This window comes from Bacillus sp. B2-WWTP-C-10-Post-4, from assembly GCF_009183805.1.
GTDB classification, from domain to species: domain Bacteria; phylum Bacillota; class Bacilli; order Bacillales; family Bacillaceae_G; genus Bacillus_A; species Bacillus_A cereus.
Genome location: NZ_WEII01000044.1, coordinates 1 through 42,833, shown reverse-complemented (window position 1 = coordinate 42,833; position 42,833 = coordinate 1). Strand labels below are relative to the sequence as shown.

Genomic DNA, 42,833 nt, shown 5'->3' with positions numbered 1-42,833 from the left:
CCTTTAACGAATGGGGTTACGGTTTCCGTGTCCACAACTTTTACTAATTATATAATAATAGTAATTTGTGTTAACTTTAATTTACAAAAATATTTTTTAAAATTTTATAGTATGCCTATCTATAAAAAAAGCACTTGTTGCCTTTCGTAGACAATCAAGTGCTTTAAGTTCATATGTTTTTAAGTAGCATAAATTTGTAAGATTTATAAGATCTGTAAGTTTTGTATTAACATTACGACACCTTTTACATGCCATGACAACTACTAAGTTAAAATTGACGAGTTTGTACGGGTTCTTAGTTTAATATAACTTTCCATGTGATTATATTCATCACCCAGTAAAATGTCATCTCACCTAAGCTCGTACTTCGTTTTTTCGACGTACAATGAATTAGAGAATCTATTCAAAGTTGTATAAACTCTACCTACTAAATTAGGATTTTTTTGTTTATATAAAAACTTTGCAACAGAACCTTTAAACTAAACTTCAAATCCAATTACTATCCATTCATCAACAATGTCCCAAAAATTCATATTATATCTAGGCTCTTTATTCGTCCACCATAAAGTCGCATTATCATTATTAGAATTCTTATAATCTACTGCAACATAACCACCCATACCACTTTTAAAGAAACCAAAAGTAGTTTGTAAATCAATTTGTAAAGGTTCTTCTAACTCCTCAATAATACCCCATTCATCATCATCAAAAAAAGTTACATTTTCTAAAGGAACTAAACCCATAGATTGACTCGCATAAAAATAGAAACCATTATGAACAGTTCGATAAAAATTTCGTATTGTTGAAGGAATCTTATCCCAAGATTTTTCTAATTCTTCATTATTAAACTCATCTTTGGGATTTCCCCCTTCATAATATAGAATTTCCCCATTATCTGTTTTAATAGTGTATAAAATTGAATATCTACCATTTGTGTTCATAAGCTCTACTTCTTCAAGGTGCCTAGACAAATAAGAAATAGTGTTTCTTAATTCCACTCCTACTTGCTCTTTCCATATCGATAAAATACTCTCAACTCTCTTGTCTACATTTTCTTCTTGAAACAATTCATACCATGAATTTGGTATTTTCCCACTATCAAGTTTATTAATCTCATGGCATGATATAAGTTGTGCATTTCTTTTATATTTTCTTAAAAAACCAAGTTTTTGTTCCATAATTCTATCTCCTTTATTTATCTATATCCTTTTTATTTCCTTCAACAAAATCATCAATTTGTTTTTGTAATTTCATTTCTAATTCTTTTTCCTTCTTTATCATTTCTTCTCTAAACTTAGGATCAACTTCAATTTTTTCTTTCTTATAAATTGTCCAATCAGAATAAGATTTAGACCCCTTAGATTTATTGGCTGCTTCACTTAATCCTAGAAAATTCTCTTCATTATTTAAAACCTTAAGTTGTTGTTCTTTCGTTAATTTATCAAAATTTTCCATCTTTGCTATATTTTTCATTAATACGATATGATCAGCTTGAAGTCTGTCTGTAATATACTTACCAGGTAAAGCAGGGTCAGGCGTTCCTATTTTATCCTCAATGCCCTCATTAACTTTTTCCCGTAGCTTTGCAGTAGGCGTTCCATCTCTTAATTCATCATATAATTCCTTTGAGATTCTTCTTTCCCCGTATCGAGGAGGTGTTCCAATATCACCCGTACCCTTAACCCCTCCACTACCCTTAGCAAGTTGATAAGCGTCATCCTTAGCTGCCGTACTTGCCTTTGAAAACTTTCCAACTACTTCTCCAACAGTTGAAGATTCTATATAAGAAAGCTTCATTCCTATTCCAGTATCCTCCGTCCTAATTGCTGCTGGAATAGGAGTATTTTTCATAGCATCTAGTGCATTTTTTTAAGTCTTATTTTCCTTAAGCGATTGTACCACATTATTTCTACGCTAAAACGCAAAAAAGCACTTGTTGCCTTTAATTGACAATCAAGTGCTCTAAGTTCATCTGTTTTATAAGTAACATTAATCCGTCACTATTCTTTTTTCAATAGCCCAACTAAAGTTAGTTGATTTGGATATTTTACATATTTACTCGCTAATAATGCATTCCTTAATTTAACAGAGAATATTTTAAGATTTATTTTGCTCTTCATATTCTTTCATCTCTTCGAATTTTCTTCGCTCATTTTCATTACTCGGTTTCTTCCCTAAATATTTATATTCAAAATAATCCACTCGGTCATTCGGTCCAAAAGTAGATTGATACCATTTAGTATACCCATAATAAATTTTTAATTTCCCCTCAGATGTCACAATCACGTCAAAAGGTTTATAGACTTTGTATCAAAATTTTAAAAACCTTTTATTCAAAACCGATAACAATCCATTCATCTACAAAATCCCAAAAGTGAACATTATATTTAGGCTGACTCTTAGCTGACCAAAAAGTAGCATTGTTATTCTTACAATTTTCATAATCTATAGCTATGTAGCTCCCCATACCATTACTAAAGAATCCAAAAGATGTTTTTAAATTAATCTTTATTGGTTCTTCCAATTCATCTATAATCCCCCACTCTAAGTCATCATCCCCAAAGTAAGTTATAGCTTCTAATGGCATCAATCCCATCGATTCACTTGTGTAATCATAAAATCCATTATGAACATTTTCATAAAAGTCCCTAATAGATTCAGGAATTTCTCTCCATGAAGATTCTAATTCCTCATTATTAAAACTATCTTTAGGATTTCTTCCTTCATAATATAAATCTTCTCCACCTTGATTTTTTATTGTATACAAGATTGAATAGGTGTCCTCACTTATCATCAGTTCAATATCCTCAAGGTATTCTGATAAGTAAGCAATAGTATTAGATAAATTATTATCTACATATTTTTTCCATATACTTAAAATTTTCTTGATTCTCTTTTCTCTATTATGTTCACTAAATACTTCCACCCATAAATCAGGAATTAAAGATGCATTTATATTCTTAAATTCATTTGCATTAATCAATTGAATATCTTCATTATACTCTCTTAATATATCTAACTTAGAACTCATTTTTCCCCATCCTTTTTAATATTATTTTATATTATTCTTTTTTAAAATCATCAATTTGTTTTTGCAATATTCTTTCAAGCTGTTTTTCTCTTGTAATCTTCTTGCTCCTAAAGTCAAGACTAACTTCTATCTCATCTGGTGTTCCCTTTTTATAATGTGTCCATTCTTCATACGATTTAGATTGCTTTGAAGTGTTTGCAGATTTACTTAATCCTGTAAAGTTTTCTGGGTTATTTAATACTTCTAACTGTTGTTTTTCTGTTAAATTACCAAAACCATCCATACTTGCAATTCTGTCCATAGACACAATATGATCTGCTTCTAGTGAACCTATAAAAGTTTTTCCAGGAAGAGCCTGATCCTCCGTTTCTATCTTTTTATTGTGGCCTTTATTTACTTGTTTTCTTATTTTTGCTGTCGGTGTTTTTTTTCTTAATGCTTCATATTCTTCATCTGTAATCTTTCTCTCACCGTACCTAGGAGGAATTCCACTATCCCCCGTACCCTTAACCCCACCACTCTCCAAATTCGAGATCCTACTCTGAATACTCGCTTTTTAGGCATCATGGGCTTCTTGGAATTTCCCGCTATAGTTCGTTCCAGATCTAACGACACTTCCATCTGGCATTATTTCTACACCTTTAGCGAATGGGGTTACGGAGTCCACACCTTTTGCTAATGTATTTTCAATTATATAATACTAGCAATTTATGTTAGCCTTAATTCATAAAAAATTACTTTTTATAAATTCAACCCAAGTTTCTCGTTACCACATTTCTATATTATCTCAATCGTATCTTTTAAAGCTTCATTTACATTAATAGCCTTTTAAATAAAAAAACTGAAAGAGGATTTATCCACCTTCCAGTTTCTTCGTTCATTATTCTATCGGCCCCATAAATTGAGTAATTAAATAAACATGCTCGATAAGTTTGACTTTTTGTAAATTTTCTACTTTTTCTGGTCCACCTAGTGCAAGTAAAGGTGTGTAACCAAAACATTCATCAATTTCAAGCTTTCCGTATTTATTTAATGCCTCCTGATAATGCTTCCAACCCAATGCTTTCTCTAAAAAATAATCATCTTTCGTATTTTTAAAGAAAAACTTAAATTTTCCAGCTACTACATCTACCGTACCTTTTCGATACTTAAGTAATAATAAATAGTTATTTTCCCACACAAGAATATCTCCCATACCTGTTGTAAAAATTGGGATAGCTTCTTCATAACGAATATAACTTTCCTTTAATATATCTAAATATTTTTCTGGGTTTATTGCTCTTAAGTATCCATTTAACATACTCCCAAACCCATAACATTTCCATAAATCTATTATTTGATCTGGAACTTTCCCTGTATACTTTTCAATAACCTCTGTTGATGGTTTTTCGAAAGATATAAAATCATTTATATTTTCCATAGTATCCCCCTACTCCGATTTCAATCTAACATTAAGATATGTCAATTTTTTTTCTTCCTCTGATAAGGTGTCAGCAACTCGTCTAATTTCCTTATCCACATTACCAATCCTGCTTTTCCACTGCGAACCTATTGATGAATTAATTCTAGAATCACCCATGCCAGTTATTTTTAATGGATTTCCACCCGCAATTTGATCTGGGTCATGTAATGCAGCTTTATCCTTTATCCACTTTAAAGCTTGCTCTTCTGCTTCCCTAAATGAAAAACCTTCTTCCATAAATTCATCTATTTTATCTTGCACAGCTTGTTTTCGTGCTAATCTTTGAGCTGAATTTACTTGTTTTGATCTTCCATATTTTAAAAATTGGTTCCGATTCTGAATAAACTCATCAACTGTCAATTTTCCCAGTCCATCTTCTTGATTTTTTAATTGTCGTATAAACTCATCTTCATTATGTTTTGGATTACGTTTAAATTCGATTCCAATTTCGTCAGTACGCGAGCTATTATTACCCACTCCGCTAGTTTTATTACTTCCTTCTAATTTACTATGCCCATGAGCAAGTTGATAAGCATCATCCTTAGCTGCCGTACTTGCCTTTGAAAACTTTTCAGCTACTTCTCCAACAGTTGAAGATTCTACATAAGGAATCTTCACTCCTATTCCAGTATCCACCATCCTAACTGCTACTGGAATAGGAGTATTTTTCACAGCATCTAGTGCATTCTTTAAAGTCTTATTTTCCCTAGGCGATTGTACCACATTATTTCTACACTAAAACAAAAAAAGCACTTGTTGCCTGTAATCGACAATCAAGTACTTTAAGTTAATATATTTTTAAGTATCGCTAATTTTGTAAGTTTTGTAGTACAGTTTGACACCTTTTATATATCGTGGCAACTACTACGTTAAAACTTACGAGTTTGTACGAGTTCGTTAGTTTTATGTCCATCTCATGTGTTTATATTCACCACCATGTAAAATGTCATATCGCCTAAGCTCGTACTTCGTTTTCTATTCTATCATTGCACACAATACTCCATGATGGTACAACCATCATGAAGTATTTACTTTTTAACAGCTTATTCTTATTCTTTTTCTTTTTCGTTTACTTGTCTTATGTGAATTCTTTAATTTCTAACCCTAATTGTCTATACCTTTCAATACTAATTAACCCTCAAATTATAGATTTCCTGCTAACATTAAAAGGATCTACGTTATTTTCCTCTAACAAATCTTCAAATTTTTCTGTTCCGTATTTTACAAAACATTCATATTCCGACTGGGAAATAAAGAATGCTAACAAAATTTTACCATCTTGATCTTCACTTCCAGTACGTACATCACCATATTCTTCTGGAAAAGCGAATGGTTCAGTAAAGTAAACTGCACTTTTATTATATTTTTGAACAAATGATTTATCAATACTTTCAATACCACTAATTGCTGTTCCTCGTCCTATTTCTATTCCATTACCTATACAATAAAATAAAGCACTTGCAAGGATATACCCTGTACTATTAAATGCCCCATCAACTACCATTGAAATTTCAACATTATCCCCTACTATTTCTTCATATTTACTGAGTCCAAGTGTATTAAAAACTAAACATTCTTCAAATACATTTTCATATTTTAAAATTTGCATACTCGGAAGCTCTTCATTATTTTTAAAAACCTCTCGGTCTATTGGATCACCTAAATATTTACTATAATGGTCATAATAAAGCTCTCCGTAATTTATCATTCTTTTATCTCCCCTTTATATGTTCCTTCTATTCCTTCAAATTTATGACTTATATTACATTCATGACATTGAACCCTTAGTCGAGCATTATATTCATCCAATACTTCTTTTCGTGTTGGTTTTACTTCACCTGTTTTCATACTTACAACTCTTTCTGCCCAAGTATCTGGATAATGATCTAAGTCATATCCAATTCTTTTTACTGGTCCATTTTTAGTATTAATGGTAATACTATCTGGAATATCTTTTCCGCACGTGGGACAAATCATTTTTCCTGATGCATTTTTTGGTGCTTCACTTTCTGCTTTAACACGAGTACCTTTTCTAAAACTACTTCTCTTATACAAACTATCAGTTTTTTTAACTTTTGTACTACCTTCACCCGTACCCTTACTAGCAAGAGAAGCCTCTACACCCTTAATCTTATCATCTATAATCTTATTACTTTCTGTATGATGCTTATTCACCCAGCTTTGGAAATCTGTACCACCTTGCTTAGATATTAGTAAGCCATTTCCATCAACTTCAAAACTTGCCGATTTGGCTGTCCTATCATCTATGCTTTTGGCTATTTTTTCGCCAAATTGATACATCTTTTCATTTCCGGATTTCTCCATTTTAAGGCTCGCTAGTTTCAAACGGTCAAGCATAATAGCTTTATTATCACGCAATGATTGTACCACATTTCCACCCAAATTTGGATTAAAACCAGGCATTCCTTCTTTGAATTTTAATAATTTGGCTAAATCAGCTAATTCACTCGTCCCTTTGAATGCTTTTACTCCTTTTCCTACTGCTCCAACAACTGGGATTGCATCTAATCCGCCAAAAATGATGTTTCCTACCCGCTCTTCTTGGCTCAATTTCCTATGTGTTCCCCAGTCTTCTCCGTCGATACCGCTTTTTATTTGTACACCTCCGTATACTACTGCGGCAGCGGCCCCGAGTGGTGGACAAAGGATTGTTGTGATGATGATTCCTACGCCTATTCCTATGTCTCGCACCATTTCTAGTTTTTTCTGTTCATCTTCTATCGATTTGTATTCAAATCCTCGTGTGGATGGGACTACTTTCTTGTATTCTTCATAATTTAGTTTTGCATCTGGATTTTGTTTTTTTAGTTCTTTGTATTCTGCCCTAAGTACGTTATCAAATGCAGGAGAATCTCTAAAAATATCTTCTACTGTTATTTTATCTTTCTTCTTCTGTATTGTTTGTGGTACACTTCCGTAGCCTGCATGCGCACCTGGTAATACTGTCGTTGTTGTAGAGCCAATTCGGTTATTTGTTTCAAAACTGAGAATAGATGTATCTCTCATTTTTTGAGCGAATTTATCCATTTCTACTAAAAAAGGTTTATCTATATGTTCAGAGACTAATCGCCCTGCTTCTCCGCAATATTTTTGTAATGTCGAATAGCTATCAAGTAATTCCCCGATTTTTTGCGATTGATCTTTAGGATTAAAATGTATACTACCATCCGAGTCTAAATCTCGTATTCTTCCATCAATTCTTTTTAATGATTCATTTGCTTCCCGTAATTTTATGAGTGCATCTTTTGTAATTCGATTCATACCATCCCCCATGTTTTGCCATGGTTCAGGTCTATATTTCACATCCATCTCGTTTTCATCCCCCCAGCCGTATGGTGATTTCTACAACTTACTTAATATTTCACGTAATTGTTCGTCCTTTTCAAGCATTTCTACACATACATTTCCTACAACTGTCGCTGACCTAGAATAGTGTTCAGCCAATTCTAGTGTTTTGTGTAATATATCAGGATATTTTTCAATTACTCTCATCGCTTCACCTTTTTGATAAAAATCGCAGCTTAATAAACTCTCAATATTCGTTCCAATGACGTCTACATGGATTTTATATATATTTTCTAACTTCATTACTATATCAAGTAGTTCTTGAAAATTAACTAATACTTCTTCTCCACCACCAGAACCACTATCTCCCATTGATACTTGCATTATTGAATACCTCCTAACGAGAATTGTCTCGGGTCAATTAACTTTTTATATGGCATTTTTAACACGTCATACAATTTCTTATTAACCGCATAGAGGCTCACCCAGTCATATCGATTACGATCTACATCTATTTGAACGAAATCTTCTCCTTCAGTAAAATATAAGAAACATTCCCATTTTCCTCCTCTATTACTTCGAGGCCTCGTATACGTTTCTATCGCTATAACGTCTTTATTTGATAAATCTTTTTCCTCAAATGTTTGTTGTTCTGCCTCTGTCATTCTCTTTGAGAAAAATGTATCTTCTATTTCCCTTGGTTCTCTCAATAAGAAAGGAATGCGTGTTAATAATGAAAAATATACGTCCGGTTTTGGTATGTAGTCGATCTCGTATTTTTTATTTGGTTCTATTTCTGTTAATACAGCCACTCGGTCTTTATCCTCTTTTAAAAAGCCAATTAATACATTATTCATTCTCGTGTATTCATGACAATTTTCATATTCCTTTAATAGTTCAATTATTTGAAAAGCTGCAGGGGTAATTCCATTTTCACTTGTAAGTAGGCCTTTTTCTTTTAAACTCGTAGTTGCTTTCGTGACACATTCTGCATCAAGTAAAATAATTGCGTCACGGTTTGGCAATCCAAATATATCGGTAACCCCAGCTGCACCTGCGAGAACATATAATTCAGCAGGTGCAAAACTCATTTCTTTCCCCATTCTTTTATCCCTCGTTTCTCCATCACAGTTGTTTTATCTCCCTTACTTCCGATTTATCTCCGTACGTTTGAATGCTTTTATCTAACTCTTTCAAAGCTTTCGTATGTCCTTCAAATGCCTCTACCATTTCTGAATTATATTGAATGATCAAATCAAGATAACTTAAAAATGCATCTCTCGTTTTTCCATTCCATTTCGCACCTGTGACATATGCTTTTAAGTCTTTCGCTTGGTTTAAAGAATCCTTCATACCATTTTCAATGTTTTGTGCGTAAGAAATGGCACTTGCAGTGTTACTTCCTATAATTTCAACCTCTTTACCACTCATGTTGGTTCCCTCCATTCTTTGTATGCTTAATGGATAAGTTTTTCAAATTCCTTTTTCTTTTCTTCAAAAGCCTTGGTCGCTGCAGCGTATGCTGACGCTTTCTCCGATTCTGCTTTCGCTTTATATTCCAAATACTTTGCATAAGCTGTACTTTTTGCAGATCCAACATCGCTTAATGCACTTTTAAAATAGGATACTAATGTATGTAATTCTTCATCCTTTTCATGACGTTTTTGTTCAAATTCAACTGCCGGAATTTTATTAGCTTCTAAACCATTACTTTTACTCTCATAATCTCTCTTCGCTGATTCAGCATCTTGAATGAATTGCTTTAACTCTTTTTCTTTATCTTTTAAATAATCATGTAAATCATCATACCGATCTCGTTTCCTCGCACTTTCTGTAAAACCAGACGCATTTAAAAAAGCATTGTACAATTCATCTAACATCTTTCTCCCCCTTTAGCACAATAACTATGTAGTTAAATTCGTATATTTAAACATGAATATTCATTACATTAAGAATTAACAAATAATTATTTTTACATATTGCTATTTTATCAAAGGGATTTTAACATTTCCATATTTTATGAATGGCTTTCGCATTTTTCTTCAATAAAGTGAAACTTTAATCAATATGACTATGTATTTATGTGCAGAAATAATAAAAAACACTGCCAAGCGCAGTGTTTTTTATTATTACCTTTTATCCAATTCATTCGTATTAAATCCTTGCTTGAGAGTAAGACCAGTTCTTTCTTATTTCATCAACAACTATTTCTGGATAATCCCAATGAAGCGTACGAGTAGGCTCCCTGATTCGTTATACTATTTCTTGGGCTGTTTTGTTTCTATATTCATTCCAATATTTTGGCTCAGTCGCTCTTAAAAGAACAATAGAAAAAGGATCTGATATGAATATCAGATCCTTAACTTTAATTTCTTAATACATACATCTTTTTACACGATAACTGGTTCGTACGTGCTCAAATTATCATACTCAGTTTTTACAATACTAGGTGGAAGGTTAACACATCCTCAGATTCACCTTTTCTTGTAGCAGTGCATAATGTTTAATAAAATTAAAGCATATTTTTACTTACCAGACTTAATTTTTTCGTTATATTCTTCTAAAGTTAACCCTTTTTCTTTTAGATAAACGGCAACTTCTTTTCCTACATAACGATAGTGCCATGGCTCATACTTAATGCCAGTAATATTCTCTTTATCTTTTGGATAGCGGAGAGTAAATCCATATTCTGCAGCGTTCTTATCTAACCATTTGAATGCATCGGTAGTTTCAAATTTTGCATTTAAATCTTCTACAGTATTTTGCCATTCAACTGAAATAATGTCTAACGCTAATCCAGTATGATGTTCACTTGCACCAGGATACTGAAGATATTCCAATGCCTTAGCACTAGCCTCTTTATCCGACAAGCCTTGAGATTTATAGCTTTTAACTGAAGCATCATAATAAGTTTGTTGTAATTTTATAGCTCGATAACCTGATCTTAAATAAAGATTGATTCCCTCTTTTTTTGCAGCTGCTACCATATCCTGATAGGAAGTTGCAATTCTACTATCTATTTTCATATTTGGCTTCGCATTTTGGGTGATACTTGTTAATTCAATTCCTAGTTCCTTTGATAACATATGCTCTCTATTTACAAGGATAATTCTCCAATCATTAACATCAGAGATAGGTAAAACATCTTTTTTCTTCGCATGTATTTCATTTTTATTTTTATCGTTATTATTAGTAGTTGCCTGAGATGTTTGCTTTCCACTACAAGCAGCAAGACTCCATCCCATTGCTAATACCAATGCTAAAATTATAAATTTTTTAATTGTATCTCATTCCCTTTTTGTTTATTAGTCTTTATACCAATTTCCCAACACGTCTCTAGGAATCTCCTTGAAATCCTTCAAAGAAACGGGACCGACAAATTTTTTAATTCCATGTTTTTTAGAATTTTCATCCGAATAATCTTTTAAAAATTGAATTTTAAATTGTTTCTTACCATCGGCATAGTCGGTTACTGTCGGTACGATTGCCGCTTGTCGTATACCAAAAGTTTTATCTTCATACTTAACAAATTGTACATAAGATAATCCTCCAACTAATGTTTCTAATTTTTCTTGCGCAGAAATAAGATTTCCAAGAGAATAATAGATTAGCGTTTCATGTCCATCTTTATTTTGTTTCCACTCAATTGGTTGAATTACATGTGGATGATTTCCAATTACTACATCTACACCTAAATCTGTTAAATATTGAGCAACTTCTTTTTGTTGCTTTGAAGGTGTTGAGGTATATTCTACTCCCCAATGCACCATAACAATCACCATATCAGAGCTACTCTTTGCCTTTTCCACATCATTTTGTATCGCTTTTTTATCAATTAAATTTAAAGCCCAAGACTTATCAGCTGGAATTTTAATTCCATTCGTACCATATGTATAATTTAGTAACGCAAAACGAATACCATTTTTTGTAATCGTTTTTATTTCATTACGCTCGTTTTTACTCTCATTAATACCTACCGGGATAACATCCGGATATTTCTTCCAGTATTCTCTTGTATTCGCAACACCTTTAATACCCATATCCATAGCGTGATTTGTCGCTTGCGTCACTATATTGAATCCAGTGTCCACTAAAGATTGGCCTACTTCTTCAGGTGTATTGAAAGTCGGATATCCCTGTACTTTTAAATTATTTCCGGCAATCGGAGTCTCCTGGTTCACTATAGCAAGATCACTTGATTTAACAGCTTTTTTGATATTTTCATAAATATAATTATAATCATATGAACCGTCTTTTTGTTTGCCATCTTTAATTACTGCGTCATGATATAAATTATCACCCGTAGCTATTAAATTCACAACCGATTGTACTTTTTTGTCTTCCGTAAAATTAGGAGACTGTTGGATAGGGCTTTTATCTACCCAATTCGGTGCTTTTAACGATGTATCTATATTGGATTCAGCCGGTGGTAATGAAGCTTTAGACGTCTTAACATCTGTATTACCACAAGCGGTTAAAAGCACTAAAAAAATAAGACATACTAAAAAAAACTTTTTACTTCTCTGTAAAGTATCTAACATGTGATCCTCTTTTCTGTTTTATTCCTTATAACCAGTTCTAACAAATCATTCTTTAAAACAACGTATTTTGGTTTTACCCTTAATTATGGAAGGACACTCTGTTACACCTGCTTCGGAATATACTAATAATTGTTTTCCGCTTTCTAGCAATCTATCGATTCCATCAGAAGTGATAGGTTACTAGAAAAAGATGATCCATCAGGATGTCGACTAGTTTGATATACCTATTCCAATTGCAATAACTCGTTTAATATTTAAACAAGATAGGAGAATCGTTCATATAGCCTCTTCTCTCGCTTTATGTTTAAGGTGCCTCCAAAAAAGGGATCGTTGCTGTACCCCTTTACATAGTGCGAAATTTTTGTAACTAATTTCTTTCATTCAAGCGACAAACATTATACCGATAACAATAAGTAAGACCCAAGAACTTATTTTACCAATATACGAAAAAAGTAGCAATCTTTTGTCCCATATAAAGAAGCCCATTAGGAGAAATGAACGAGAGATTCATTCTATTCAATTCCTGCATTGATTAATAAAAAAACAAGCCACCCAACTATTGGATGGCTCTATACTATAAAGAGAATTTGTTATTGGATTACTTCAATTTCCCTTCAAAAACAATCTTCCTACCGCACGGTTCAACTACTGTTTTGCCGTCTTTTTTTACTTCATGAAAGATTGGCTCTTCCATACGACGAGACGGAGCGTAGCCTTCTTGTTCCATACGTGCTAAGCAGTCTGTAATTGTTTCATTTTCAAGTACTTCAAATTTCTTTTTATTAGGTTGTTTTGTCATGCCCTAACCTACTTTCTATTTTTCTTGATGCAAATTGATTTTTCATGTAGACCATATATAACATTGCGAGAATTCCCATTATAATCATAACCGCAATAAAAAAGCTTGTATACTGTATTTTTTCTATAAATACGCCGCCTAATACAGGTCCCATAATACTTCCTAAACTAAAAGCGATTCCGGATAATATATTACCTGCCGGTAGTAAATGTCTCGGTAATAAATCAGTCATAAATCCAAGCCCTAAAGAGAAGCACGATCCAATAACCATACCCGCTAAAAGCATGCAGGCAAAGACGATCCAGTAATATTGATCAAATACGGCGGCAAGTAGAAAAATGCCCGTACTTATGCTAAACGTCCACGTTAATATACGGTCCCTTCCGTATTTATCACTCAATATACCGAGCGGAATTTGTGTAATAATACCCCCAACTGCAAATGCTGGTAATAAGAAGGATACATCTGAAACAGACCACCCTTTACGAAGTGCGTATACTGGTAAGTTACTGTTTAGCATTGCTTCAAGTACGCCATATGCAAGTGGTCCTAGCAGTGCAATCCATCCTAATCCAACAACTTGTTTATAACGAGAAAATGATGATTCACTCTTTACTTCTCTTTCATCTTGCGCTGGGAATGCATTTTTTGTTGGAAGTAGTAAAAGCCAACCTATTAGACAAAGTATAGTAGATATAATAAATGGCGTTGCAAGACCGTACTGCACAGTGCTTGCTAAATACGGGCCAACGGCAAAACCAATTCCGAAGAATACACCGTATATCGATACTTGTCTCCCTATTTTACTTGGGTCTGATGTTGTCGTGATCCACGTTTGTGTTCCGACATGAAGCATATGATCTCCGACTCCAACTAGAAATCTAAGGATAAACCATACCCAAAACGAAAATGTTTGTGTAAAAAAGAATAATGAAATAATAACGAGAAACCCACCTATAACAATAATCGGCTTCATTCCAAACCTTTGCATCGGTTTTTCAAGAAACGGCGAAATGACTAATATCCCAATGTACAATGCCGTCGCATGAATACCATTAATACTTGAACTAACCCCTTCTTGTTCAAAAATCATTGCAATGGCAGGTAAGAGCATTCCTTGTGATAAACCCGAGATTGCTACAATCCCAACCATAATCCAAAAAGTAAAACGCATTGACATCCCTTTCCCTCTCCTTCTCACGCTTCCACTTTTCATTATAAACTGTTTCTGCAAATGCGTGTACGAATATTCGCAATAAAAAACAAGCTAAAAGAATGAATCTTTTAGCTTGTTACCTTATCCTTCCCAAACTTGTGCTTTCACATTGTTATGAAATTGCTTAAAGTATGGATGTTTATAAAAAGCAGTTTCATATAAGTATTGCTGTGCGTTAGCGATTGGTGGCTGCGGATATTGCATTTGTAAAGGAACTACAGCTGGCGAAACTTGCATATACAGCGGTTTTATCATCATTTTTGTATATGCGTAATGATTATATGGCGAATAAGCGATGAAAAATGGTTGATGCATTGATAATCTCCCCTTTAACATACAAATGTTATAGTATATGCAATACTGCTCATTTCGGGGATTATTTCTGTTCTAACCAATTCTCTACATGTTTTATAAATACATCTAAACAATCAATAAACGGCGAGTGTCCGCAATCTTCTAATACCTTCAACTCTGCATTTGGCAAATGTTTCGCTAATTCCTCACCGACTACTTGCGGAACGACATAATCTCTATCGCCTTGTATGACGAGTGTTGGCGCTTTAATACGATGAATTTGTTTACTTCCCTCTACAACCCCATTATGTTCATCTGAAATATTAAATGTAATGAGCGCATAATTCACATCTACGAAATTACGTTGCGTTAACATATCATCTAAATACTTTTCATAACGGTCCGGTTCAGGTTGATTATGTGTATATATTAATAGATTCCATACTGTACGGTAATATAGTTTGTTCATATTTTTTATCGCGTCTAATACTGGAGCAATTTGTACTGGATCTTGCGCAATTTCTTCTTTCGTCTTTACTAAACTTGATACAATTGGCTGCCCATTCGTATCTTTTTTAAAGATTGGGTAACCTTTCATTCCTACTGATTCTACTAAAATTAACTTTTCTACAAAATTTGGGTGATTCGCTGTAAATTGCATCGCAACGCCACCGCCCATTGACCAGCCCATTAATGAGAATTTCTCTAGCTTTAACTCGTCGATAAATAATTTTACATCTTCTGCAAAGTCTTGTAATGAATCTATCGATTGATTATACGTTGATTGTCCAAACCCTCTTAAATCAAGAGCGTAAATATGGTATTGATCTTGCAACTTTTCAATAACTAAATCCCAATGTTGTGACGATGTCATGTTCCCGTGAATGAGTACAAGAATATCTGTATTTCGCCTTCCAACTTCCTGATATGCAATCGTTTCTCCGTTCGATAGTGAAACAAACTCCATTGTTGCAGGCTTAATCATCACAAGTTCCCCCATTCTATTTAATAGAAAGAAAATTCTTTACTTAATTAAAGAATAGCACGTAGAATGTACGTTCGCAACATAAAACCTATAAGAATTTTTTACATAAATCAACATGTCTATTACTAGACAATTATTATAAAAAAGTATATAGTTAGCTAGGTAACTAATTTGAAAGGATCAAAATACATGGACGAAAAACAACATTTTTTTCACATCGTCAGCCAGACTTCTCGAAAGTTTACGAAGAAATTTAATGAACGTGTATCTCCAACAGGGTTATTTAGTGCGCAATGGGCTGTTATTTTCCGCATTAATCAAACTGGTTCTTGTACGCAAACAGAATTGTGCCAGTATTTAAATGTTGAATCACCAACGATGACTCGTACGTTAACACGTATGGAAACGATGGGATGGATTATTCGTACAGAAGGTAAAGATCGCCGTGAGAAGCTCATTTCTTTATCCGAAACAGCGATAAAGATGATTCCAATATGGCAAGAAGAAGTTGATACTTTCGAAGAAAAAACGCTAGAAGGTATTAACGAAGATGATTTACATCAAGCATTTCAAGTGTTACAACAAATTATTAAAAATTTAGATTAAATTGGAGGGATGACGATGCAAAGTGAGAAACTTTGGACGAAGGATTTCCTCGGAACTTGTTTTAGTAGTCTATTTCTCTTCTTAACATTTTACATGCTTATGACTACTCTGCCTGTCTATGTAATAGACGGCCTAAAAGGAAAACCTGAGGAAATTGGTTTAGTTGCAACTGTGTTTCTTATTTCTTCTGTTTTATGTAGACCATTCACAGGAAAATGGCTCGATGATTTAGGAAGAAAGAAAATATTATTTATTTCACTTTCATTATTTTTAGCCGCTACTGTTATGTATTTCGGTGCGCAAAGTTTATTCTTATTACTTGCCCTTCGCTTCTTACACGGTATTGGGTTCGGGATGGCAACGACAGCTACTGGTACGATCGTAACTGATGTTGCGCCAGCTCATCGACGAGGCGAAGCACTTGCATATTTCGGCGTATTTATGAGTCTGCCGATGGTAATTGGTCCTTTTTTAGGTTTAACAATTATTTCTCATTTTTCGTTTACTGTGTTATTTATCGTTTGTTCCGTATTTTCATTACTTGCATTTTTATTAGGACTACTTGTAGATATTCCACACGAAGCACCTGTTAGCAAACAAAAACGTGAAAAAATGAAATGGAAAGACTTAATCGAACCATCTTCTATTCCAATTGCACTTACAGGATTTGTTTTAGCCTTTTCTTATAGTGGTATTTTATCCTTTATTCCTATTTATGCGAAAGAACTCGGTTTAAGTGAAATTGCAAGTTACTTCTTTATTTTATACGCACTTGTTGTTGTCATTTCTCGTCCATTTACAGGAAAGATTTTTGATCGCTTCGGTGAAAATGTACTCGTTTACCCTGCTATCATTATTTTCACAATCGGAATGTTCATATTAAGCCAAGCACAAACTTCATTTTGGTTCCTTGGCGCAGGTATGCTAATCGGTTTAGGTTACGGAACATTAATTCCGAGTTTCCAAACGATTGCGATTTCTGCCGCTCCAAACCATAGACGTGGTTCTGCGACAGCTACGTATTTCTCATTCTTTGATAGTGGTATTGGCTTTGGTTCTTTCATTTTAGGTATTGTCGCAGCGAAATCCAGTTATCATAATATGTATTTTATCGCAGCTATTATCGTTGCGTTCACTTTACTTTTATATTATGGATTACACGGACGAAAACAAAAATTCAAGAAACAACCTACAGACGGAAAAATTTCCGCTTAACGTTAATAAGGAAAGTAAACTTCCCCGTTTACTTTCCTTATTTTGTATTTCTTTCAAGACGAGCGTATACTTATAGTAGAAATAAAAAGGAGGGCCATATATGAAACTAAAAAAATCTCCCCTACTCTTACTTATACTAACATTCATATTTGTAATTACAGGGCTTGGGTTTACTTACTTCAAACAAAATAAAACGACCCCATCAAAACATAATGTGACAAAAGAAAACTGGTTAAATGACCCTTACTTACGTTGGTCATATACTCATATGAAAGAATTCACTTTAGTTAATAACGTAAAAAACAATCCTGACCAAATTGCTCACTTCCCTTCCGCATTGCAAAACTTAGACGATTTTGCTGTGGAGCGTAGATTCGGAAATACAACTCCTCTAAAAAAACTTTTAGATGATAACAAAACAGATGCTTTTGTCGTTGTACATAATGGACAACTTGTTTACGAACGATATTTCAATGGGTATAAACAGAATGAACCTCATGGTATGGCATCATTAGCAAAAGTCTTTACCGGGGCAATTATACAATCTCTCGCTGAAGAAAAACGTATTGACTTAGAAAAAACAGCTGACACTTACATAAAAGAATTAAAAAACACACCGTTCGGTAATGCCACACTTCAGCAATTAATGGACATGCAAGTGTCAGCAGAATACCCGACCCACGGATATGAGCAGCCTGGGCTAGAAAATCAAGATGCACAATTATATTTAGCTACCAATATTTTACCCCGCGGCAAAAACTACGACGGTCCGATGAAAATTTATGATATGTTACGAGAAGCCGAAGAAACTGCACCGCCTGGTTCTTCCTTTTCTTACAATAACGGATCAACAGAAACGCTCGCTTGGATTATTAAAACTATTACTGGTAGATCACTAGCTGAAAATGTAAGTGAACGAATTTGGTCTCAAATTGGTATGGAAGAAAACGCGTATTACGTTACAGATGAAACAAAAGTAGAACAAGCTAGTGCTGGATTAAATGCAACTGCTAGAGATATGGCGAGATTTGGGCAATTACTATTAAACAACGGGGAATATAATGGAAAACAAATTCTCCCTTCTTCTATTACTGAAGTTATAAAAAATGTCCAAGAAGGTGAACTTGCAATTGGCCCTGGAGCTTCTATTTCTTATCATAATCAATGGTGGATTCCCCACAATGAACAAGGTGCTTTCGAAGTGTTAGGTAGTTACGGACAAACACTTTACATCGATCCGAAAGCAAATATGGTAATCGCCCACTTCTCTTCTAACGCAACGCCAAGTAATGAAATACATTCGGTTTACTCAAATATGTATGTTGATATTGCACATTATTTAGAAAAGCTTCCACAGTAGTGGAAGCTTTTTCTTGTTGGGATATTTTATTTATACTCCTACATATTAGAAGATACTGAAAGAATAACTGCTTAAAACACGCCTATCAAAATTTATATAAGCAGTTTACATGTTTAATTAAGTGTTTAACTAATACATCCACACCTTTTGGAGAATTCGTTAAAACACTTCCCTTACAAAGATTGTCTGTTCATATTGGTCGAAAATTTCTTCTATAGATGAAAATAAAGTTTCTTCCGGGATGATGAACTTTATTTTTTGACCATTTTGCAACAGTTGTTTTGAAGCCAGCTAGTAACCTTTCTCTATACTATCCCTATAAGTGCTACCCCATTTCCAACCGTTTTTCTTCTAGTATATTAAAAGCAGAATTTGATACGAGGCTCTATATCAATCTATCAATAAATTACCACTCTATAAATATCTGAATTTTCTTTACATTGAAGGTTATCTCCTAAACAACCTCGAATAATTGTAATACATATACATAAGGAGGTTGATCTATTTTGTTTCGTTCCTTTACAAATGGTTGCGTCGCCTTAGTGCAACGCTTCTTGCCAGAACCGTTTATTTTATCATGTTTACTAACTGTTTTCGTTATCTTCTTTGGTATGTTTGCGACTCACCAAACACCTGTAGAAATGATTAATCACTGGGGTAATGGAATTTGGGGACTCCTCGCCTTTTCTATGCAAATGGCACTTGTACTCGTGACTGGATCTGCTTTAGCAAATGCTCCTCTTATTAAAAAAGGATTAACGAAAGCTGCCAGACTACCAAAAACGAATGGACAAGGCATTATTGCCATTTCAATTGTAAGTTTACTTGGTGCATACATAAACTGGGGCTTTGGAATTGTTGTATCTGTTTTATACGCAAAAGAAGTGGCAAGGCAGCTGGACGGATTAGATTATAGACTAGCAATCGCCTCTTCTTACTCTGGATTTCTCATTTGGCATGCCGGTCTTTCTGCCTCTATCCCTCTTACGTTAGCAACAGGCGGTGAAACGTTAATTAAAACGACTGCTGGCAGTATTAAAGAAGCTATTCCAATAACAGAAACGTTATTCTCACCATACGCTCTCGTTCCAGTTATTATTTTTCTCGTTACGATGCCTCTCATCAATAAAGCGATGCATCCAGATGAAAAACATACGATTACAGTAGATCCTAGCGTGTTCCATGAAGAAGCTGCTGCTCAAGAAGTAGAAAAAAATACGTTCGCTGAAAAGATGGAAAATAGCATTATTATTACACTTTGCGTTGGATTGTTAGGTCTCATCTATATTTTCAATTACTTTTATACGAAAGGTTTTAACCTTACTCTCGATATCGTGATTTTTATGTTATTAATTGCAGGCCTTATTTTCCACCGTACTCCGATTCAGTATATTCGTGCTTTTTCAGACTCTACGAAAAGTGCTTCTGGCATTTTACTTCAATTTCCGTTTTACGCAGGAATTATGGGCATGATGATTGGAGCAAATAGTGAAGGACTTTCACTTGGAGGAGCTATTTCTAATTTCTTTATTAGCATTTCAAATGAAACGACTTTTCCGCTCTTTACATTTTTAAGTGCTGGCATTGTTAACATTTTCGTTCCATCTGGCGGCGGTCAATGGGCTGTGCAAGCACCAATTATGATTCCAGCTGGCGCTGAACTTGGTGTACCTGCTGCAAAAACAGCAATGGCAATTGCATGGGGCGATGCTTGGACGAATTTAATTCAACCTTTCTGGGCATTACCAGCATTAGCGATAGCTGGTTTAGGTGCTCGTGACATTATGGGATTTTGTGTTGTGAACTTACTATATGCGGGTTTCATCATTAGTCTATGCTTCTTATTTATTTAAACGAAAAGCTAGTTTTATACTAGCTTTTTTACATAATAAATCACTTATTTCCCATGAAATTTATAATCTTCTCCCACTCTAACTCCGTAAGATGTAATGACTCAAATGCAAAAAAATCTTCGCACACTTTTTCAATTAGATGTGGATTTTCCCTCAAAAAATTCCACTGTAATACTTTAGGAAGAAAATGCATTTCATATTCTTTACTTCCCCGTACTACCTCATCAACTTCTCTTTCACAAATTCCTCTTATTAAATAATCATTTCTTAACTCTATTTGAATTTGCTGAAATGTTTCGCTACATTTTTTCAATTGAAGTAAACACGTAACATACTTCCGAAAAAGTTCGCCATCATACTGAACACAGTTTATAATACGATCGACTTCATTCATAATGCACGAGCCTTTTCTTCTATTTGTAATAACCATTTCTCACGCTTTGATACTTTACTCGTTTTCACAGATTGAAACACTGACCGTTTTATATCGCAAATGCCACAAAAACGTAAAATGCCTCTCTTCATCATAATCCAATCTGCTGATCGATATAACAATGCGACGTACCATAGAGGCGAGTCTAACGTATTGATAACCCATGCTTTTTTCCCTTGCAATAATCCTTTCGGCAGAGCCCCTTCATATTTATAAGCAAATCCAGCTACGAAAATACGATCGATAAATCCTTTTAAAATTGCTGGCATCCCCCACCACCATATTGGATAGATGAATAAAAGTGTATCTGCTTCTTCTACTAACGTTCTATACCGAGCTGTTTCCTCTTCATTAAATACGAGGACTGGATCAAATTGTTCTTTGTATAAATCAAGTACGGTAACTGAATGATTTGTTTCCTGTAGTCCTTTTTGCACATGATTGAAAATTGCCGCGTTAAAACTTGAAGGGTTAGGATGAGCATATATAATTAGTACGTTCACTACAAAACAACTCCCTCTATACGTTAAAGTTTCCACTTCTTTAACATCTTCTCTACAATTTGTACGTTTTTCGAACTTTGCAACAATCGATTTAATAATATAAGTAACTCTTCTTTTTCTAAATCTTTCAGTTTCTCTTTAACTGCACTCTCACCAGCACCTTGAATATCATAAACAACTGCCGCCATATGTTTACAATAATTTTCATAGGGACACTCACAGTTACTTTCTGAAAAACCTTCGAGATCGATAACTACTTCATAATTCCCTGCATTTCCAGTAACGAAAGCAAACACTTTTTTATCTTGTATTTCAACATCTTCTACATGCCCATCTTCATAATATTCATATCCCTTATCTACAATGTACTTTGGGATCCATTTCGTTATATCTTTTAATAAGTAAGCGTACATAATTGTACCCCTTCCTTTAATTCCCTTTTGACTTCAAAAATCCTGCATGTTATTCTAATTACTGTTAAGTAGCAAGTCTACGTGACAAAACGACTGACACCTATTCGGCGAAGGTGTCTCTTTTCATTTGCAGCCGATATGAATTGCCTCTTTCAGGCACATTCAATTTTTGACACTACACACTCAACACCATTCCCTGTATCAGGCTGCTTTAGCAGTCTTTTACTCTACATACTTCCGTTATTTTAAGAAAAAAAGAGAGCTTAGCTCCCTTTTCTCGCCTTATACAATACCCCTTTTTCAGCATAGAGATATTCATCAGCTAATGTAATTTTCCCATCCAGTTTTAGTTCGTCTAATAATCTTGATAAATAAAATTGATGCAACATCTTTTTCGTGAATTTTCCTTCATGATGCGAAACGATATGTTCTTGAATATCTAACAATGATATCGGCTTATCTTGCTCTATCATATATTCATAAACTGTACTACGCAGTTTTACGTATTTTTCGAGTGTCACAGTAATGCGCAACCCCTTTCTTCTTAATATAAATTTTCGTAATCGGTTTTTTTGCAATAAAAAAACCTCTCCGATAAGAAGAAGTTACGTATATATCTTCGTCTTATCTCCCAGAACAAATATGTTCTGCTGGAATTAGCACCTGCATCGCGGTTGCTGGGTTTCATCGGGCCAGTCCCTCCACCTCTCTGGATAAGAAAATATTCACTTAATTCTTACTATACGTAATTCCACTTTAATTGTCAAACAAATATAATAAATTATATTTTCTTCCTTACTGTTCATACTACCCATATACGAACACGCAAGGAGGATTATGAAATGCATCAAAATGCTCGCGGATATGTACAAGATTCTTTTCAATCATTACAAGAAGCTAAAAATTGTTTAGAAGAAGCGCTCGAAACAGTTGAAAAAGATTTTAATCGCGCTCGTATTGAACAATCACTTTATGCTGTTGAACAAGCTATTCAACGTTGTGAGTACACCGTTCACATTTTAGAAAAAGATTAAAAACTCCCCATCAATTGATGGGAAGTTTTTTCAAATGGCATACTTCATAATTATTGCCGTTATGATTAAAAAATATACAGAATTAGCAATTTCTAAAATTCCTACTTTTATAATAGAAATTTTTTTGCCATACAACACAATTGCTCGAATGACACTTGGTATAAAAATAAGAGAACACCACGGATTAATCGCAAATACAATTATCGTTAATACGATATGATATCCCCAAGATATAAGACGATACTTCGGATTATTTTTTTCACGAATCATCGTTTTCACATAGAACGTACTACCTAAAAAGTATAAAAATGAAATAAGTGCAATGAATATAGCTGTATGATCGATTTGCTTCATTGAAAAGTAATAACTAATTAACCCACCGATACAAAACACAATAATCGCACAAATATCATTTAATAGTGCTCTTTCATTTTTTTGACGAGCGTAATACATATTCACTATAAATAATGGAATCATTACTATTACGAATAAAAGAATTCGCCACTCATATAATAAAGAAATCGTCCCAAATAGGAACGCAATAATAAAATAAACAATGGCAGCTTGTAAAAACTCTTTTTTTCGTCTTTGCTTTATGTACGTAAGAAATGGATACGTGGCTAAATAGATAAAGAACCATGCTAAAAACAATGGAATATGATAAATAGTAGGTTTTCCAAGTATGACACTTAATAGAAATGGTATAGCAAGCATCGCCCATGCACCATGTTGCTTCGGAATAACTAACTTCATTAACTATACACCTCCCTTTTGAAAAAAGTTCTCACCTACAATTATACAAATAATTTTATATAATAGCGGATGCATATTGAATCGATTTTTTGACAAAAAAATGCTCCTTACATTATGTAAGAAGCATGAAAGAGGCAAACGAATATGTAAGTCGCGACCCTACCTTATATGAGTATGCTTTTCTATGTCACGTTATGCTCATCTAATATACCGTATTTCTTTTTAAATCTTGTAAGAATTGTAATCCATGAAGTACTAAATAGTAATAAGAAAATAACATTCGAAATCGCATGGCTCAAATCAAAGTAAAAACTTGCGATATAATACGAAATGACAGTTTCCCATGTTGCTTCTCGTATAAAACCGAGAAGGCCCCAGAAATTCATAATCCAGCCAAATAAAAAGCCAACAATTACTCCGTAAAGAAGTCTCCCCCATAGCTTTTTCATAAAAAATGTATTACGAAGTAAACCTGCTATAAAACCAATCATGCCCCACGAAAACATTTGCCACGGTGTCCACGGACCTTGTCCTAAAAAAATATTAGATACAATTGCTGCTGTAGCACCAATCATAAAACCAGTTTCACTTCCAAAGACAATTGCAGAAACGATAATGACAAAAGAAGTTGGTTGTACACTTGGTAAAATAGAAAATGGCACCCGGCTTACTGCTGCAATTGCCGCTAATACAGCAACGAGAACAATTTCACGTGAAACAAACGCCTTTCTTTCAAAACGGATATAGAAAGGTAACATAATAACCGCTAATATAAACAAACTACTTAACATGTAATAACCGTCCATGACAAGTGTCGTAAAGAGTAATGTGCCGATTATTACTGCAAAGATACATATTATGAATGCAACATATCGTTTGGACAAGCTTCGTACACATCCTCCCACGTTAATGCATATGGCAATTCTTTTCGAATGAATCGGTTAATAGATGTTGTATAAAAGAAGTTGCCGCTAAAAAATTCTTTCGGTGCATCATTCATAATGACTGTTCCATCAAATAGCATCATACATTGATCAACGTATTTCGCTGCAAACTCAATATCATGCGTTGCCATTACAATTGTTGTACCTTCTTTTTGTAGCTTCCTAAATAGCTCTCCTACTCTTTCTTTCTTCCACGGATCTAATCCCTTTGTCGGTTCATCCAGTAATAATAAAGTCGGCTTTGATAATAACGTCGTACATAACGCAAGTAATTGTTGCTCTCCTCCGCTACAATCGTGCGGATGGCGTTCTTTAAGCGAATACAACCAAAACTGTTTTAGCGTATCTTCTGCTATTTCTTTTCCTTGTTCTCCGTATAATTCACGTGCACGTTCATAAACCTCGTCCCATACTGTATCAAATGTAAAATGATAATACGGATGCTGCGATACATACCCAATACTTTTAAAACGTTCTTTCGAATCAATTTTATGTATTACTTTTCCGTTCCACTTTACTTTCCCTCTTCTCGCTTTTTGTAATCCTGCTAAAATCGTTAACAGTGTAGACTTACCTGTACCATTCTTCCCAACGAGTGCTACCCATTTTCCTTTTTCAATCGAAACTGATAAATCACGTAAAATAAGCGGACTATTTTTTTCATATTGGAACGAAATATGCTCTGCGCTTAAAATTACCTCTTGCTTTTCACTTTGTGCTATTGGCTCATTTACATATGATATCGCTGCAAAATCATTCATTTTCATTTGCGCCTCTCGCACTGTAAACGGAATATCTCTCACATTCCACTCTAAAAATAGCCTTGGAATTTGCGGAATAAATGGACGGAATGTTTCTACTCCCCACATATCCGTAATAACAATTTTAGGACTACCATCATACATAATACGGCCATTATCCATACAAACAACGCGTGTTGCAAGCGGGATAACTTCATCTAAACGATGTTCACTTAAAATAATCGTAATTCCAAGTTCTTCATTAATCCGTTTTAATAATCCTAAAAACTCTTTTGCAGCGATTGGATCTAACTGCGCTGTCGGTTCATCTAATAATAGCAATTTCGGCTGCATAACTAATACCGCAGCTAGATTAACAAGTTGCTTTTGCCCACCAGATAACGTGTGAACAGATTGATGCAATAAATCTTGAAATCCTAAAAAGCTAATAAGCTCTGCTATTCTTTTTTGAATAATATGTGATGATAATCCGATATTTTCTAAAGAAAATGCTAATTCTTGAATTACTGTATCCATAACGATCTGATTTTCTGGGTTTTGAAATACCATCCCAATTTCTTGGGCAGATAACAAATCAGATACTTCCTCTATTAAAACACCCTCATAAAATATCTCTCCAGAACGCGAACCAATTGGAAGTAACTCCTTTTTAAAATGTTTTAATAACGTCGTCTTCCCAGATCCCGATCCTCCAGCAAGTGCAATAAACTCACCTTTTTGAACAGAAAGAGAAATATGCTGTAACGCATATTCGTTTTCATCAGCATATACAAATGATAAATTGTTTATTTCTGCATGCGCCACCATATCCATTCTCTCCCTTCCATTATAATTGGTAAACTAATAAACATCGTAAATACGACAAACATCATCCCGTCGTATTGTTGAAATAAAATCGATTCGACTTTCGGATAAATAATCAATTTCCCTCCGCCATAATTACTACATATAATAGCAGCTATAAATAGAATGATTAAATAACTGAGCGTATACCAGTCACGCCTTTCCATTCTATAGCGAATATACGTCGTACGCTTCGTTACACCAAATCCACGAGCTTGCATAGAATCTGCCGTTTGCAGTGCATCTTCTAATGAACAAATTAATAATACTTGCAGCAATTGCATACCATTTTTGACGCGTTCAATTATCGAACCTGAATCTACCTGCACACCTTTCGTCTTTTGAACGAGTGTGATTTTCTTTAATCGCCTTATAAACAAAGGAACAAATCTCACTGTAATCATCGTTAACAATGCAACTTTCGGTGAAATTCTTGAAAACAAATATAAAAATTTATGACTGGAAATAATATCATTGTATGACGCAAACGTAAACATAACTGCAACTAGTAATAACCCCATTACTATTCCAAACATAATCGCCTCAAGCTTAATACGGCTATCACCTAACCAAAATAACGTAGTTCGACCTCTATGCGTTAATAACGAATTAAATAAAATTACCATAAAGAAGAAAACAATTGTGCTCGGTAGCATCTTTCTTATCTTTTCGCTATTTCCTTGCATTACATTTAACATAATAATTAATACTATTGCTCCAATTAAAAAAAGAGGATGAAGACACATCGTACATAGTATCATCACCCCGATATAATAGAAAAAATTCACAAAAGGATGTAAAGAAGAAAAACTTATTTTCATAGCCCTTTACCGAATGCCTTTCTTATTGTAATACGTATACCCACTCAATTGTATCTCCTGGTTTTACCGTAGCTACACCAGCACTATGGTTTGGAAAAGCACCGTTCACACGATATTTCCATCCACTAGTATCCGCAATATCTTTTTCATATAAATCATTAATACCTTTTACATAAATACTATCTCTAGATCCGCTTGCATCAACATCTAATCCTGTACGTTGTAATACTTTATACACAGTATCGCCATCTTGTACATCCATCTTTTTCGCACCCATTATATATCCGTTATTTCCTTTTACCGAGATTGTTACTTGTTTTGCTTTAGGTACTGGTGGTACTGGTGGTGGCACTGGGTTTGGTGGTGGTACCGGTGTTGGTGGAGCTGGTACACTATTGTTCTCTTCTGGCTTTTTCTTTTGCTCCTGCTTCGGTGTTTCTTTCGGCTGATTCACAACCTTTGCTTCTTCTTTTACTTCTGGTGCTTTCGGTTGTTGTTTCTCTTCTTGTGCTTGTTGCTGCTCTGGTTGCTTATTTACAGCCGGCTGTTCTTTCGGTTGTTCCTGTTGTTTCTCTTCTTTCTTTACCTCTGGTTGTGCCTGCGACTTTTCCTCTTTCGGCTTCTCTTCTACTTTTTGTTCTTGTTTCTCTTTCTGTTCTTCTTGCTGCTTTTGCTCTGATTCAGCTTGCTTTTCTTCTGTTTTTTCTTCCGGCTTCGCTTCATCTTTTTGTTCTTCTTGTTTCGCTACCTCTTCTTGCTTCGGTTCTACCTTCTTCTCAGGCTTTACAGCTGCCTCTTCACATCCGGCAAGTAGCCCGAGCGAAAGCAGTAAAGAAATGAACCATTTCACCTTACTCATCCTATCTCTCACCTTTCATACGAAAATTAGGAGCAAATAATTGCTCCTAATTTTTTGTTAAGCTGCTTTACGTCTCCATAATACATATGCAGAAGCAATACATAATACACCCATACCTACTTCTGTTGCTGCACTATGAGAAGATGCTCCTGTTTTTGGTAGACTGTTATCGTTTCCGATTTTTTTATTCTTAACCGGTTCGTTATCTACAACTACTTTTAGATTTTCATCTTTTGTTTCTTGTTGTACTTGTTTTTGTTCTTTCGGTTCTTCAATAACTTCTTTTTCTACTACATTATTTTCTGGTTCAACGACCTTTTCTGGCTCTTCAATCGGTTTTGGCTTAATTACATCACCAGCGTCTACATTAGACCAATCATAAATAGATTTTCCCATTTCCTTAAATTGAAGTAATGCTAAAAGAGCCTGTTCTGTAGCCATTCCGTTACCATTTTGATCACTTGGTAACCATTTAAATTCACCATTTGAAAGTTGATATGATAATAGGTTTTGCATTGCCTTATGAAGACGATTTTGATCTACATCTTTAACAAGCGATAATCCAATAATTGCTTGCGCAGTACTATTTGAATTTTCTTGTCCATCAGCTGAAAAACCGCCATTTTGCAGCTGTTCGTTATATAAATACGCAACAGCTTTTTGTATAGCTGGTTTCACATCTGATCGCTCTTGATAAGGAGCTAATGCTGATAAAACCATACCTGTTACATCAACACTACTAGCACTATCTTTACTACCTGAACTATTATAAGTCCATCCACCGTCTGTATGCTGATTATTTAACAGTGCTTCCACTAGAGCAACTCTGTTCCATTTTGATTCAACTGGAATCTCATACTTCTTCGTATCAAATGCAAGTAAAGCAAATGCATAACCTGTAACAGAATTCACTTTATCTGACTCATACAATTTTTGAACTAAATTATGTCCACCTACATTTTTAGGGTCTGCACTCATTGCATTCATCATAATAATTGTTCTAGCTAAATCTGTCGCTGAAAAACGGTTAATACGCTTTTCTACTTTTTCAGTTACTGACTTAACATAATTTAATTTTGCCTCAATTGGCACATTCTTTCCAGAACGAGAAAGCGCTACAGATACCCAGTCACTTTCAATTCCATCTTGTAACATCTTGTCTGATGTTTTAGAAATGGCTTCATTTAATTGTGCACTTGGAACTTGAATGTTCTCTTGCTGTGGTTGTTCTGTTTTTTTATCATCTTGACCTTCTGGTTTTGGATCAACTGTCGGTTTACCATTTTCACCTTCCGGTTTTGGATCAACTGTCGGTTTACCATTTTCACCTTCTGGTTTTGGATCGACTGTCGGTTTACCATTTTCATCTTCCGGTTTTGGATCGACTGTCGGTTTACCATTTTCACCTTCTGGTTCTGGTTCTTCTGTTTTGCCACCGTTAGGTTCTTCTGTTTTACACGTCCCGAACTTATCTAACGTTTCTTTCAATGTTTCCTGGCTTATATTGCTCCAGTCTGAAACAAAGCGAAAGACAACAACATCTCCAGATTTTAATTTATAACTATCTGCTCCGACTTCTGCAGACTTATCATTTACATCATACAGCCAAGCACTTGTAGCCCCGGCCATTAAACCATCGATTCCTTTTACATATGTTCCAAACGACATCGTTTCAGATTCTACCTTGTCCCCCATGACCTTTTGCAGCAAACTTAAAGCTGTTTCCCCATCTTTAATTTGCTCTTCTTTCGGACATAACATAATGCCTTTTTGTGATTCCCCAATAATTGCAAGTTTTGCTGTATTTTCTTCAGCAAACGTAATATGTACTGTATTCGCAAAAGAAACAAATACAAGTGTCACTGCCATTAACGACGTAAGCAGCCACTTTTTCAACATTGCCATCCCAAAATTTCCTCCCTTACTACCATTTACACAAAAAAAGGCCCTTCAAGGGCGTGCGATTGACACTCTCTTTTTGTAAGTGTCGAACAAAAATGTACAACACCTCCTACCCGCATTATTCGCGGCTATATTTGTATAGGAAAAATAATTTTGTTTATGAACGTATCATTGTGATAACATTCACTTTTCTTGGCACAACTTACTCCCATTTAAGTTATCGTAAAACGATAAACCTATACATTCTGTAAATTTTAAATTTCTGTATTATTTTACTATTGACAAAGAATTTTGTCCATGCTTTATCGGATTTATTTTCTAAGAATAATAACTTATTAACTCTTAACTATGTAAACTCTTTTCACTAATAATGACGCCATCTTCATCCGCATAAACATATTCATTTGGATTCCAATCCACTTGTCCAAAATGCAATGAAATATTTCGTTCTCCTTTTCCTTCTTTCACACTTCTATTTGGCATTGTCCCTAACGCTAAAATACCAATATTAATATTCTTTAGTTCACTAGAATCACGAACATACCCATTCACAATAATTCCTGCTAGCTTTCTTTCTTCCGCAATAGCTGCCAAATTATCACCAAGTAACGCACAATTCCTAGACGCTCCGCCATCAACAACTAATACTGTTCCTTCTGGTAATGTTTGCAATCCTTCCTTCACTAGTACATTATCATCTTTCACTTTTACAGTTGCAATTTTCCCGTGGAATTGTTCTTTCTTCCCAAAAGACCGAAAAGACTGGCGACATATTTGTAATTCCTTTTCAAATTCATCACATAGATCTGTAGTTTTCCACATCTTGTTCCCTCTTTTCCTTTTTCTTTCTACATAACATATTCTTGGCTTATTATCGTTTCCCTGTCTAATATTGCAATAATTTATATGTACGGGAAAAGGATACAAAAACTATTGCCTTAAGAAGCTACCTTTATTATAATCTATTTCACGGATTGAATTCAGAATATTAAAATTAATTAAGTGAAGAAGGAGGAATTTTATGCAAATACAAACTGAGGCAAAAAAACAACCTAGTAAACAAAAGTTTAAAATGCCTGATGCGTACGTACTACTATTTTTTATTGCCTTACTTTGCGCCATTGCTACGTATTTCGTTCCTGCTGGAGAATTTAAAAGAGTTACAAACGGGACCGTTACAACGACAATACCAGGTAGCTATCATTCTGTTCCGCAATCACCTGTAGGATTTGTTTCTTTTTTTACCGCTATTGAAAAAGGAATGACACTTGCTGCTCCGATCATCTTTTTAATTTTATTTACAGGCGGTGCCATTGCCATTCTTGAAAAAACAGGTGCTCTTGACGGTTTAATCTATCATGTTATTAACAAATTTCGTAATCAGCAATTACTTTTCATTTGTATCGTTGCCGCACTTTTTTCTATTCTTGGAACGACTGGCATTATCGTTAATTCAGTTATCGGTTTTATCCCCATCGGTATCATCGTTGCACGCACATTAAAATGGGACGCTATCGTCGGTGTAGCAATTATTTATTTAGGCACTTATGCTGGTTTTAACGCTACTATTTTATCCCCCTCACCTTTAGGCATTTCACAAAAGATCGCAGAACTTCCGATGTTTTCGGGAATTGGTTTACGCACAGCTATCTATATATCTTTTTTACTTGCCACTATCCTTTATATTAATTGGTATGTAAAGCGCTTGAAAAAATCGAATAAAGGAAGCATTCTTGGCGACAACTGGTTTCCAAGTAACGCTCTTTCAAGCGAAAAAGAAGCAGAGAAAAAAGAAGTTCCTTGGACGATACGTCATAAATTAATTTTACTCGTTTCAGCTTTATCATTAATTGCATTTTTAATAGGCGCTTTTCGGCTACATTGGACGGACGCAGAAATGACCGCTACTTTTATTTTCATAGCAATTACAGCCGGAATAATAGGTGGCATGAAAGCAAACGATATCGCTTCTACTTTTCTAAATGGCTGCCAAAACCTTATCTATGGTGCTTTAATTGTCGGAATGGCTCGCTGTATTTCAGTCATTTTAGAACAAGGCAAATTACTTGATACTATCGTTAACCAGCTCGCACAGTCTCTTGAAGGACAAAGCCCTGTATTTGGTGTTATCGGTATGTACGTAAGTAGTGCCGCATTACATTTCCTTATTTCATCCGGAACAGGAGAATCGGTTATTTTTATTCCGATATTAGCTCCATTAGCTGATTTCATGCACATTACACGCCAAGTTACAGTACAAGCTGTTATGCTTGGAGAAGGTGTAATAAACTGCCTTAATCCAACTTCCGGTGTTTTAATGGGCGTTCTCGCAGCAAGCGGCATTTCTTATGGAAAATGGATTCGTTTCATGGCTCCACTTGCACTCATTTGGTTTATCATAGGACTTGTTTTTCTTATTGTTGGGGTGAATATTGAGTGGGGACCTTACTAAATACTTAACTAGATAAATAAGTACTATCGTTCCATATAAATATCTATTCTATTTCCCTCACTAGTCCTATAAAAATCATTTATTCTAGTAAAAATATAAGAAGGGATTGATCATAATAATCAATCCCTTTTATCAAAATATAATACCTTTAAAGATCTTAGTTCCAGATTTTATTTACCCATTCAGGATGATCAATAAAAGGATTGCGGTTATGTTGATATTTTGTAAAAATCACTTCATTACGCTTTCGCTCTAAATCATCGACCGGGTCTTGTTCATTCCATTTTAATAAGACAGATAGTTTCCCCATGTATGGATCTTTATTGTTGTTTACTTTTTCATTCAGTTCTAAATCTATTTCGCCGTTGTCTCCCTCATAACGAACAGCCATATAAAACAGCATTCTAGCAATATCTCCTTTTACACTATCACGAGGTTCCCAAGAATCACTATCATATTTACACTCTGTCGCTTCAGAATGATTCACACCACCATTATCAAAATCTAGATTTCCACGTGAACTATTTACAGATACATCCGTCGCTCTTAAATGATGTAGATCTGTTCCAGGTCCTGCAGTCGTTCCAAAGTCACCGTGAGATTTTGCCCAAACATGCTCTCGGTTCCAGTTATTTACTCCTGATCCATTCGTAAGTTTCCCTTGCGAACGACCAGTATATAAGAGTATCACATTATTTTTATTATTTGGATCTTCATCAGTATCTCTTAGTGCTTCCCAAACCGCACTGTATGATAACTTTGTATGATTATCAATAATATTATGCAGTTCCTTCTTTAATTCTAACCCCGTTTTTCCTATTGCGTTATTATAATATGTATCGTCATAATTTTTCACAATAATCTCTTGTGCTGATGCAGAAGCTACTTCACCGTGTATAGTATCTGTGAATGATAGAGATGCAGAACCTAAAATAAAAAATGAAGACAGTGTAATCATAGCAATCTTTGTATTTCGAAACTTCATATACCCATTTCCCCTTTAAAATATAATTTGAAGCTATTCACTAAAAAATGCTTTCTAACTCCCGAAACCTTTTAGAAACCCATACCCCTTTTCTGTTTATTTAATACAAGACTCTATCCAGTCTGTATCACTTCTAAACTTTTTATTTATTCACATTCCAAACAATTTCACTTTTAACAAGAAATATCCTTCTCCTATAAAGATTATTAAAATATTCTTTACAATTTAAAAGTAGTTTAATATTAACTTATAAATTTAAATTTATTTATGCAATAATGCATATTTGATAAATACTTAAAAAAAACAGTTTGAATAAAAAGCATTCAAAGAAAACCGTGCAACAAAACAGATACAGTCTAAGACAGAAATAATAAAAATCAAGATGATAGTTCGACTTTTCCTTTTTCCATAACAGTCTTTATTTTTGTATAAAGCCCTTCTTCCTCTAAAGAATAAGTACAAAAATAGATTGGATACCATATAGGCACCAATCTATTTTAATTAAAGAAACTGTGTCAATTCTGAGTTCACAACACGTTGTGCAGTAATAATAACATTTTCAGCTGTTAGTCCATAAACACTATATAGTCCACCAGGTTGATTAGGAACAATTTGAACTTCATATTCAAATGCTTGTCCAAAAGTAGGATGAACTAAACTTAGAGTTGCAAAAGTAGAAGCATTAGAATTCACATTGAAGTTTACCTGTTCAATTAATACTAATGAACCGTCAAGTCTAAAAACTCTAGCTACTCCAGTAAGTGGGCCCGCAGTACGGTTAAGGATTTTCACCCTAACTCTATTTGCATTAGCAGGTTGATTTCCTACGTTTTCAATTGGTCCTGTAGTAAGAGCCATATAACATCACCTCCATTATATTATTATGATATTAAAAGATAAACATTAATGTTATAGTCTAATTACCCAATTTACTTAAAATAAAAAGAAGCTCCAAATTCTATTATATTTAGGTCATAGATATTAAACTTAATAAAATCAAAGGCAGGAGCATATTTGATATGTTCCTGCCTTTTTATTGTGGGATACCGATAAATAGCCCTCTAGCTAAGATTTTAAAGTGCTACAAAATCAAAAATTTTATCTCACCACAGTTTTCTACGAGAATCCAGTGAACAGCTTATTTACATAATTTTTGTTCTCGGAAGTTGATTTTGTAGCGCCCTTTCTCGTAATTCACTATGTTTTCCAAAGAAAATAGTGAAAAACAGGGCGATGAATACATTTACAAAATGACAAAACTGTAAGAATACACGAATGTTTGTAAGAAAGTTCGATGTTTTCTTTTTCCTTTTTTTATTATAGTGAAAAAGAAGAACAAAATATTCTCTTATGTAGGAAAGGAAGATAATAATGATTGATCTATTAAATAAATGGATGTTAGAAAGTACAGCCAATTTTAATATCGTTGTAGGACTTACAGCACTTCTATTTTTGGGTTCAGTAATTGCACTTATTATTATTTACAAAAAAATTGGTAAACCGGTTGAAAGAACAAATACTATTTATTTAAAAATTACTTCTCGTATGTTTACTACTCAAATTCTAATGAATGCTATATTTATTTCTTTAGTTGGTAAAGATATTGAGAATTTCCGTCAAATCTTTATATTATTTGAAGCTTTTGTATTCTTTATTGGAGCTATTTATTCGTTTAAATTATATAGACAGGAGTACAAATGATTCACTTATAAGAAACAATAAAAAACAGTAGTGATTTTACATTACTGTTTTTTATTGTTCATTTTTAATTGTAAACTTTTCATTTTTAGTTAACTGTATATTCTATACATATGAGGTTAACATAACCCATCATTAGCGTTAGCGAGGAAAAAGGACAACCCTGCTCTCACAAGTGAACCCTTTTTTAGTTCTATGAATCTATACATATTATATACATTCCTATCCTAACGTGGTTTTAGTGCTCTTGTTTGTTACTGGATTAGCCAAAAAACTGTATAAAATCTTGCATACTATTAGCGTGTTTTTTCAAAAATACTGGCATCCCCCAATTTGTGCTTTCTTATGGATATTTCTTGACTCCTCATTAAAACACTCTCCTGTTCTTTGTCTATCTTTAAGAATAAACCCTGCTTGTTTATTTCAAGTTCTTGCATCGAGGTTTTACCTTCTCCCAAAGCCAAACAAACAATTCAGATTACATGCCTATATCAAACTAAACATTCAATCTTTATCCAGTTTGTAAATAAAATAGGATAATCAGCCCCATAACGGACTAACTATCCTATAAATTATTATCTAAATTCAATAAAGTGAAACTTTAATCAGCCCTCACCAATCGGGCTTTTACGGGCAGTTGATCCCCACCTAATTTCTTTGCTTCCGCTGAAATTTGAGATGAGGGTCTTACTGCCCGGCAAATAGCGGGATAAAACTAGAACTTCTTTTCCTATGTATCATTACTTCGTTACCTCACCAAACTGCGCTCTCGTCACTTTCGCCAAGTCCTCTACTTTAAGCTCAATTTGTATACCAATTTTCCCTCCACTTACAATGATCGTATTAAGTGATTGGGCACTTTCATCAATACATGTAGAAAATAGCTTTTTCATTCCAACTGGTGAACAACCGCCGCGAATGTATCCTGACACTTTCGTAATATCTTTAACAGGAATCATTTCAATTTTCTTTTCACTTACTGCTTTTGCGGCAGCTTTTAAATTTAGTTCCTCATCTACCGGAATAATAAACACATGATAATTTTTACTATTCCCTTGAGCGATTAACGTTTTATATACTTCTCTCACTTCTCGTCCAATTTTCTCGGCTACTGATACGCCATCAATTTTCCCATCGTCTGGATCATATGACATCATCGAATATTCAATTTTTTCTTTATCTAATATTCGCATCGCATTTGTTTTATCTTTTTTCATAACGTTCTCCTTAAAAGGTTATTTCATATTATTAAGTTTTATTATACACCCTTTTCCATTTCTCCTACATAACTTCACGTATTTTTCAAAACTAAAAATATTGATAATTCAAAAATCATCTGATATAATTTGGAAAAACTTACGTTAAGGAGAGATTTGCAATGCGAAATGTTAATACTTCTTTCCAACTTCATCATCATACGTAACGCCGTGTATCCGAAGAAAAATTTTTCTTCGTGGGTACAGGGCTTTTCCTGTTGACCCACGAAGCGTTCATAAAGCTATGTGGGTATTTTTATACCTGCATAGCTTTTTTTAATTTAAAAAAGGAGTGATTACAATGGAAATGAAAAATGTAAAAGGAACGAAAGACTATTTACCAGAGGAGCAAGTGCTGCGAAATAAAATTAAAAGAGCTTGTGAAGATACGTTTGAACGATACGGATGTAAGCCGTTAGAGACACCAACGTTAAATATGTATGAGCTTATGTCTTACAAGTACGGTGGTGGCGATGAAATATTAAAAGAAATATATACACTTGAGGATCAAGGAAAACGTGACCTTGCGTTACGATACGATTTAACTATTCCATTCGCAAAAGTCGTGGCAATGAACCAGAACATCCGCCTCCCTTTTAAACGGTATGAAATTGGGAAAGTATTTCGAGATGGGCCAATTAAACAAGGAAGATTTCGTGAATTTATACAATGCGACGTTGATATAGTCGGTGTAGAATCAGTCATGGCAGAAGCGGAACTCATGAGTATGGCGTTTGAGCTGTTCCGAACGTTAAACTTAGAGATAACGATCCAATATAATAACCGAAAATTGTTAAATGGTATTCTTCAGGCCATTAACATCCCTACTGAGTTAACAAGTGACGTCATTTTATCATTAGATAAAATCGAAAAGATTGGGATTGATGGTGTACGAAAAGATGTATTAGAGCGCGGAATTTCTGAAGAAATGGCTGATACGATATGTAATACCGTATTATCTTGTCTAAAGCTTACTATTGCTGACTTTAAAGAAGCTTTCAATAATCCACTCGTTGCCGATGGAGTAAACGAACTACAACAATTACAGCAATATTTAATCGCCCTTGGAATAAATGAAAATACGATATTCAACCCGTTTTTAGCGCGAGGACTCACAATGTATACAGGTACTGTATATGAAATCTTTTTAAAAGATGGATCGATTACATCTAGCATCGGTAGCGGTGGTCGATACGATAACATTATCGGAGCTTTCCGTGGTGATAATATAAACTATCCAACAGTCGGTATTTCATTCGGTTTAGACGTTATTTATACAGCACTATCGCAGAAAGAAACAATCTCATCTACAGCGGATCTATTTATCATCCCACTCGGGACTGAGTTACAATGCTTACAAATTGCCCAGCAATTACGTTCCACCACTTCCTTAAAAGTCGAACTTGAACTAGCAGGACGCAAATTAAAACGCGCCCTTAATTATGCCAATAAAGAAAATATCCCTTATGTGCTTATTATTGGGGAAGACGAACTTAGTACAAACACTGTTGTGTTGCGGAATATGAAGGAAGGTAGTGAGGTAAAGGTTCCGATTTCTTCTTTAAGTAGTTATTTATAATACGAACCACCCTCGTTTGGGTGGTTTTTCTATTTTATAGATTATAATTAGTTTACATAAAATAATTATAATCTACTCAAAGCTACAAATATATAATATCAAATTATTCATTATTTTTGGCAATATATAGATATGAATTGTTTTAGGAGGATTCACTTTGAAAACCTACATACAAGCACTAAAGTGGACTACAGGGATCTATCATCTTTTATTACTTCCTTGTTATTATGTATTTCCAAGTCTTGTTAACCTATATGGGATACCTTTACTTCTATTGATTGTGTTACATATCACTACTATTTTATTAGCTAAAAAAGTAGACATGAATACGTACCCTCATTATATCGGCATTATCGTTACTCTAGTTGCCTTCTTTCCTTATATAGTAATCGTTCTACATATGATAGCAGCCATTTTCCTTATATTAGATGCTGCTTCTACGAATGCAAAAGAAGTTTATGATTCATAGATGGATAAAATGAAACTTTAATCCATTGAGTTTTGAAATAGGTCAGCAAAAAGGATTTACTTTTTAAGTAAACCTTTTTTCATTTTTAATTACTTTCCTTACTCCAGGATAATAAAAGAATATTCTGTTTAATTTTTATAAATTTCTAAATATTTATAAAACATTCAAATTAACATACATTTTAGTTATGTAAAAAATCTAAGTTTTAAGGAGATGAATCCATGCTTAAAAAGTTGATAGCAGGTGCATTATTAACTGTTTCGTCGTTAACTGGAGGAGTGGGATTAGTATCAGCTAGTACCGAAAAGGATTATTCGATTTCCTCTTTCGAATATGTAACTGTAGATGAAAAGACTGTTGATTCGTTTAACAAATTGAGTGCTCCATCAAAGGAAGACGTAAAAATAACATTAGTTCTACCGAAACAAAATCAAAATGGAGACTGGTTATCTTATGGATTTTCGAGCAAAGAAAGTTTAGAGTCTTTTATTGAAAAAGATAAACAAAGGTTGAATAATTCAATCACTCCCCTTGGTGTTGGTGGAAGCGGACCTGGTAGTACAGACTTCTATAAACACACAAATCAAGGTAGCGAGTATTTTTCTCTAAGTAGCGGTTATAAAAACTTGTCTGCTAGTTGGCAAAATCAAATTGTTTCTGTACGTACAGCATCCCCCACTGCTAGCTATTCAACAACGCTATGGGAACGTACTTCAACGGACGGATATGGAAAAGGTGTTGTTTTTAAACACGCTGATTGGTATGGTCAAATTGCAAACTTAAATAATTTTCCAACTTCAGCAGTTGAAGTTAAAAAGTAAAAAAATTTAAAAATAAAAGGTGTTTTCACGTATGAAAACACCTTTTATTTCTACAATTATTTCTTCTATAAACAATTTCAACTCTTAATTATTATTTTTCGTATCCCTACTCTCCAAAACTTTCTCCATATTATGAGTTGCCCATTCCATCATTAATAGAATCACTGGACGTAGTGATTCACCAAGGTCGGTTAACGAATATTCTACTTTAGGTGGCACTTCACGGTATACTTCACGATGTATGATGCCATCTGCTTCAAGTTCTCTAAGCTGAAGTGTTAACATTCTTTGTGTGATATTAGGTTTTAATCTTTTTAATTCATTAAACCTCTTTTTCCCATCTAATAAATGATACAAAATAACACCTTTCCATTTTCCACCAATCACCTCTACCATCGCTTCAACTGGACAAGAATATTTATTTAAAAATGGGTAATTTATATTTTTTTCATTTGAACAATCCATAATAAATCCCTTCCCTTAACAATAGTATCTTTTTTGATACTATAACACATAAATGTGCGTACTTGTATCTATGTTACTTTAAAAATATAATTTACTTACAAAATAAATTAACGAAAAGAGGAACTTTTATGACAAATACAAACGAAATTACAAAAGAGAAAATTATGGAGGCTTTTCATTTCAGACATGCATGTAAAGAGTTCGATCCTATGCACAAAATTTCAGAAGAGGATTTTAAATTCATTTTAGAAACAGGCAGATTATCTCCTTCTTCTTTTGGATATGAACCTTGGAAATTTATTGTCGTACAAAATAAAGAATTAAGAGAAAAACTACAACCGTATTCATGGGGCGCTGGTGGGCAACTTGCAACAGCAAGCCATTTCGTCATTGTTCTTTCAAGAAACATTAAAGATATGCATTATGATGCAGAGTATATTAAATATATGATGAACGATATTATTGGATTGCCTGAAGACACTCAAAAAATTAGATATGAATTCTTCAAAAAGTTCCAGGAAACAGATTTTAACTTATTACAATCCGATCGTACTGTATTTGATTGGGCATCTAAACAAACTTATATTGCTTTAGGTAATATGATGACGAGCGCAGCTCAAATCGGCATTGATTCTTGTCCGATAGAAGGATTCGATAAAGAGAAAGTAGACTCCTTACTTCGTCAAGAAGGCATTATACAAGGCGATAATCTTGAAGTATCAGTTATGGTTGCCTTTGGTTACCGTAAAGAAGATCCAAAACGTGATAAAACAAGACAGACTATGGATACAATTGTTGAATGGATTAAGTAATATAGCACAGACAAATAATGCTCCTAATAGCTGTATACTCATACTAAAGAAGAATGAATTGTTTTCTTACGTATGAATTTGGTTTTTCATGGAAAGATATGTTAGTATGTATACAGTTTGAGTGCTCTATTTTTAGAGTCGAACAGGAGGAGAATGAATATGTCTGATATTGAAGTTGGCGAAGTGTTTACTCTTAGTGATGAGAATAACGAAGAGCAAGAAGTAGAAGTACTTGGAGCGATGGATGTCGAAGGTGCAGAATATATTGCAGTTGCCTTTGTTGAAGATATCCAAACAGAAACTGAGGAAGACATTGATATTTTCTTTTTAAAAGTAGAAGAAGATAATGAGTTTTCATACATTGAAAATGATGAAGAGTTTGATAAAGTATCTGCTGCGTTTGAAAAGATTTTGGATGAGCAAGAGCAAGAATAGTATGAATGAAAAACACGAGGGCGGATGCATATCCGCCCTCTTTTTATTACTCATCCAGAGACTCACGCAGTAATTGCAGTACATCTTTCATCGCAAAAGGTCCATCTTTTTTAACATGCTCCGCAAATTCTGAAACGAGACGTAATGTTCTCACACTTTCGATTGGATGTTCTCCTGATGCACTTTCAGCTGAAAGCATAACTGCATTCGTCCCGTCCAGTACAGCTTGAAACACATCAGTCACCTCAGCCCTTGTTGGAATAGAATGATCTACCATAGATTGAAGCATTTGTGTTGCTGTAATGACATATGTATTCATTCGATTACATTCCTGAATCATCATTTTCTGTAAAAGCGGAATGCATTGATACGGTAACTCTACTCCTAAATCGCCCCTTGCAATCATAATTCCATCTGCTTCTTTACATATATCTTGAAAATTCTCGATTGCTTCCATCGTTTCTATTTTTGCAATTACATTAGGTGACGTTTCTTTATACTGTTGTATAAAATCTCGTATTTCTTTTATATGACTAGGTTTTCTTACGAAAGAACACGCGATAAAATCAACATTCTCTTCTAAAAGAAACTGAATATCTTTTTTATCTTTCTCTGTAATAGCTGGTAAACGAACAGCCGCATCTGGTAAATTAACTCCTTTATGAGATGAGATATTGCCACCTGTTTTTACCTTCGTTTCTATTTTGTCCGTACTTATCTTTTCAACAATTAATTCAACTTCTCCATCATTAATTAAAATTCTACTGCCTACTTTCACATCATTCGGTATTCCTTCATAATCAACACTCGCTTCTGTATTACTCCCTGTAACTGGTTGTGTATGTAAAATAAAAGAATCTCCTGCCTGAAGTGTAATTTGCCCTCCCTTCACTTCACCTAATCTTATTTTAGGTCCTTGTACATCACCCAAAAATTTAATAGAGTCATCTAATGATTTCACTAAACGAATGATGTCTTTATGACTTTCATGCGTGCCATGCGATAAATTCAGTCGAACAATTTTCATACCATTCTTTATTAACTGCACTAACGTTTCTTTATTATTACTTGCGGGTCCAATTGTACAAATTCGATCGATTGTCATTTTTGTCACCATCCTTTTTTTAATAAGTTTCCCATATGAACTTAAAAATAACAGAGATTCTGACATGGATAGATTTAAATTTACATGAATTTCATAAAATTAAACCTGTATCCCTTGCTGGCTAAGCATTAGAAGATATATTCGCTTTTTTGCAAATGAAGACATGTTGAATCGAAAGTAAAAGAAAAGTTAAGTATGGGATAAACCATTGAGAGTTTCGAAATTTTCATATATTGTATGAATTGAGTTCGAACTCAAAAATTTAAAAAGGTGGGAAAATTAGTGAATATGAAAAAATCTTTATCGGTGACAACTTTAGGGTTAGCGGTTTTAGGTTTTGGTTTTACTAATAACGCAAGTGCTTCAGAGATCGATACTGTAGACAAGCAGCCCGTTTTAGTTGACTTTGATACAATTCAATCAACAAAAACATCTAGTGTTCCTAGTTTGACTATTGCAGCTGCACCTAAGAATGACTCTAACATTAGCGTATATACTCCCTTTTTTGGTAACCCATATGCAGTTGCTAAATCGAAATCAACTACGACCGAAGACTATGTTTATGCAAAAGCAAGAACTTTCAATGGCGATGGCTCATTAGTAAATACGAAAAGTAATAGTGCAAAAAAATCATCCTTTGTAAGTGCTACAGCGACCAACACAAGCATTTATTATGGAGATGATTACGCTATCGGTAATCATACCTATAAATTAAGTGGTTATAATGATGTGAATCACGAAACAAAAGCTTTCTGGTAAGAAAGAGAAAAAAGATATGCATCTTGCATATCTTTTTTCTCTAATATTTTACATATATTGAGG

46 protein-coding genes, 4 pseudogenes and 1 riboswitch are annotated in these 42,833 nt (G+C 34.2%); of the genes and pseudogenes, 13 read left to right on the top strand and 37 right to left on the bottom strand.

All coding sequences use genetic code 11. The annotated features are described in order from the left end of the window. Positions 1 to 479 precede the first annotated feature (479 nt). The 20 genes and pseudogenes from GBN78_RS17645 to phaZ form a co-directional block, all read right to left on the bottom strand. Entirely contained in the window at positions 480 to 1,178 is a 699-nt protein-coding gene (locus tag GBN78_RS17645; protein ID WP_000435838.1) for an SMI1/KNR4 family protein, read from the bottom strand. 13 nt (positions 1,179 to 1,191) lie between these two features. Then, positions 1,192 to 1,665, bottom strand: coding sequence for a hypothetical protein (locus GBN78_RS17640; protein WP_128267224.1), 474 nt, complete (start codon positions 1,663 to 1,665; stop codon positions 1,192 to 1,194). Continuing rightward, positions 1,665 to 1,905: pseudogene (locus GBN78_RS31025) on the bottom strand (AHH domain-containing protein); the annotation flags it as partial. The pseudogene GBN78_RS31025 and the gene GBN78_RS17640, both read right to left, overlap by 1 nt. 192 nt (positions 1,906 to 2,097) lie before the next feature. After that, positions 2,098 to 2,292, bottom strand: a pseudogene (locus tag GBN78_RS17630) (immunity protein YezG family protein); the annotation flags it as partial. 37 nt (positions 2,293 to 2,329) lie between these two features. Beyond that, positions 2,330 to 3,031: an SMI1/KNR4 family protein gene (locus GBN78_RS17625; protein WP_000095661.1), complete on the bottom strand. Its 702-nt coding sequence runs from the start codon at positions 3,029 to 3,031 to the stop codon at positions 2,330 to 2,332. A 490-nt stretch (positions 3,032 to 3,521) separates the two neighbouring features. Continuing rightward, positions 3,522 to 3,698: pseudogene (locus GBN78_RS31020) on the bottom strand (hypothetical protein); the annotation flags it as partial. 213 nt (positions 3,699 to 3,911) lie between these two features. Further along, positions 3,912 to 4,451 carry a T6SS immunity protein Tdi1 domain-containing protein gene (locus GBN78_RS17615; RefSeq protein WP_152127571.1) on the bottom strand — a complete coding sequence of 180 codons (540 nt, stop codon included), beginning with the start codon at positions 4,449 to 4,451 and terminating at the stop codon, positions 3,912 to 3,914. Positions 4,452 to 4,460: 9 nt separating this feature from the next. Beyond that, positions 4,461 to 5,219, bottom strand: a pseudogene (locus GBN78_RS17610) (polymorphic toxin type 15 domain-containing protein); the annotation flags it as partial. Positions 5,220 to 5,631: 412 nt separating this feature from the next. Continuing rightward, positions 5,632 to 6,201, bottom strand: a complete 570-nt coding sequence (locus GBN78_RS17605) for a suppressor of fused domain protein (RefSeq protein WP_000611567.1) — start codon at positions 6,199 to 6,201, stop codon at positions 5,632 to 5,634. Continuing rightward, entirely contained in the window at positions 6,198 to 7,823 is a 1,626-nt protein-coding gene (locus tag GBN78_RS17600) for a GH-E family nuclease (protein ID WP_152127570.1), read from the bottom strand. Before GBN78_RS17600 ends, GBN78_RS17605 begins: the two co-directional genes overlap by 4 nt. Positions 7,824 to 7,856: 33 nt before the next feature. Then, a complete protein-coding gene (locus GBN78_RS17595; protein ID WP_001198201.1) occupies positions 7,857 to 8,183 on the bottom strand; it encodes a hypothetical protein in 327 nt (108 codons plus the stop codon). Continuing rightward, positions 8,183 to 8,902: a DUF5081 family protein gene (locus tag GBN78_RS17590; RefSeq protein WP_000514121.1), complete on the bottom strand. Its 720-nt coding sequence runs from the start codon at positions 8,900 to 8,902 to the stop codon at positions 8,183 to 8,185. Before GBN78_RS17590 ends, GBN78_RS17595 begins: the two co-directional genes overlap by 1 nt. A gap of 22 nt (positions 8,903 to 8,924) precedes the next feature. Beyond that, positions 8,925 to 9,230, bottom strand: coding sequence for a WXG100 family type VII secretion target (locus GBN78_RS17585; protein ID WP_000014537.1), 306 nt, complete (start codon positions 9,228 to 9,230; stop codon positions 8,925 to 8,927). 26 nt (positions 9,231 to 9,256) lie between these two features. After that, positions 9,257 to 9,679 carry a hypothetical protein gene (locus tag GBN78_RS17580; protein WP_152127569.1) on the bottom strand — a complete coding sequence of 141 codons (423 nt, stop codon included), beginning with the start codon at positions 9,677 to 9,679 and terminating at the stop codon, positions 9,257 to 9,259. 645 nt (positions 9,680 to 10,324) lie between these two features. Continuing rightward, on the bottom strand, positions 10,325 to 11,056 hold the full coding sequence (locus tag GBN78_RS17575) for a M15 family metallopeptidase (RefSeq protein WP_000241986.1): 732 nt from the start codon (positions 11,054 to 11,056) through the stop codon (positions 10,325 to 10,327). Positions 11,057 to 11,104: 48 nt separating this feature from the next. Further along, entirely contained in the window at positions 11,105 to 12,340 is a 1,236-nt protein-coding gene (locus GBN78_RS17570) for a CapA family protein (protein ID WP_000887599.1), read from the bottom strand. 598 nt (positions 12,341 to 12,938) lie between these two features. Beyond that, the gene (locus GBN78_RS17565) at positions 12,939 to 13,139 is read right to left on the bottom strand and encodes an NETI motif-containing protein (RefSeq protein WP_000166303.1); all 201 of its coding nucleotides are present in this window, start codon (positions 13,137 to 13,139) and stop codon (positions 12,939 to 12,941) included. Further along, positions 13,123 to 14,319 carry an MFS transporter gene (locus GBN78_RS17560; protein ID WP_000062798.1) on the bottom strand — a complete coding sequence of 399 codons (1,197 nt, stop codon included), beginning with the start codon at positions 14,317 to 14,319 and terminating at the stop codon, positions 13,123 to 13,125. The genes GBN78_RS17565 and GBN78_RS17560 overlap by 17 nt, the downstream gene beginning before the upstream one ends. A gap of 117 nt (positions 14,320 to 14,436) precedes the next feature. Next, positions 14,437 to 14,670 (bottom strand): hypothetical protein, encoded by a 234-nt coding sequence (locus GBN78_RS17555; protein WP_000554159.1) that lies wholly within the window; start codon positions 14,668 to 14,670, stop codon positions 14,437 to 14,439. 61 nt (positions 14,671 to 14,731) lie between these two features. After that, complete coding sequence (gene phaZ / locus GBN78_RS17550) at positions 14,732 to 15,634, bottom strand: intracellular short-chain-length polyhydroxyalkanoate depolymerase (protein ID WP_025708756.1); 903 nt, start codon at positions 15,632 to 15,634, stop codon at positions 14,732 to 14,734. Between the two features lie 189 nt (positions 15,635 to 15,823). Here phaZ and GBN78_RS17545 point away from each other — a divergent pair, with 189 nt between their 5' ends. From GBN78_RS17545 to GBN78_RS17530, 4 genes are all read left to right on the top strand, one after another. Next, positions 15,824 to 16,240: a MarR family winged helix-turn-helix transcriptional regulator gene (locus GBN78_RS17545; protein ID WP_000343675.1), complete on the top strand. Its 417-nt coding sequence runs from the start codon at positions 15,824 to 15,826 to the stop codon at positions 16,238 to 16,240. 15 nt (positions 16,241 to 16,255) lie between these two features. Beyond that, the gene (locus tag GBN78_RS17540) at positions 16,256 to 17,455 is read left to right on the top strand and encodes an MFS transporter (RefSeq protein ID WP_001190318.1); all 1,200 of its coding nucleotides are present in this window, start codon (positions 16,256 to 16,258) and stop codon (positions 17,453 to 17,455) included. Between the two features lie 100 nt (positions 17,456 to 17,555). Then, a complete protein-coding gene (locus tag GBN78_RS17535; RefSeq protein WP_152127568.1) occupies positions 17,556 to 18,815 on the top strand; it encodes a serine hydrolase domain-containing protein in 1,260 nt (419 codons plus the stop codon). Positions 18,816 to 19,321: 506 nt separating this feature from the next. Continuing rightward, positions 19,322 to 20,668, top strand: a complete 1,347-nt coding sequence (locus tag GBN78_RS17530) for a short-chain fatty acid transporter (protein ID WP_000490013.1) — start codon at positions 19,322 to 19,324, stop codon at positions 20,666 to 20,668. Between the two features lie 40 nt (positions 20,669 to 20,708). Here GBN78_RS17530 and GBN78_RS17525 read toward each other — a convergent pair whose 3' ends face one another. The 4 genes from GBN78_RS17525 to GBN78_RS17510 form a co-directional block, all read right to left on the bottom strand. Continuing rightward, positions 20,709 to 21,062, bottom strand: a complete 354-nt coding sequence (locus GBN78_RS17525; RefSeq protein ID WP_044783988.1) for a group-specific protein — start codon at positions 21,060 to 21,062, stop codon at positions 20,709 to 20,711. Beyond that, positions 21,059 to 21,604 carry an NAD(P)H-dependent oxidoreductase gene (locus tag GBN78_RS17520; protein ID WP_152127567.1) on the bottom strand — a complete coding sequence of 182 codons (546 nt, stop codon included), beginning with the start codon at positions 21,602 to 21,604 and terminating at the stop codon, positions 21,059 to 21,061. Before GBN78_RS17520 ends, GBN78_RS17525 begins: the two co-directional genes overlap by 4 nt. A gap of 23 nt (positions 21,605 to 21,627) precedes the next feature. Further along, positions 21,628 to 22,017, bottom strand: coding sequence for an SWIM zinc finger family protein (locus GBN78_RS17515; protein WP_070183961.1), 390 nt, complete (start codon positions 22,015 to 22,017; stop codon positions 21,628 to 21,630). A 263-nt stretch (positions 22,018 to 22,280) separates the two neighbouring features. Beyond that, positions 22,281 to 22,538, bottom strand: coding sequence for a hypothetical protein (locus tag GBN78_RS17510; RefSeq protein WP_000171476.1), 258 nt, complete (start codon positions 22,536 to 22,538; stop codon positions 22,281 to 22,283). 100 nt (positions 22,539 to 22,638) lie between these two features. Next, positions 22,639 to 22,737: riboswitch (SAM riboswitch) on the bottom strand. Positions 22,738 to 22,859: 122 nt separating this feature from the next. On the opposite strand from GBN78_RS17510, the gene GBN78_RS17505 reads away from it, so the two are divergent. Continuing rightward, positions 22,860 to 23,051 carry a hypothetical protein gene (locus tag GBN78_RS17505; RefSeq protein WP_000554032.1) on the top strand — a complete coding sequence of 64 codons (192 nt, stop codon included), beginning with the start codon at positions 22,860 to 22,862 and terminating at the stop codon, positions 23,049 to 23,051. A 30-nt stretch (positions 23,052 to 23,081) separates the two neighbouring features. On the opposite strand, the gene GBN78_RS17500 is transcribed toward GBN78_RS17505, so the two are convergent. The 7 genes from GBN78_RS17500 to rraA all read right to left on the bottom strand — a co-directional run bounded on the left by GBN78_RS17500 (position 23,082) and on the right by rraA (position 30,756). After that, the gene (locus GBN78_RS17500; protein WP_098293688.1) at positions 23,082 to 23,804 is read right to left on the bottom strand and encodes a YwiC-like family protein; all 723 of its coding nucleotides are present in this window, start codon (positions 23,802 to 23,804) and stop codon (positions 23,082 to 23,084) included. A gap of 182 nt (positions 23,805 to 23,986) precedes the next feature. Beyond that, the gene (locus GBN78_RS17495) at positions 23,987 to 24,688 is read right to left on the bottom strand and encodes an ECF transporter S component (RefSeq protein WP_000044901.1); all 702 of its coding nucleotides are present in this window, start codon (positions 24,686 to 24,688) and stop codon (positions 23,987 to 23,989) included. Next, entirely contained in the window at positions 24,661 to 26,322 is a 1,662-nt protein-coding gene (locus GBN78_RS17490) for an ABC transporter ATP-binding protein (RefSeq protein ID WP_152127566.1), read from the bottom strand. Before GBN78_RS17490 ends, GBN78_RS17495 begins: the two co-directional genes overlap by 28 nt. Further along, a complete protein-coding gene (locus GBN78_RS17485; RefSeq protein WP_042972985.1) occupies positions 26,295 to 27,173 on the bottom strand; it encodes an energy-coupling factor transporter transmembrane component T in 879 nt (292 codons plus the stop codon). Before GBN78_RS17485 ends, GBN78_RS17490 begins: the two co-directional genes overlap by 28 nt. 22 nt (positions 27,174 to 27,195) lie before the next feature. Then, the gene (locus GBN78_RS17480; protein WP_098781513.1) at positions 27,196 to 28,032 is read right to left on the bottom strand and encodes a DUF4430 domain-containing protein; all 837 of its coding nucleotides are present in this window, start codon (positions 28,030 to 28,032) and stop codon (positions 27,196 to 27,198) included. 57 nt (positions 28,033 to 28,089) lie between these two features. Next, the gene (locus GBN78_RS17475) at positions 28,090 to 29,937 is read right to left on the bottom strand and encodes a DUF4430 domain-containing protein (RefSeq protein WP_152127565.1); all 1,848 of its coding nucleotides are present in this window, start codon (positions 29,935 to 29,937) and stop codon (positions 28,090 to 28,092) included. Between the two features lie 339 nt (positions 29,938 to 30,276). Further along, complete coding sequence (gene rraA, locus GBN78_RS17470) at positions 30,277 to 30,756, bottom strand: ribonuclease E activity regulator RraA (RefSeq protein WP_000266033.1); 480 nt, start codon at positions 30,754 to 30,756, stop codon at positions 30,277 to 30,279. Between the two features lie 199 nt (positions 30,757 to 30,955). On the opposite strand from rraA, the gene GBN78_RS17465 reads away from it, so the two are divergent. Further along, positions 30,956 to 32,386 carry a YfcC family protein gene (locus GBN78_RS17465; protein ID WP_152127564.1) on the top strand — a complete coding sequence of 477 codons (1,431 nt, stop codon included), beginning with the start codon at positions 30,956 to 30,958 and terminating at the stop codon, positions 32,384 to 32,386. 157 nt (positions 32,387 to 32,543) lie between these two features. On the opposite strand, the gene GBN78_RS17460 is transcribed toward GBN78_RS17465, so the two are convergent. Both GBN78_RS17460 and GBN78_RS17455 read right to left on the bottom strand, forming a co-directional pair. Beyond that, a complete protein-coding gene (locus GBN78_RS17460; RefSeq protein WP_000672182.1) occupies positions 32,544 to 33,371 on the bottom strand; it encodes an endonuclease I family protein in 828 nt (275 codons plus the stop codon). Between the two features lie 501 nt (positions 33,372 to 33,872). Continuing rightward, complete coding sequence (locus tag GBN78_RS17455) at positions 33,873 to 34,229, bottom strand: ATPase (RefSeq protein WP_098293683.1); 357 nt, start codon at positions 34,227 to 34,229, stop codon at positions 33,873 to 33,875. A 513-nt stretch (positions 34,230 to 34,742) separates the two neighbouring features. On the opposite strand from GBN78_RS17455, the gene GBN78_RS17445 reads away from it, so the two are divergent. Then, positions 34,743 to 35,072 carry a hypothetical protein gene (locus GBN78_RS17445; RefSeq protein ID WP_000566272.1) on the top strand — a complete coding sequence of 110 codons (330 nt, stop codon included), beginning with the start codon at positions 34,743 to 34,745 and terminating at the stop codon, positions 35,070 to 35,072. Between the two features lie 293 nt (positions 35,073 to 35,365). Here GBN78_RS17445 and GBN78_RS30240 read toward each other — a convergent pair whose 3' ends face one another. Both GBN78_RS30240 and ybaK read right to left on the bottom strand, forming a co-directional pair. After that, positions 35,366 to 35,506, bottom strand: coding sequence for a hypothetical protein (locus tag GBN78_RS30240; protein ID WP_001156924.1), 141 nt, complete (start codon positions 35,504 to 35,506; stop codon positions 35,366 to 35,368). Between the two features lie 303 nt (positions 35,507 to 35,809). Continuing rightward, positions 35,810 to 36,286: a Cys-tRNA(Pro) deacylase gene (gene ybaK, locus GBN78_RS17440; protein WP_098293682.1), complete on the bottom strand. Its 477-nt coding sequence runs from the start codon at positions 36,284 to 36,286 to the stop codon at positions 35,810 to 35,812. Between the two features lie 340 nt (positions 36,287 to 36,626). Here ybaK and GBN78_RS17435 point away from each other — a divergent pair, with 340 nt between their 5' ends. The 3 genes from GBN78_RS17435 (at position 36,627) to GBN78_RS17425 (ending at position 39,194) form a co-directional block, all read left to right on the top strand. Continuing rightward, positions 36,627 to 37,904 (top strand): histidine--tRNA ligase, encoded by a 1,278-nt coding sequence (locus GBN78_RS17435; protein WP_098293681.1) that lies wholly within the window; start codon positions 36,627 to 36,629, stop codon positions 37,902 to 37,904. A 157-nt stretch (positions 37,905 to 38,061) separates the two neighbouring features. Beyond that, the gene (locus tag GBN78_RS17430; protein WP_025966658.1) at positions 38,062 to 38,373 is read left to right on the top strand and encodes a hypothetical protein; all 312 of its coding nucleotides are present in this window, start codon (positions 38,062 to 38,064) and stop codon (positions 38,371 to 38,373) included. Between the two features lie 221 nt (positions 38,374 to 38,594). Continuing rightward, the gene (locus tag GBN78_RS17425) at positions 38,595 to 39,194 is read left to right on the top strand and encodes a hypothetical protein (protein ID WP_086410529.1); all 600 of its coding nucleotides are present in this window, start codon (positions 38,595 to 38,597) and stop codon (positions 39,192 to 39,194) included. Positions 39,195 to 39,278: 84 nt separating this feature from the next. On the opposite strand, the gene GBN78_RS17420 is transcribed toward GBN78_RS17425, so the two are convergent. Further along, positions 39,279 to 39,659 (bottom strand): winged helix-turn-helix transcriptional regulator, encoded by a 381-nt coding sequence (locus GBN78_RS17420; protein ID WP_000340642.1) that lies wholly within the window; start codon positions 39,657 to 39,659, stop codon positions 39,279 to 39,281. Between the two features lie 128 nt (positions 39,660 to 39,787). Here GBN78_RS17420 and GBN78_RS17415 point away from each other — a divergent pair, with 128 nt between their 5' ends. Together GBN78_RS17415 and GBN78_RS17410 are read left to right on the top strand one after the other, a co-directional pair. Next, positions 39,788 to 40,471, top strand: a complete 684-nt coding sequence (locus tag GBN78_RS17415) for an NAD(P)H-dependent oxidoreductase (protein ID WP_000185718.1) — start codon at positions 39,788 to 39,790, stop codon at positions 40,469 to 40,471. A gap of 153 nt (positions 40,472 to 40,624) precedes the next feature. Then, positions 40,625 to 40,906 (top strand): DUF1292 domain-containing protein, encoded by a 282-nt coding sequence (locus GBN78_RS17410; RefSeq protein ID WP_002005464.1) that lies wholly within the window; start codon positions 40,625 to 40,627, stop codon positions 40,904 to 40,906. Between the two features lie 46 nt (positions 40,907 to 40,952). Here GBN78_RS17410 and GBN78_RS17405 read toward each other — a convergent pair whose 3' ends face one another. Further along, on the bottom strand, positions 40,953 to 42,011 hold the full coding sequence (locus GBN78_RS17405) for a pyruvate kinase (protein ID WP_141491158.1): 1,059 nt from the start codon (positions 42,009 to 42,011) through the stop codon (positions 40,953 to 40,955). A gap of 282 nt (positions 42,012 to 42,293) precedes the next feature. Here GBN78_RS17405 and GBN78_RS17400 point away from each other — a divergent pair, with 282 nt between their 5' ends. Continuing rightward, the gene (locus GBN78_RS17400; RefSeq protein ID WP_001056346.1) at positions 42,294 to 42,770 is read left to right on the top strand and encodes a hypothetical protein; all 477 of its coding nucleotides are present in this window, start codon (positions 42,294 to 42,296) and stop codon (positions 42,768 to 42,770) included. Positions 42,771 to 42,833 lie beyond the last annotated feature (63 nt).

What these genes read in the sequence shown, in the direction of transcription:
- GBN78_RS17645 (WP_000435838.1), bottom strand. Translation starts at nt 1,178, where the DNA reads ATGGAACAAAAACTTGGTTTTTTAAGAAAATATAAAAGAAATGCACAA.
- GBN78_RS17625 (WP_000095661.1), bottom strand. Translation starts at nt 3,031, where the DNA reads ATGAGTTCTAAGTTAGATATATTAAGAGAGTATAATGAAGATATTCAA.
- GBN78_RS17615 (WP_152127571.1), bottom strand. Translation starts at nt 4,451, where the DNA reads ATGGAAAATATAAATGATTTTATATCTTTCGAAAAACCATCAACAGAG.
- GBN78_RS17605 (WP_000611567.1), bottom strand. Translation starts at nt 6,201, where the DNA reads ATGATAAATTACGGAGAGCTTTATTATGACCATTATAGTAAATATTTA.
- GBN78_RS17600 (WP_152127570.1), bottom strand. Translation starts at nt 7,823, where the DNA reads ATGGATGTGAAATATAGACCTGAACCATGGCAAAACATGGGGGATGGT.
- GBN78_RS17595 (WP_001198201.1), bottom strand. Translation starts at nt 8,183, where the DNA reads ATGCAAGTATCAATGGGAGATAGTGGTTCTGGTGGTGGAGAAGAAGTA.
- GBN78_RS17590 (WP_000514121.1), bottom strand. Translation starts at nt 8,902, where the DNA reads ATGGGGAAAGAAATGAGTTTTGCACCTGCTGAATTATATGTTCTCGCA.
- GBN78_RS17585 (WP_000014537.1), bottom strand. Translation starts at nt 9,230, where the DNA reads ATGAGTGGTAAAGAGGTTGAAATTATAGGAAGTAACACTGCAAGTGCC.
- GBN78_RS17580 (WP_152127569.1), bottom strand. Translation starts at nt 9,679, where the DNA reads ATGTTAGATGAATTGTACAATGCTTTTTTAAATGCGTCTGGTTTTACA.
- GBN78_RS17570 (WP_000887599.1), bottom strand. Translation starts at nt 12,340, where the DNA reads ATGTTAGATACTTTACAGAGAAGTAAAAAGTTTTTTTTAGTATGTCTT.
- GBN78_RS17565 (WP_000166303.1), bottom strand. Translation starts at nt 13,139, where the DNA reads ATGACAAAACAACCTAATAAAAAGAAATTTGAAGTACTTGAAAATGAA.
- GBN78_RS17560 (WP_000062798.1), bottom strand. Translation starts at nt 14,319, where the DNA reads ATGTCAATGCGTTTTACTTTTTGGATTATGGTTGGGATTGTAGCAATC.
- GBN78_RS17555 (WP_000554159.1), bottom strand. Translation starts at nt 14,670, where the DNA reads ATGCATCAACCATTTTTCATCGCTTATTCGCCATATAATCATTACGCA.
- phaZ (WP_025708756.1), bottom strand. Translation starts at nt 15,634, where the DNA reads ATGATTAAGCCTGCAACAATGGAGTTTGTTTCACTATCGAACGGAGAA.
- GBN78_RS17545 (WP_000343675.1), top strand. Translation starts at nt 15,824, where the DNA reads ATGGACGAAAAACAACATTTTTTTCACATCGTCAGCCAGACTTCTCGA.
- GBN78_RS17540 (WP_001190318.1), top strand. Translation starts at nt 16,256, where the DNA reads ATGCAAAGTGAGAAACTTTGGACGAAGGATTTCCTCGGAACTTGTTTT.
- GBN78_RS17535 (WP_152127568.1), top strand. Translation starts at nt 17,556, where the DNA reads ATGAAACTAAAAAAATCTCCCCTACTCTTACTTATACTAACATTCATA.
- GBN78_RS17525 (WP_044783988.1), bottom strand. Translation starts at nt 21,062, where the DNA reads ATGAATGAAGTCGATCGTATTATAAACTGTGTTCAGTATGATGGCGAA.
- GBN78_RS17515 (WP_070183961.1), bottom strand. Translation starts at nt 22,017, where the DNA reads ATGTACGCTTACTTATTAAAAGATATAACGAAATGGATCCCAAAGTAC.
- GBN78_RS17505 (WP_000554032.1), top strand. Translation starts at nt 22,860, where the DNA reads ATGCATCAAAATGCTCGCGGATATGTACAAGATTCTTTTCAATCATTA.
- GBN78_RS17500 (WP_098293688.1), bottom strand. Translation starts at nt 23,804, where the DNA reads ATGAAGTTAGTTATTCCGAAGCAACATGGTGCATGGGCGATGCTTGCT.
- GBN78_RS17490 (WP_152127566.1), bottom strand. Translation starts at nt 26,322, where the DNA reads ATGGATATGGTGGCGCATGCAGAAATAAACAATTTATCATTTGTATAT.
- GBN78_RS17485 (WP_042972985.1), bottom strand. Translation starts at nt 27,173, where the DNA reads ATGAAAATAAGTTTTTCTTCTTTACATCCTTTTGTGAATTTTTTCTAT.
- GBN78_RS17480 (WP_098781513.1), bottom strand. Translation starts at nt 28,032, where the DNA reads ATGAGTAAGGTGAAATGGTTCATTTCTTTACTGCTTTCGCTCGGGCTA.
- GBN78_RS17475 (WP_152127565.1), bottom strand. Translation starts at nt 29,937, where the DNA reads ATGGCAATGTTGAAAAAGTGGCTGCTTACGTCGTTAATGGCAGTGACA.
- rraA (WP_000266033.1), bottom strand. Translation starts at nt 30,756, where the DNA reads ATGTGGAAAACTACAGATCTATGTGATGAATTTGAAAAGGAATTACAA.
- GBN78_RS17465 (WP_152127564.1), top strand. Translation starts at nt 30,956, where the DNA reads ATGCAAATACAAACTGAGGCAAAAAAACAACCTAGTAAACAAAAGTTT.
- GBN78_RS17460 (WP_000672182.1), bottom strand. Translation starts at nt 33,371, where the DNA reads ATGAAGTTTCGAAATACAAAGATTGCTATGATTACACTGTCTTCATTT.
- GBN78_RS17455 (WP_098293683.1), bottom strand. Translation starts at nt 34,229, where the DNA reads ATGGCTCTTACTACAGGACCAATTGAAAACGTAGGAAATCAACCTGCT.
- GBN78_RS17445 (WP_000566272.1), top strand. Translation starts at nt 34,743, where the DNA reads ATGATTGATCTATTAAATAAATGGATGTTAGAAAGTACAGCCAATTTT.
- GBN78_RS30240 (WP_001156924.1), bottom strand. Translation starts at nt 35,506, where the DNA reads ATGCAAGAACTTGAAATAAACAAGCAGGGTTTATTCTTAAAGATAGAC.
- ybaK (WP_098293682.1), bottom strand. Translation starts at nt 36,286, where the DNA reads ATGAAAAAAGATAAAACAAATGCGATGCGAATATTAGATAAAGAAAAA.
- GBN78_RS17435 (WP_098293681.1), top strand. Translation starts at nt 36,627, where the DNA reads ATGGAAATGAAAAATGTAAAAGGAACGAAAGACTATTTACCAGAGGAG.
- GBN78_RS17425 (WP_086410529.1), top strand. Translation starts at nt 38,595, where the DNA reads ATGCTTAAAAAGTTGATAGCAGGTGCATTATTAACTGTTTCGTCGTTA.
- GBN78_RS17420 (WP_000340642.1), bottom strand. Translation starts at nt 39,659, where the DNA reads ATGGATTGTTCAAATGAAAAAAATATAAATTACCCATTTTTAAATAAA.
- GBN78_RS17415 (WP_000185718.1), top strand. Translation starts at nt 39,788, where the DNA reads ATGACAAATACAAACGAAATTACAAAAGAGAAAATTATGGAGGCTTTT.
- GBN78_RS17410 (WP_002005464.1), top strand. Translation starts at nt 40,625, where the DNA reads ATGAATATGTCTGATATTGAAGTTGGCGAAGTGTTTACTCTTAGTGAT.
- GBN78_RS17405 (WP_141491158.1), bottom strand. Translation starts at nt 42,011, where the DNA reads ATGACAATCGATCGAATTTGTACAATTGGACCCGCAAGTAATAATAAA.